Origin of the sequence: Candidatus Electronema sp. JC (assembly GCF_048287365.2) — a bacterium.
Taxonomy (GTDB): domain Bacteria; phylum Desulfobacterota; class Desulfobulbia; order Desulfobulbales; family Desulfobulbaceae; genus Electronema.
Map to the genome: position 1 here is coordinate 1 of NZ_JBLWEM020000035.1, position 57,671 is coordinate 57,671.

The following is a 57,671-nucleotide window of genomic DNA, read 5'->3' on the forward strand; positions in this document are numbered from 1 at the left end:
CAGCCTCGCCTTGGCGCGGACCACCTCCGGGTCACTGTTCTTCGGCGGCCCCAGCTCGCCCGTGACGGCGAACTGGCCGCTGCGGAGCACCCGCTCCAAATTGCTCCCTGATTTCATAATCCTCCTTCTATCTGATCCGCCGCTGCGGGCGGAAAATGTTTGGCAATTTCTTTATTGAACGCTGACGGTCGGGCTGGCGATCTTGTCCGGGCGCGTTGTAGGGGCGGTTCGCGAACCACCCCTGCATATTTTCGCCCCTGCGCTGTCATTCATCGGCTCAGCACATCCGCAGAACGGCTGTTTGGATCGGTTCAACGGCTCTCAGGTGCCGTTCTACATATCTGCGGGGCGGTCCATCAACCCTTGGGAGTCGTTCAACGGCTCGGCGGATACGTTCTGCGGCAAAAAACAACCGTAGTGGCAATTCATGAATTGCCACTACGCACCGCATCTGTCAATGCTTCCCGCCGCCGCAACCCATGCCGCCGACACCCTTGCCCGCTTCGATCTCGCGGCGCATCGCCATGTCCATCAGCACGCGCTCTTTCTTCTTGTTGATGCCCAGAGCCTCGCGCTTCTCCTCAATCGCGGCAATCATGGCCTTGGCAATGTCCAACGGCTCGCTCGCCACGCCCCAGCAGGCCCCGTACTCCTCCTTCAGCCCCTTGAGGATGAAATCAGAGAACTTTTTTGCCCCGCTGATCGGCAAATCTTGAAAGATGACATGCGCGCCGCTGGTGACAAAATACTGGCCAATGGCAACCGCCTTCTCGCTCATCCAGACCGGCGCGGTGCCGACCGCAGGCAGCTCGGCTATATCGTTGCCAAGGCCGCCTTCATGCACCATCTCTGTCAGGGCGATGAGCAGGCGGGAGTTGTCAACGCAGGAGCCGACGTGCAGCACCGGCGGCATGCCCACTGTCTCGCAGACCTCGCGCAGACTTTCGCCGGCAAACTCGGTCGCCGCCTCTGGCCGCATCAGACCAACGCGGCCAAGGGCCTGCGCCGCGCAGCCAGTGGCCAAGACCAGCACGTTGTTCTTGATCAGCTCTTTGGCAATGATCTCATGGACGTTGTCAGCGTGTTTGTAGTGCTCGCAGCCGACAATCGCAGCCACGCCCCGGATGCGACCATTGATGATGTTGTCGTTGAGCGGACGGTACGACTGGCGGAAGCGGCCGCCGAGCATGTAATTGATGGTCTCGTGCGAGAAGCCGACCACCACGTCGAACTTTTTGTCCTTGGGGATGTAGTGCGGCCCGCGCTTCTTGAAATTGCCAATGGCGCGGGTGAGTATCTTCTTGGCCGAGGCGTAGGCATCATGCTCATCAAACTGAATATGCACGCCGTCCGGCATCATGGCCCGGTAGTTGGTGGTGATGATGTCCGTGTGCTTGTCCTTCACCACCTGGGCGACAGACTGCATCACGCACTGCACGTCAACGACCATGGCCTCGACCGCGCCGGTCGCCAAGACCATCTCCTGCTGAATGAAGGATCCTGCCACGGGAATGCCTCGGCGCATCAGTATCTCGTTGCCAGTGCAGCAGACACCGGCCAGATTGATGCCAGCGGCTCCGGCTTTTTTCGCCATCGCCAGCAGCTCCTCGTCCTCAGCGGCCAGACAGAGCGACTCCGCCAAAAGCGGCTCATGGCCATGCACAGTGACATTGACCATGTCCTCGCGCAGCACGCCAAGATCAATCGTGGCCCGCTTGGGCACTGGCGTGCCGAACATGATGTCGGTCAGCTCGGTGGAGAGCATGGACGCGCCCCAGCCGTCAGCCAGCGAGCAGCGGGCGGCCTGCCGCATGATGTTCTTGTACTCCTGATCCACGCCCATGTGGGTGCGGTGCATCACTTCCACCACCTCGCGGTCAACCCCGCGCGGCTCCACGCCCTTGTCCTTCCATATTTTCTGCTGCTTCTGCGGGGCGCGCTTGAGCATGGTCAGCGTGCCGTCCTGCTGGCCGAACTCGGCCAAGGCGCGCTCGCCCAGCTCAAGGGCGATCTCGTTCTTGTCGCGGCCCTCAGTGGCGATGCCGAAGAGCGCGGCCATTTTGTGCAGCTTGGCCACGTCTTTGATCTCATGCGGAGTCTGGCCCTTGGCTGTGGCGATGAAGCCGCGCACCATCTCGCGGGCGTGGTCGGTGTGGGCCGAGGTGCCTGCGGCCACAGTGCGGGCGAAGTTGCGGGCCGCCACGGTGTCGGCAGTGGCCCCGCAGATGCCGACCATGCTTTCCACGCCGTCAATGATCTGGCATGGCCCCATGTTGCAGTTCTTGCAGCAGGTGCCCTGCGAGCCGAACAGACAGGCGGACATGCCGCGTTCTTCCAAGCGGGTGTAGGCGGTACGGACTTTTTTGGCTAAATCCTGATTGAGCAGCTCACGGGTGGAGCTGGCGGTGATCTCGTTGCTGCTGGCAATGCGGCTGGGCTTGGCCATAACTCACGGTCTCCTGAAAGAATGTTTCAAAGTGAAAAGGGTTACGCCAGCCCGGCGAACTGCTTCGCCGACTGAACGGTGTTCTTCATCAGCATGGTGATGGTCATCGGCCCGACTCCGCCCGGAACCGGCGTGATGGCGGCGGCCTTCTCCTTCACCGAGTCAAAGTCCACGTCGCCTGCGAGCTTGGCCTTGCCGGACTCGGTCATGCCGACGCGGTTGACCCCGACATCAATCACCACCACGCCTTCCTTGACCTGATCGGCCTTGATCATGTTGGCGACACCGGCGGCGACGATGAGAATGTCGGCCCGCTTGGTGTGAAAGTCCATGTCCTTGGTGCGGGTGTGGCAGAGGGTGACGGTGGCGTTGCCGCCAGCCCGTTTTTGCAGCATCAGGTTGGCGACCGGCTTGCCGACGATGTTGGAGCGGCCCACGACCACCACTTCAGCCCCGGAGGTCTCCACGCCGCTGCGCTTGAGCAGCTCCAGCACGCCGTGCGGGGTGCAGGGCAGGAAGCATTTCTCGCCCAGCACCATGCGGCCCACATTGACCGGATGAAAACCGTCCACGTCTTTGTCCGCGCTGATGGCGTTGAGCACCTTGGCCTCGTTGATCTGCTTGGGCAAAGGCAGCTGGACAAGGATGCCGTGAATATTCGGATCATTGTTGCACTTCTCCACCAAGGCTAAAAGCTCGGCCTCGCTGGTGCTGGCGGGCAGCGTGATCTGCTCAGAGTGAATGCCCAGCTCCTTGGCAGTCTTGTTCTTCGCCGCGACATAGGACTGGGAGGCAGGGTCTTCGCCGACCAGGATCGTGACCAAGCCGGGCACGACATTATGCTGCTCGGCCAGCTCGGCCACCTCTTTTTTGAGTTCCTCCCGTATTTCCTTGGCGACCTCGGTTCCGCTGATAATTTTCGCGCTCATGACTGCTCCTTGGAAAAAATATAAATATAGCCTGACAGCCGACACGCCCGCCAGCAGGGCTGGCTCTGAAATGGAGCTGCCGACTGAATGAAATCGAATGTCCGCTTGCTGAAGGCAAGCATGATATATAATCCATTCTCTGTAGTTTTTTCAACCTAAATCCGCCGCGCTGCCCGCATCCGGCGGCATTTTACACATTTTTGCCAGCCCGCCGCCGCACTTGTTCCAATTGACCGGAGAGATATTTTTTGTCCCGTTGTTCATCAGGAATTCCTATTTTTATTTTCAATAAAAATGAAAAGGGCTGAGCGGAATTTATGCGCTCTTTATTTTTTGTTCATCTTCTGTTCATCTTCAGCTTGGTATGCTGGCAGGCGTGAGAAAGCGGAAAAACGGTTTAAAAGATTTTTTTATGAATAAAAACAATAAGAAAGGAGAGGCAATCCTTTGCAGGAAAACAACAAGGAGCGTTTTGCTGGCAGCGGACGGACGAGATTCGGCTTGAAGGCGGTCTGCGCTGCCGCCCTGTAAATCGAAGCAAAAGAAGGAGCAGGCCATGCACGTGCTGCATCTGCTGCGCAGCTGCTGGAACGATTGGAGTTTTGCCCTGACCGCCGTTATCGGCGTGCTGGTCATCGCGGCTGCCGGTCTTGCCGCTGCCGGTGCTGAAGGGAAGAAAAAAAAAGAAACGAAGTCTGACCGGAACGTATAAAATTGCAGCGAGGCTTCGTCTCAACTCCTCCTCCGTGCCACAACTGCGCGGGCTGAGACGGAGCCGCCTGTTTCAACGTCAGGAAAGCTGGACTGCCTCGCAGCGTCTCTGTTCCGACTCCTCCTCCGCGCTAATGGTGGCGCGGAACAGGGGCAGAGACGCTGTTTTTTCATGCAGCGTGCGGGCCCCGTTGCCCGATTGTTTTCACTTTGCCTGGCTGCGGATATCGGGTAAAAAGCAGGACATGCTGCTGACTGCTCATCAAGTGCTCCTTTTGATCTGGCAGCGCTTGCAGCGCAACACAGAATTTTTTGAACAGACAATGGCAGGCGCGAAACGACCGCCGCTTTCTTATCAGGAGCGGACATACCGCAGTGCGCAGCAATCCGGCCTGACAGCCTTTGCCGTAAAAATGGCGGAAACGGACCTGCATATTTTGGCATCAGTCGCCGCGCAGGACCAAGCCCTGCTGGCCGTGGCCAAGGTTCGGGCGGAGATCGAGGGCTACATCCGCCAGCATCCGCTTTTTCTCAGCAGTCTTGAACCGCTGCCCTTGGACAGCGCCGCGCCTGAGCCGGTGCGGGCCATGCTTGCCGCAGGGCTTGCCGCAGGAGTGGGGCCTATGGCCGCTGTGGCGGGAGTGGTTGCCGAGGCTGTGGGCCGGGAGCTGCTTCGGCAGGGGCAGACTGAAGTGATCGTCGAAAACGGCGGCGACATCTTTCTTGCCCGGACGCAGCCCAGCGTGGTGGCCGTGCAGGCCGGAGCCTCGCGCCTGAGCGGCAGGCTCGGCATCAGCCTCCGGCCTGAGCAGATGCCCTGCGGTCTCTGCTGCTCATCGAGCACGGTAGGGCATTCCCTCAGCTTTGGCCGCGCCGATGCCGCCGCTGTGCTGGCCGCCTCCGCCGCTGTGGCCGATGCCGCCGCCACCCGTCTCGGCAATGAGGTTACGAGCCGGGACAGCCGCAGCGTCAGCCGGGCGGTGGGGCTGGCCAAAAACATTGAGGGTGTGACTGGCGTGGTGGTGATTGCGGGGGAACATCTCGGCGCATGGGGAGATGTCGAGCTGGTGGAGCTGTAATGTTTTCACCGCAAGCAGGCTGGACAATTTTCTGACATGGCATGAAAGATCTTGACGGCAAACGAATAACAGTGATATTGTTTGGCGCAACTTATCGAGGGTCAGAACAATCTGATTCTTCTTTGCCAATATCACAGGAGTTGCGCCATGAACCGAACAAGAACTGCTTTAAGCTGTGCTGCGCTGACATTTTCGCTGGCCTTGACTGGCGGAGCTTTTTCCGCTCCCCCGGTTGATCTTCAGTCTGGTGAAAAAGCGGTCTTCGATGAATTGAGCGGACTGATTCCAAAGGACAAAATCAAGACCGTTGACGATCTGTATAAAACGTGGCAGGATGTGCAGAACGGCAAGAGCAAGGCAATTATCATCGACATCAGAACTGAGGCAGAATTTGACGCTGGACATATTCAGGATTCCAACAACGTTGATTCCGGTCATGCCTACACCATGCCCAAAAAGGTTGAAGAGGCAGACGCGGAAATTTGGGTCACATGCCGCACTAAGCATCGGGCAACTTATTTTGTTGGACTGCTGTACAAATACGGATATAAAAATGTCTATCTTGTCGAGGAGGGAATTGCCGCTTGGGCTAAGAAAGGCTATCCAATGGTGACAAAATACATGGGCAAAATTGAGGTGAAGGAATACGAAAAGGAACTGAAGGAGAATTTCCAGTTCCGAGAAAATAAATGATTTTCTGATCTGCCAGAAAATCGAAAAAGAAAGCCGCCGCTCCAAGTTGTCTCGGAGCGGCGGCTTTCTTTGATTCAGATGGTGGAGGTGCCGGGAGTTGAACCCGGGTCCGAAAATACTCCCCTCACGTCTCTACATGCTTAGTTCCAAGCTCAATCCCGCCTTCAGCTCTCGCTTGGAACAGAGGATAGCTGAAGGCCGATCTGCTTTATCTCGTCAAGAGGCCGCAGATGCTCCCGATGACCAGCCCGAAGAGTCGACGCTTCGCTCCGGCCTTACGGGCGCGGGCCGGGGAAGCGGCAAAGCAGGTTGTTACGCTGCTACTGCGTAGTTATAATCGTCTGCGATTATATTTAAGTTCCGCCTTTTTTACGAGCTGACAGAAGGCTCGGCATGCAACGATGAGCTTGCGTATCCCCGTCGAATCCGTTTCACCCCCATGTGTTATTCTTGATGACGCAGCATCCGCTGCACTTCGCGGACAGCCTGCTGTTCTTTCAAGGCTTCCCGCTTGTCGTAAATTTTCTTGCCCCGCGCAAGGCCAAGCTCCACTTTCGCCTTGCCCTTGTCTATAAAATATATCTTCAGCGGGATAAGCGCAACTCCTTTTTCATTCAGCTTGCCGATCAGCTTGCGGATTTCCTGCCGGTGCAGGAGCAGCTTGCGCATCCGCAGGGGATCAGCGGCGGAATCAGTGCAGAAGTTATAGGGCGAAATATGAATGTTGTACAAAAATACCTCGCCGTTTCTGATTCCGGCGTAGCCATCCTTAAGATTGGCCTTGCCAGCCCGGAGAGACTTCACCTCCGGCCCGCTGAGGACAATCCCGGCCTCCATCGTCTTGTCAATATAATAGTCGTGGTAGGCTTTTTTGTTGGAGCAAGCTATTTTCATCGCAACTCAGCGCGGCAGCGCAATTTCATGCTGACATGAAGTTCCAACGATGCTGCTGTCATCTGCATACCCGGACACCGTTGATGATATAGCAGCGTTTTTTCAGCAGCAGCCGTTTGTAGATTGGAATCAGCTTGGCGGCTTTGCTGGGCGGCTGCATGACAGCGTTTATCGTCAATCTGTCGCCGAGAGAGTTTATAACGACAGCATTTGCCTGCGCCATGTTGCTTTTATCGCTGTGCCATTCACTGGCATACTGAGAACCAGCTGGCATCTCAAAATATAATCTATAATTGCCGCGCTTCAATCCTTCGATCTTGTACACGCCGTCTTCTCCTGTCACCTGAGATGATGCAGCAATCTTTCCAACGCTGTCATAGGCTTTCACGGTTACATTCGGCAACAGACCGTTTTTTTGGCTGGTTACGGTGCCGCTGATGACTGCGCCAGAAAAGACGGCATCAACCGCATTGTTTCCAATATCGACTAAATCAGCACTGACGAAATCGGATTGTTCGTTATACCATTTATTGATTCCTGCGCCAGCGTTATTGACAACTCGTTCAAAGAACTGAACTTTATAGCTGCTGTCAGCAGGCAGTCCGCTTACGGTGTATATGCCCTGCTCTCCAGTCGTCGCATACCCTTTTAAAATATTGTCAGGAGAAGAATAGACATTGACCCGTGCTCCAGAAAGAAAAGCTCCTGTTTCTTGGATAGTAACTTTTCCGGAAATAGCACCACCTGCTGTCAATTTTGCATCGATCAAGACAGGAACTCCAGTCACAGCAACTGATTCCGCATCACCTTCATCAGGAACAGCATGATTTTCATTCACGGAAGAATACCATGCTGTGATATAATTAGTTCCAAAAGCTCTGAAACGTATCTTGTACGTTCCGCTCCTGACACCAGTTATTGAATAAACACCTTCTGCATTTGTTTTTCCTGAAAACCATATTGCGCTGTCGCTTGCGTCGAACGCCTGCACAGTGACATCAGCTATTGACCCGCCGGGAGCTGCCGCTTCAGTTATAGTGCCGCTGATCGTCCCTCCTGTTGCAAGCTGTGTCAAGCCGACATCGAAATTTGGATTTTCTGTTGTCAGATTTATCGGTTGAGCGTCATCGAACGTTGCGGCATTATTGTACCACTGGGCGATGTATTTTGTTCCGTATGTAGAAAAATATATTTTGTACGTGCCGAGTTGAAGGCCGGAAAGCGCATATTCGCCATTTGCATCCGTTGTGCTCATAGTTTTATATATCTCATTTGTGTCAAAGACACCGACAGATATTCCAGCAACCGGCGTTTCGCCATCAAATACTTTTCCTGTGATGCTGCCGGTTGTCTGAGCCACCGCTGCTGTTGAAACGGTGCATACCGCCAATAAAAAAATCAGGAGCCGCAGCCAAGGGCTGTTCATGCCAAGATGTTTCATTTTTCTTCTCCTTGTATGACAAGATAGTCTTTCTGAAAAGTATAAGAAGAAATCACTTTAAATTGCAAGACTTTTATTGAGCTGAGGAAGGTTTGCCGCATTTTTTCTGCCAATTCCCTGCCCGCAGCTTGCGCAGCGCATGAGCCAGCAAAACGCGGCTGACAATCAAAAGCGCACGCAGACGCACCAGAGGACTACTGCGCAGGAGGATCTTGGTTTGATCAGCAGGGAAGATGCGTTCAATCCGACCCAGCACCTGCTCCGCCGGAATGAAGCCGTCAAAGCCGAGGCAAGCATCACCTTTGGTCAAGAGCTGAGTTCGGCCATTACGACTGCGCTGCCAAATCAGGCGGTGGATAATTGGAGAATCCTGCCGACTGCGGACAAAAAGAATATCGCCGAGACAGGGAATAGCTTGACCCAGCGGAGCCACTTCCACCAATTCGTCGCCCTGAAGCAGCGGACGCATGGAACTGCCGGAAACCCGGATGCGCACGGTCAGACCTTGCCGCAGCAAGGTTTGCACAAGATCAAGCGCGCCCGGCTCACGGATGCCGATGACCGGCGGCGCAGCGGCGGGACGGCTCATAGTGCCGGAAAAGAACTGCTCAGTCGAGCGAGGCAGCCAGCTCCGCGACGGCCTGCACCGCAGTTTGATCTGGACGGAAAGCCAACTCATAGACTGGAATGGTCTTCAGCAGCGATTCGCAGACAGCAAGGCCCTTGTCGGTCCATTCTTGGCTGTACCATGGAATAGAGACGGTCTCCAGCAGCCGACGGAGGGCGGCGGAGGGCGGCAACTTTGAAACTTTTGTTTCCGGGGCTTGACTGAGAAAAACTATTGCATTCAGCGGTGCTGACTCATTGCGGGCAATCACGCCGGTTCCTTTCCACGGAGTGCCCCAGAGATGCCAGCCGTCATCCAACCTACGCATGATGATCCGCTCTTCGCTGAAAAGCTGATTTTCAGGATGAGGGAGCAGTAAATGACTGAGGGTTGATTTGCCAGTGCCGGAGACAGCGGGAAAAACCATGCCCTTGCCGTTGATAGAACCGCCTGCGGCATGAATAATCAGACCGTGGTGATTGATGAAGGTGTGTTGAAGGAGGAAACGGTTGAAGGCTAATTGAAAAAAATCGCTTGTTTCTATTGCTTCGGGCGATAGACTGTATTCAAAGCGAGAAAATTTAGCATCTATATCGAGATTCCACAGGACGTCCCCCCCTTGCTCAGAAAAACAGAGCAACTGAAACGTTCCATCTGATTTTTCCTGAAGACTTGACCTTTGCTCAAGAAATATCCTTTTACCTGTCGGCTGGAAACTTTCTTTTTGCAGACGATTGAAATATATGTAAATATCGCAATTAAAAACACTCTGATTGTCTTTGCGCTTGACAAAGCTAGAAAAATATTCAGTGCTTCTGTCAAAAGATTTGCTGGAATTATAAAAAAATACCATGTCAACTTCGACAACTATCCCGCCAATAACACAAGAGCAGATATTTATAGAAACCAAAACAATTTATCCTTTCAAACACTGGCGGCAGCTTGGTCTCCACCGCAGCCTTGGTTACCATCATAACAATTTCCACCCAATACTTGGTCTGCCAACAACTTTAACGCAATGACTCGCGGTTTTTCGTAAGAATGTTTCTCTTCCTTCTGAATGTTTCTTTCTTTTTGTTCTTTCATGATATCCTCACGTTAGTTCCACAACTTGTTAGTTGTTCTCTGCGTCGGGTGCTATACTGGCAATAAAACACTGCCGCCTGTTCCGATTTACCTGTTTCTGCTGCAAAATTGCTTGGGCAGCCTGTGCAAAGCGACCTGTCCTTGCAGCTATTGCAGGGAAAATCTGCTCCCGCTTCCTGCTCAGGAAGCAGCTTGCTGATGCTCTGCCAAGCAGCCTGAAAAGACGCTTTGCCGCCTGTTATGTCAAACGACGGCTGAAGCGTGATCAGACAAGGCTGCATTTTTCCATACGGCGTGATATGGCAGGACGATTTTCCTGCGCCGCAGCGGTAGAGCTTAGTTGACGGTTCTGTCGGCACCGCAACACATGCTCGCTCCTGCAATTTTTCCGCAACCTTGCCGATGCTCATATCCGCCGCCGCCGCCTGCTCCGGCGCAAGCCGGAAACGCAGTGTATCACGCAGACTGTCCCCGGCATTGCTGCGCCCGCCGTTGTCGCCATTGGACAGGGCCGGAATAATGGAGCAGTCATGCCGGAACTGCACACCCATTTCATCTGCCCGCTGCCAGAGCGCGGCCAATTCCGCCTGATTTACGGTCAGCACCATTGTTTTCAGCCGCAGCCGCACCTTGGCCTGCCGCAGCCGCTCCACACCTTTCATGCAGGCGGCATAAGACCCTGCCGTCTGCGTCACCGCATCAAAAATATCTTGGCTTGCCCCGTACAGCGTCACCTCCACCGCGCGCGGCGGATGTTCGACAAAGGCACTGACAATCTCATCCGTCACCAAAGAGCCGTTGCAGAATACTGTCACTAACAGGCCGCTGCGAACAGCGTGACGGTAAATTTCTATAAAATCTGGGCGGAGCATCGGATCGCCGCCGGTCATGGTCAGGAATAAAACACCTGAAGCCGCCAGCGCGTCAATCAAGCGGCAGACCGTCGCCGTATCCAGCTCCTGCTGCCTGTTTTTGCGAATATGCTCCTGATCACCCAGATAACAATGAATGCAACGGAAATTGCACCTCCGGGTCAGCTCAAACGAAACAGCCAGCGGAACACGAGCTTCAGCAGCTTTGGCAAGATAACGAGCAATATCGTTTGATTCATTGCCAAGACAATCTGATACTTCTTCTGCTGGCTGCTCTTGCTGCATAAATAACTTTATGGGGTAGAAGACTGCATTGGTGATGTTTGACAACCATCAAAACCCGAGCAAGGTGAATTTAACACCTGATCCGCAAACAATTGTACCGCAGATAACGAAGGCTTTTCGTAATGCTTGCCCTGCTCCGTCTGCTGAACTTCCTCCTGCATAACCCTCTCCCCTTTTTTTATGAATTGACATCCGCCACAATCAATCCCGCCTCTGCCAAGCCGTCAGCTATTTCCAGCACATCCGCCGCAATCACCTCTGCCGGGGCATCGTACTGCCGCTCCAGCATTTCGCTGATCTCAGCCAAACTGCGGACACCATCCAGAGCCTGCCAGATGAACGCGCCAGTCTCATTCAAAGTGTAGAGATTGTCCATCGAGGCCAGCTGGCCGGAAATCGGCACCAGCAACGTTTCATCCATCACTTTGCGGGTGACAATATTCTCCGCCTGTCGGAATACGTCAGCGGGCTGCGCTTTCATCTCTGCTCACTTTATTTTTTCGTAGTTCATCGCCGGGACAGAGCAGCACGGCCTCTGTCCCGTTGCGCTTCAAGGCAGGGCTGGCATCCGCACTGCTGGATCGCCGAGCAGGTTGTAGATGTCCATCGTGGCGGCATCATCACCCTGCTTGACCTGCCTGTAATGCCGCTTGCTCTCCAGCACCGCGTCGCCAAGGCGCGGAGCCGCCGCCTGATCAAAAAGGCTGCGGTAGAAACCCTCGGCAATGATGTCGCCGAGATGGTTGAACGACAGGCCCGTCGCGCCGAAGAAGCCGACCGCCGCGCCGTCGGCCCGCAGCACCGCGCTTTCACCGATGCTGTTCATGGCCGGATAGCCGAAGCTGGCTGCCGAGCAGCTCATGCTCACCATCAGCGTCGGCTGGCCAGCCGGATTCAGCTCTTCGATATTTTTAGCTGAAAGCAGGCCGTTGCCTTTGCCAAAGCCGATCAGCGAGCTGTGGCCGATGTAATGCAGAATGCCGGTGCCCTGCTGCATCGCTGTTTTGATGCGGTCATGCACAGCAGTGACACCCAAGCTGTCAACATCCAGCTTGGAAACCGTCATCTGCTCCGGCGCGAAACCGGCCACCAGCTCGGCGCTGGCTTTGAAATTGCCAGCAGCCGGATCATTTTTGTCATTGACGACGGTCATGCTGCCGCTGCCCGCGCTCAGCTCATAGCTGATCACTTTGTCAATATAGCGGTCGAATTCCGCTTTGTCAAACACAGGAATGCGTCCGACAGCAAATTCCGGCACGCCGTCATTGCCAGCCACATCCGCCAAGGCGTTGTCGCTGGGGAAGAAGCCTTCCGGCGTGGCGACCAGCACGCTTGGAATCACCGGCCAGCCATAGCCGAGATGATTTCTGTAATCATAGGAGCCGTCGCCGACCAAGGCCACATAGCGGGGCGCCTGCGCCCATTTTTCATGAACATGGGCGAGGAAATCATGCACTGCCTCAGGCGCGGCCAAGCCGTGGCTGAACTCATCCTGCACGTCCTCGATGTCAACAACCATGCTGGCCAAGCCCTGACTCTGGCGGTGTTCGGCCAGCCGTCTGGCGGAATCCAGCAGATGCAGCGGGGCGATGATCAGATAATCAGCCCGGTTTTTGCCGCTGCGCAGCTGCGACGGGCTGTCCGCCGTGACCGTTTCAGCGTCGGCTGCGGCAAGGTTTTCTGTGATGAAGTAGCTGCGGCCCGGTTTGGTCCGCACGGTCACGGCGAAACCGTCAGCAACCGTCGTGCTTTTGCTCACCGCCGTCCGCAGCCGCACCGGCTTGACCGGATTGCTGATGTCCAAAGCCAGCACATTTTTCGTGCTGAAGCCCTCCACCGTCACTTTCGTGGCCTGGCCGCTGCTGAAGGTCAGCTCGCCGTCCGCCGCCTCATACTTCCGCTCGTACTCCAGGTCAAACGACTCAAGGTAAATCAGCGAATACACCGTGCCGCTGTTCAGCCGCGAGACGACCTGCACCTCGTTGCCGCTTTCGCGCAGCAGGCTGGCCGGAACATCCATCTTGAGCTGCCAGTCGCCGATTTCAGCGGTCTCTTCGCTGCCAAGTTCTGTGCCGTTGAACGACACCGTCACCTTGTACGGCGCGGCTGTCCCGGTGCTGCGGCTGGAGATGTTGACCAGATTAACGGTGAGCGCCGCGCTGCCGCTGCCTGTCCAAGACGGCGCGGCGATGGAGTGCGTCACTTCGGCTTCTTTGCCGTGGGCAAGCAGATACTCCCATGCCCAGAAGTCGCGCACCGGCTTGTTGATGTAGAGATGGAAGGGCATGTGATTCTCCTCCAGCCGTTCCCGGTGGACAAAGGACAGCCCTGTCCTGACCTTGCCTGCCGCCTGCGGCAGGGTGACAATCGCCGCGCCCCGTTTGCCCAGCTCAAGGCTGTAGATATTCTGGCCAATGTCGTTCCGCGACGGAGCCTGGCCATAGAACCAGAGCGCGGCGCCATTTTTGGCGAACAGGGCAGGGACGCGCTTGCCCTCCAGCGTCACCAGACATTTTTTTGCCCGCAGCAGCTGCGCCACCTGCTGTTTTTTCAGGCCGGAAGCGGCGGCAATGCGGTCCGCTGTCAAATACACCAGTCCGTCGCTGCTCACCGGCACTTTCAGCGTTTTGCTGGTTTTCTTCTTGACCTGCGCGGCAAGGCTTTTCGCCGCCTGTTTGCGCAGAACAGCCCGCCGCACCTGCTTGTCAGTGTTCAGCGGCTCATGGGCCAGCGAGAAGCCTTCAGGGCCGTCGGCCTGCATGGCCGGATTGACCGGCAGCGGTTTTTCCGCCCGGACAGTGTACGGCCCCGCCACCGCGCCTTGACTGTTGACCGCGACTTCCACAACCCGGTACGTATGCTCCTTGCCCGGCTCCGCTGCTGCGTCAACATAGCGGTATTCGCCGCCATGCGGCGGGGTGAGCATTCCCGGCATAAGCTCCTGCGTGACCGCCTCGTACTTGCCGCTCTGCGCATTCAGCCGCTCCAGCAGGAAGCCGATGGTGCCGACCTCGCTGTCCGTCTTCCACTCCAGCACAGTCTGATTGTCATCGTTGATGTATGCCTTGAAGGAGCTGATTAGGGCGTAGGTGGGGATGACAGGTGCCAAGCCGAAGTTTTTATCCTCTACATTCAGCGTGGTGCCGGTGATTTCAAATGGCAGCACTGAACTGCCAGTGGTCAGAGCCAAACCATCCAAGCCGCTGCCGCTGATTTCCACCAGATATTTGCCATCAGGCAGATTGCTGAAATAGTAATTGCTGTCGGTGCTGTCAGTCAAGACAGTCTGCAATACTTGATCGCCGCTGTCCAGCTTGCCGTCGCCATTCTGATCAAGATAGAGAGTGACTGTCACCTCAGCTATTGGATTTTCACCAGAATTTACATCTCCTCCTTTATCAGCATCCAGCCAAACCAGCCCGCTGACTGAGCCACTGCCCGTTTGAGCTTTGAAACCAAAGTCCGTGTTGCTGACAGAAGATGCGCCCAGCGTGACCGCAACCTCATGGCTGCCTGTATCATCACTGTCCTTTGCATCATCGCCGCCAGCATTGGCTGTGGTGACAGAGAAGTTTTCCAAAGCACCGCCGGAGCTGAAGTTGCTGTCCGCCAGCTTGACCACATAATTGCCAGCAGACAGACCGCTGAAATTGTAACGGCCATCCGAGCCGGTGGTTTCTGTTCTGATCGGTGAAGAACCGCTGTCAATGCTGCCGTCGCCGTTACTGTCAAAGTAGAGTTCCACCTCAACACCGTTCATGCCGGGTTCGTCTGGAGTCTGCACACCGTCGCCGTTCAGATCAAGCCAGACTCGGTCGCCGATGCTCAGGCTCTGGTAGCCAAAGTCAGCATTCATCACGTTCCCGGTCAAGTCACTGATCTTGAAAATATTGCCATCGACTTGATTGGTTGACGTTCTGCCATCCAAGATGCCGCTGCGGTCTGTCACCCGCACTTCGTAGTTTACGCCTGTGCCGCCTTGGGCCACGTTGAATAAATATGCGCCGTTTGCATCTGTGGTGGTTGTGGCGACAGGAATGCCGTCCCGATACAGATCAACCGTCACTCCGGCAATGCCGTTTTCGCCTGTGTCTTTTCCACCGTTGCCGTTGCTGTCCTCCCAGATCAAATCACCGATGGTGTAGCCGGTGCCGCTGGTGAACTTGAGGCCGAAGTCAGCGGAAAGAATATCGGTGTCGGCAGGAACAGTGACATCTTTGCTTGCCGTTCCGCTGTTGCTGACCGCCATGTCGGTCGGCAGTGTGACTGTGACAGTGTATTCACCTGCATCAACCGGTGCCAGATAGTGACCTGCGGCATCGGTGAAAACCTCTATCGGAGAACCGCCCAGTTTTGGCGTGATAGTAACTTTCACATCTTTGATGCCTGCTTCACCTGCATCTTGAATGCCGTCATTGTCAAGATCAAACCAGATCGTGTCGCCGATCAGCGGCGTGGTGCCGACATAACCGAAGTCGAGCTTGTCAATCACCTGACCTGCTGCAACAGTGATCATGCTGCCGCCTGTTGCGCCAGCATCAAGGTCAGAGTCAAGCGCGTCATCGCCGCCTTGATCTGCCGTTGCTGCTGTCAGACCACTGGGCAGGCTTGTTTCATCCACATCCACCCAGTAGTTGCCCGGAGGCAATCCGGCAAAGGAGTAATTGCCGTTGCCGTCGGTGACGACAGTTGCTACCAGCGTATCTCCAGTGCTGCTGAAACCGCTGACTCCATCATCACGGTAGATATTAACTGTCACGCCGCTCAGGCCGGGTTCGTTCAGGCTCTGAATACCGTCTCGATTCACATCCAGCCAAACGCGGTCGCCGATGGTTGCGCCGCCGATGAAGCCAAAGTCGCGGGTGAAATCGCTGCCGCCCTTGACCAATCCGCTGACTTCTTCGCCAGCTGGATCATCAGCCTTACCATCCGCAGCAGGAACGCCGCTGCCATCATTCAGGCTGTCTGTTGCCAATGTGTGTGTCGAAACCAGCTCACCAGTGGCAGGCACGGTGATGGTGTAGGTCGGCCCGCCAGTCACAGAGTTATAATTCTCATCCAGCATGACGTTGTCAAAGCGGTAGTCGCCGTTTGCATCCGTCAACGTGGTGAGGGTAGTCTTTTCGCCGTTCGGATAGGTGACCGTCAGCACCACCTGATAATGCGCCAGCTTCTTTTCGCCGCTGTCCAATGTGCCGTTGTTGTTGGGATCATCCCAAAGCGTGCCGCCAAAGGACGTGCTGTCCTTGTAGTAGCCGAAATCAGCCGTGTTATTATTTGGCTGGCTGCCGCCGACAGTGACGCTGTAGCCGCCGCTCACTTGGCTGTTGTCGTCAGCACCGGCATTCGGCCCGACAGAATGCCACCAGCCGGTGAGCTGGCCTGCTTCATCGGTGACTTCCACTGTGTAGGTGCCGTCCGGCAGCTTGCCGAAGCTGTAGTCACCGCTGCTGTTGGTAGTTGTCGTGCCAACGATGTTGCCGTTGCTGTCGCGCAGGACAACGGTCACGCCGCTGAGGCCAGCAGTTTCTGCCGCCGCTTTGGTGCCGTCCGCATTCACATCATTCCAGATTGTGCCGGAAACGGTGTTGCTGCCTGTGTAGCCGAAATTCTGCGTCAGATTCGGCTGCACTACGCCGCCGGATTCAGTCAGCGTGACAACAGATTTACTGTCGTCGCCGCCGTTCGGGTCAATAGTGTTGGTCAAGCCTGATCCGCCATTGGGCAGCGAAGTGGTCTTCACCCGCACCTCATAATCACCTGCCGGGAGATTGCCAAACTGATACTGGCCGTTCTCGTCGGTTTGAGTGACAGCCACCAGCTTGCCGTCCTTATACAAGCTGACAGCAACACCTTCCAAGCCTTCGCCCGGATTGTAATCGCCACTATTGTTGCTATCCAAGAAGATCGTGCTGCCGATCATGCCTTTGCCAGCAGTCTGGCCGTCCGGGGTGTAGCCGAAGTTCACGTCATTGACTTCGGCACCAGACACTGCAACGGTGTGCTGATTATCCCGCGTGCTGTCAGGGTCGCCGCTCTGCACAACCTCGCCGAGGACGTTCTGTGTGTCAGTGACAACCACAGTGTAATTGCCGTTCGGCACACCGCTGAAGGTATAGCCGCCGCTGCTGTCCGTTACAGTAGTAGCAATGATCTTGCCGGAATCATCCTTCAGCATCACGGTCACGCTGGGGATGCCGGTGTCGCCGCCGTTCAGGACGTTGTCGCCGCTGTCGCCGCACGTTGCTCCGCCTGCCAAAGCGCAGGCATCAGCATCAACATCACGATACACCGTGCCGATGACGATGCCGCTGCTTGCTGGTGCTGGCTGATAGCCGAAATCGCCTTGCAGATAGACATCGCCGGGGCCAAGCAGGACAGGCGCGGTGGTTTTGCCATCCTTGGTTGCATCCGGGTCGCCGGTTGCTGTCCAGTTTCCGCTGCCGCCGGGCAGAGTGCTGCTGTCCACCTCAACGACATAGCTGCCTGCGCTGATGCTGGTGAAGATGTAATTGCCTGCGCTGTCAGTGGTCTTGATGGTTGGCGGGTTATCGCCAGCACCGCCATACACGCCGTCGCCGTTGTCGTCAGTGAGCAGCTTGACAGTCACGCCGCTGAGGCCCGGCTCGCCGGGATCCTGCACGCCGTCACCGTTCGCATCGCTCCAGATGCGGTCGCCAATGGCACCAGTGTCTCCAGCTCCGGGACTCGTTGTGGTTGTCGGAGCAACCCAGTTGTAGCCGAAGTCGGCGGTCATGTATTCAACACCGCTGCCGACGGTGACGATGGTTGTGTTAGCGGTGTTTGCGCCTTGTTTGTCATCATCTTCGTCGTATGTCGGCTGAAGGCCAGAAGGCGGTGTTACAGAAACCGTCCAGTTGCCTGCCGGAACATCTTTGAACAGATATTCACCGTTGGCATCGGTAGTGGTTGTGACAGTCACATCGTCACCGTTGCCGCAAGTGCCATCTGGGCCACAGGAATACAAGGTTACGGTTGCATTTGGAATCCCATCCTCACCCGCATCCTGCTTGCCGTCGCCGTTTTCATCCAGCCAGATACGGTCGCCGATAACGCTTTTTGCTGCTGGCAGCGGGAAACGGATGTCCTCGACTTCACCGTTTGTGGCCGTGCCTTTGTAGGCCAGCTCAGGCACTGCCGGTTTTTCCGGGAAGAGCCGGAAGCGGGCGTAGCCTTGCGAGACATCAAAGGTGCCTTCGGGAATATTGAATGTTGGCGATTGCACACCAGCGGTGTTTGGATCAATGTCAACAGAGTAAGGATCGTTTGGATTAGCAGCAGGGGGAGCAACGGCCATATTTATGATCATCTCGCCTGCGCCGCTGAAGGTGCCGTCACCGTCAAAGTCAAACCATGCGACTAACCAGCCGCTGCCGGTGACATTCACAGTGACGCTGCCGCCACCTGTGCTTTCTGTCCAGCTGGCGGTATTGGCTGTGATGCCGTCGTTGCCGTCACCATCGGCATTCACTGAAGGCTTGCCGTCGGTTTCAGTTGTTGGTGCGGTGCCGATGTACAGATTCGGTGTTGTCGGTACGATATGACGGGGGCCGTTGTCCGCAGCAAGAGTGCTGTATGACGCAGGCGCGTCGCCGTAGTCGTAATTGACTGTGGATTTGTAGGCGAAATCGTAGCCGGTGTTGCTGGTGCTGATGCCGGTTTTGTCCGCCTGATACGCGCCAAGACTCGTAACAACAACGCTGTCTGCCGGAGTGTTTGCGGCAACAGTAGTCAGCTGAAGATAATCGCCCGGTGTGCTGGTGCTGATCACATAGCCTTCATTTGCGCCCAGCTCAGGCAGTTTGTCAAAGCTGTAATCGCCATTGCTCTTGGTCGTGGTGCTTTGCAGCAGCGCAGTTTCGCCGGATTCAACAATGCCGTCGCCGTCATCCGTCCACTTGTAGATATAAACCGGCACACCGCTGAAGGCCGTTTCGCCAGTTGTCACACCGCTGTCCTGTCCGCTGGCACCGCACACACCATCACCGCCGCTGGACGGCTCTTGGCAAATGGTGCCGCTCAAGCTGTTGTTCAGGTTGGCGTATTGATAGCCGAAGTCAATATCATTGATGCTGCCAGTTGTAGCAGTGACAATTGCTTTATTGTCATTGCCGCCGTCTTTATCATAAGTCGGCTGCAAACCTGAAGGAAGATCAGCAGGATTGACCTCGACAGTGTACTGCGCTCCATTAGTCAGGTTGGCGAAAGAATACTGGCCGCTGCTGTCAGTCACCGCTGTGCCTACCGTGGCACCGCCAGAATCTTTCAGCGTGACAGTGACACCTGCCAGCGGCGGTTCGCCCGGGTCAAACTGGCCATCGCCGTCAGTGTCAATCCAGAGCTGATCGCCGATCACGCCGGAAGGCTGATAGCCGAAGTCCGCGCCCATGAAGCTGGTGCCGTAGCGCACGTTCACCGCCTTCTGGCCGTCGCAGACTGTGCCGCTGCCTGCTGCCGGACAGACTGCGCCATCCGCATCCGGGTCAGCGGTCAAAGGTGCTCCACTGACAGTAGTGCCGACAACAACCACATAGTTGTCAGGCGGCAGGTTGCTGAACAGGTAGCGGCCATCTGCATCCGTGGTGTCTGTGCCATACAAAGTGTCGCCAGCATCATACACACCGTTTTTGTTGACATCTTTATACAGCGTGACCGTCACGCCCGGAATGCCCCCTTCGCTCAGGTCATAATCGCCGTTGCCGTTGGCATCCCAGTAAATGGTGTCGCCGATTGCGCCGTAGGCGGCAAAGCCGAAGTCTTTGTCCAGGGCTTTCTCGCCGGCAGCCAAGGGAACCTCATAGCTGATCGGAGTGGTTTCGGTGTAAGCATTGCCAAAGGCATCCTTGGGCAAGTCTGGATCAGTGTCAGTGACAACAACCCGGTACTTTCCTTCCGGCAGATTGTTGAACAGATAGGAGCCGGGCGGGTCAAGGATGTTGTCGCCGTCAAGGTCAACCGTGCCGTCTGAAGTGACCATTGTTTGCAGGGTGACATAATTACCGTCGCCGTTCGGGTCCCATTCCAGCGTGACCGTCACGCCGGGGATGCCGGTCTCCTGGCCGCCGTCCTGCACGCCGTCGCCGTCAATGTCCTTCCAGACAAAGTTGCCGATGCTGCCGGTGCCTTTGGGCTGGTAGCCGAAGTCATTACCAGTGTCGTTGCCGGAAGAAAAATCTATATCCGCATCGCCGTCACAGGCCCCGCCAACGCAGGCGACTCCCGGATTCAGGTCAGGGTCTTGCGTCTGCTGCAAACCGGTCAACTTGTCGGAACTGCCTTCAACCACGGCCAAATAATTGCCGCTGCTGAGGTTGGGGAACGAATAATCGCCGTTTCCGTCAGTGCTTGTGCTTGCAACCAGTGTTTCGCCAGCATCAACCACGCCGTTGTTATTTGTGTCCTGATAAAGATAGACAGGAACACCCTCAATACCGATTTCACCGCTGCCGGACTGCTGGGCGTTGCCGTCCCAGTCGTAATACACCGTGCCGTCAACGGTCTGCGAGCCAGAAGCCAGCTGCCAGCCGAAATTACGGTCGGTGAGCATAGCACCATTTGTTCCAGTCGTAACGCGAAGAGTGTTATTCGTTGAACTATCCTGCTCATAATTTTCATTCCACGAATAACCAGACATGTCGCCAGTTGTTTGAGTAACAACAATGTCATAGGATCTGTTTAAATCCAATCCTGTGAACTGATAATAGCCGTTGCTGTCCGTAGTGGTGGTCGCAACCACAGCACCCGTAGTGTCTTTGAGAGTTACAGTCACATTGGCAAAAGATGGCTCCACACTGCCTATGACAGAATCACCATCAATATTATTCCAAACATAACCACTCACACTGGGAGCGGATTGGAAACCGAAATCAGCTTTGGTGATATCCGTGTCATTGCTGATCACGATAAAATTATTGAGATTTTTAGTGTCCGAAATTTCATCCCGCCAACCGCCGGTGCAGCCGCTGGCACCTGCAGGATTACAGGATTGATAGGTCAGCGGATTGCCGGGCACCCCAGCACTAACAGGCTCATACGTTTCTTTGCCATCAACATCATAAACAGATTCATCAACAGCAATGCGGTAATAGCCGAAAGGAACACCAGCAAACAGATAATTGTAGTCTCCAGTCAGCGAACCGTCCGTGTAAACGGTGTCCGCTATCTGCCAAGTGCCGCCAGCCTTGGAGCAAGTCTGAGAATCGTTTGCTGTGGATGGTGCCACCGGAATGCCATTTGCATCCACGCAAGCCCAAAGGTTGACAGGCACTTTGCTCATTGGCTGGTCTGTGCCGGACGTGAATGCTCCGCCAGCCGCGCCGAGATCACTGAACACCACGCCGCTGATGTTGACTGCGGGACGTAGAGTGATGGTTTCAGTGTCAGTGTCCCCATTTGCCGGACGGCCATCAACAAACTTCGCTTCTCCCTCTGCAACAAAGGCGGTGTTGTCAGCGTCTTTGTTGGCACCGCTCACGATGGCCATCAGATTGACAATGACCTTGGCCTCTTGGCCTGGTGCGAGCGGGCCGATGTTGTCCCATTTGACAGTGGTCACACCGCTGTCTGTGTCTGTGGATGTGCCGCTTTCCTGTGGAAAAGATGAAACAAAGGTGAAATCAGCATCGTTGAAGCTGTCCTGCAAAGGCACCGGATTCACGGTCCATTCGCTGCCGCCGGGACATGGGGCATCGGTGTACACCATGAGGGCTACAGCATCTATATCCCAATGACCATACGCAGAACCACCACTCTTTTTTGCCCCTAATGTCAATGTCGCGTTTTGAATGTCAGTCCAGCTAATTGTTGGGCTGCCAATCACCGGCAATGATGGAGTGCTGCTGTTATTAATTTCAACATCTTTGCCTATCAAAGCACTGATGTTGTATAATGATAATGGAGTTGAATCGGTGCTTACGATTGTTCGCTCGACATCCCAATATGAATCGTAAACTCCATGATCACCAATGAGCGTTTCTTTGTTCCCCAGCAACCGGACAGCGACATTCGTGATATTTCCGTCATATTGACTAGGAAGGACGAAAGTATTAAATGTCACGATATCTCTTGCTGATGCAGCAAGATCAGTGTAGCCATACACCCCATCAACAGCGTACATGTTTGATGTATCTTTCCAGCTTGCACCTATTGTTGCAGTATCAATACCCGACGGGAATACGGTGTAAACACATTTTCCATCCGGCAGGCTTATGCCGCTGGGAATAGTATTCTTCACCGTCAGCTCATAAGAAACAGTCTCGCCGTCGCCGTAAGGGTCACTGCCCAGCACTCGTTTGGTGACTTCCAGCGGCGGCAGGAAGCCGAAATCAACATCGGCCACACCTGTGTTCTCAATCGTCACCGCCCGCTCTGTAGTCGTGGTCGGCGCAACGCCCGCAGTCAGATCAGAGTCATATTTATCAACCACCACGATATAATTGCCTGCTGGCAAACCGTCGAAACTGTAATCTCCGTTCCCGTCGGTTGCGTTTGTCGGCATGTCCAGCTTAATATCATCTGGAGTAAGACCATCGCCGAGCTTGTCGTAATACAGAGTGACCGTTACATTGTCTTCTCCTGCCTCGCTGCCATCCTGCGCACCATTGCCCCGGATGCCGCCAGCGCCGCTGCCGTCATCAAGAAACGCTGTGCCGCCGATGGAATACGCTCCTTGAATAAGCACATCCGCATCATCCTCAGCAAAGCAGGGGCCAGAGCCAAATGCCGCGCAACCGGTGTTGGATATGACGGGTGCGGTGTAGCCATTTGTCGGCATCGTGGCCTTGAATTCCACCTTCATGGTGTTTTCATGCGCACCGTCATCCGATGTCAGCGGTTCATCAAGCCGCCACTCTATATATTTGATATCGCTTGCCGTAGCTGGCTGAACAGCAGTCCACGTCACACCATCTGCCGAATATAGAATCAATCCGCTCTTGGTGACTCCATCCGTATTGGCAATGAATTTTGCTGAGTTAAGCTCATACACAGAACCCTCTGGAACTTTTTCCCGAATCACCAGCGGCACGCCCAGTTCAGGATTGCCGATGGAAAGAGTGTAGGGATTGTTCAACGAATCTGTGTATTTGTTCGGATTGGTCACTTCCAAGGTGTAGGTGACTGGGCCGCTGCCGGATGCAATGCTGGTCGGGCTGGCCGTCTTGTCAATGTACGCCTTCGGACTTTGAGTCATCATCGGCGGCAGCGGCGCGCCGTAGTCTGCCGAAAACTTCTCGTTGTCACGACCTGAAGCCACTTCCTGATAGGGCGACAACGTGCCGGAACAGGTGCCGTTCAAGGCCACAAATTCATAAAATACCAAGCCGACCACGCCGGTGTTGTCGGGGATATTCTCAAAATAAAGCTGGTCAACAAAGGGAATCAGCTTCTCGCCGCCGTCCTTCAGCTTGACGATCAGCAGGCCGTAGGTGCGCACCATGCGGAAGCAGCCGGGGTCATACAAAGAAGGATTTCCGATGGGCTGCGCCCAAGCGTTCTGATCCGGCACCAAGTCGCCGTTGTTGTCAAAGCCTTGGTTGGCGTTGCCGAAGTCGTACCATATTCCTTGAGTGCGGACAGTGTTGCCGGGATAGGCCACGCCGTCAATGCCGCTGGAACTCCACGTGTCCCAGCCCAATGCCTCCTCAATGACCTGCTTGTACTCATCCGGCACCTTGTTGTCGCCGTTCGGCCAAATTTTGTTGGCCGAGGCGGACAGCTCGCTGCGCATGGTCAGCTTGCGGCTGTCATCAGCGGTCAAAGACGTTGCGCCACCGTCATCCTTGGCTGTGGCCCAGACATCATAAGTCAGCCAGAGATCATCTTCCAGCCCGCTGCCGCCGGTGACGCTTGTGGTGCAAGGTGGCGGCTGAGGAATATACTTTCCTGACCCGTCATCGACATTTGCGCACTGCGGATAGGAAACCACCCAATACTCAGTCCGGCACTCACCCGGCTTGAGTGTGCCTATCCAAGCCCGGCTGGCATCGGTGACACTTGAGAACGAGCCGGATTCATGGGTGAAGAAGTAGCTGCCGGTGTTGGCCAGATGTGGATGCTCCGCTTGAAAAGCCGCATCAGTTGAATTCCGCGCCGGATAGGTGCCTGGTATTTTGCTGGAAAAATCACCAATATACGCTTGAACATCCGTCAGGTCGTTGCTGCCGGTGTTGCAAAACTTCGCGCCGAGCGTGGCCGCAGTGGGCGCGTAGGTTGCTGGCGTGGTGACGTTGGAATCCACCACCAAGTTATAGGCGGAAATGATCTCAATTTTGAGATCGCCCGACGGATTGGCTGCCTGCGCCGCCGAAAACGGCAGCAGCGCGGCTAAAAGCACCGTAGCGGAAACGCAGCGGCTGAATGTGTTTTTCAGCAAGGTCTTCATGACGCTCTCCTTATAATATTCGGCGGAATTCCTTTGAGGAACGCGCCGGGCATGTCCCACATTGTTCTTTGAACAAAAAACTATCTTGTTATCCAACGAATTCAATTTTTTATACTCAGTAGATGATAGCTATTCTCAAATAGGATTATACGCTCGATGCAAAGAAATCTCAAGAAAAATTCGAGACGTTCCCGTTACCCCCCCCCATTAGATATCAATTTGAAATTAATCAATTTTTTAAAGTAAAAATTTCGTCCAGCAGGAACGCCGGAGGCAGTTTGCGAATAGTTCTCGACAGCGGCGGGGCTTTTTGTTATTCAGGCGGAATGGAAACAGGAAACAGCAAGGAGACAGGCTGCGCCAAATGCGGGGCCTGCATGACAGTCTGTCCGGTCTTCCGGGCGGAAGGCCGCGAGTCGCTCACCGCCAGAGGCAGGCTGCACCTGCTGGCCGCGTGTTCGGGGCCGCCGACCGCCGCGCTGGCCGAGGTCTTCACCCGCTGCCTGCTCTGCGGGGCCTGCGAGCAGATCTGCCCGCGCCGCCTGCCGATCACCCGGCTGACCGCCGAGGCCCGCAGCCGTCTGCCGCCGCTGCTTGCGCCGGGCAGCCTGAGCAAGGCCGCCGCCTGCGCGGCGTTGGCCCGTCCGGTGCTGCTGGACAGTTTGGTGAGAATGGGAGTCAGGTTGAAGCGGCTGCCTTTCCTGCCGGAAAATTCCGGCCTGCGGCTGAAGCTGGCTTTGGCGGAGGAGTGCCTCATGCCAGATCTTCCGCCGCCGCCGGAAAGCGGGCCGCAACGTGGGGACGGATTTGCGTATTTTGTCGGCTGCTTCGCCCGGCATCTCCAGCCGTCCATCGCGGCGGCGACGCTGCGCCTGCTGGGCCGCTGCGGCCTGAGCGCGCAGATTCCCGCCCAGCAATGCTGCTGCGGGCTGGCGGCGTGGAGTTCGGGCAAAACAGAGCTGGCGCGGGAGCTGGCGCGGCGGAACATCACCGCCTTTGCCGGCAGCGGGCCGGTCATCACCTCCTGCGCCTCCTGCTCATCCCATTTGCTGGAGCTGCCGGAGCTGTTTGCGGAACACGATCCGTGGCGCGAAAAAGCGCGGAGCTTCACCGGGCGGATTCAAGAATTCACTGCATTTTTCAAGGAGCGGCTGCCGCCGGACAATGCGGACGGCCTGCGGGTCTTCTGGCATGACCCCTGCCATCTCCGCTTCCGGCAGGAGGGCATGGTCAGCCCGCGCCGTTTGCTGCGGAAGATGGGCTTCTCGCTGGCGGAGCCGGAAGACGGCCCCCGCTGCTGCGGCCAAGGCGGGCTGTTTCATCTCGCCTGCCCGGACACCGCCGAGAAAATCCTGCAACGCTGCATCAGCCAGACTTGTGCTGCCCGGCCCGGCTGCGTGACCACAACCTGCTCAGGCTGCCTGATGCAGCTCCAGCAGGGATTTTTTGTTCAAGGGAATAAAATTAGGGTTGCGCACCTGGCAGTTCTCTTGGAGGAGGGGGGCGGAGGAGTAAACTGCTGAACTGCCGATGGAGCAATCCGCAACCCAATCCGCTTTCTGCAAAAACCGTGCCAGAACGTGCGTGGCTGCTGACGCAGGGCATCTTTATCAAGCTGATTCAGATGGATGTCCCCTTGCTGACACGCTGCCGCAGGCTAAATGAGAATAGTTTTCATTACGCTCTATCTGGGTACTTTCTACCCTGCGGCCAGCACGAGGTGAGCAGTTCTTACTCAGCGTCAGGGCAGGACGATCTGGTCAGCCAGCTTCGCGCCGGGCGGTATCACCGCGTTTTCCCAGACAACACAGCGGGCGAGCTGCGCTCCTGCCCCGATCACCGCGCCGGGGCCGACCGCGCCCCAGTCCCTGAACACCGCCCCGTTTCCTGCCACAGCCTGACTACTTATTACCCACGAGGACGTTTTATCAGCCAGCAGACGGCGGTGGAGGTCGAGATAGTCTGCCGGGGTGCCGATGTCCTGCCAGAAGCTGCCGTCCACGCGGAGCAGGCCGACCTGCCCTGCCTCTGCCAGCCGGGCGTAGAGGTCGATAATATGGAAGAAGCCTGCCGCCGGAATCTGCCGGAGCACTTCGCGCTCAACGACATGAATGCCGGTGAAGGCGAGCAGGGTTTCGCCCGCTTCCGCTTGGCCGAAGCCGCAGACCCGGCTGCCGCGTGTCCGCACCGTGTTGAAGCGCGGGCAGTCGTGCAGGGCCATCGTCACTGCGTGACCGCCTGCGGCGTGGGCGACCAGCAGCGCAGGCAGGGCGATGTCATGATAAATGTCGCCGTTCATCACCAGCACCGGGCCGTCCTCGAACTGTGGCAGAGCCAGGCGCAGGCCGCCGCCGGTGCCGAGGATATCCTCCTCGCGCTGAAGGATAACCTCCGGCCTGCCGCGCACGGCGGCGGCGATCTGCTCCGCCAGATGACAGCCGTTGACCACGGTCTTCCGGCAGCCTGCCGCCGCCAGCTTGTCCAGCAGGATGTGCAGCAGCGGCACGTTGCAGACCGGAAAGAGCGGTTTGGGCCGGACTAAGGTGTAGGGGCGCAGCCGGGTGCCGAATCCGGCGGCCAAGAGCATGGCCTGCATCTCAGGCCAGCCGCAGCAGGGCGTTGACAGCGGCCACCGCCACCGGCGTGCCGCCTTTGCGGCCCAGCGCGGTGATGAAGGGATACGGCTTGCTGGCGAGAATCGCTTTCGACTCCGCCGCGTTGACAAAGCCCACCGGCACGCCGATGACCAAGTCCGGGGCGAACAGGCCGCGTTCCATAAGCTCCATGATCTTCAGCAGGGCGGTGGGCGCGTTGCCGATAACAGCGATGCCGATGTTCTCGCCAGCGGCCAGCTCCGCCGCCGCCTCGGAGCGGGTGATGCGCCGCGCCGCAGCCATCGCCGCAGCTTCCGCGTCCCCTGCCCGGCAGACCACCCTGCCGCCGAACCGCGCCAGCAGCTGCTTGGAGATGCCGCTGGCCGCCATGTTCACGTCCACGAGGATATTCCTGCCAGAGCGGACCGCCCGCAGCCCGGCTTCCACCGCGTCAGTGTGAAAACGCATGGTCTCGGCGAAGGAAAAGTCGCCGGTGGCGTGGATGCAGCGTCGCACCACGGCGAACTGCTCCGGGCTGAAGGCGGTCTGGCCCAGCTCGGCCTCAATGATGCGGAAGCTCTCGGCTTCGATCTCCAGCGGGTCAATGATCTGAATCTCAGGTGTGTTCATAAAGGAGTGTCCGGCAGGAGCGGGCCAAGGCTGTTCATGCAGCCAAAGCCGTTGAAAAATGGCTTCGTTCAGTCCCTCGCGCGCTGCCGATGAGGAACTGGGTGTAAGGATGCGCGGGCCGCTCCAGCACTGCTGAGGCTGGGCCGCATTCCACCAGCTCGCCCTTGAGGAGCACGCCGACGCGGTCGCTGACCTTGCGGGCCAAGGCGAGGTCGTGGGTGACAAAGAGCAGCGAGAGGCCCAGCTCGGTTTGCAGATGCAGCAGCAGTTTGAGCACCTTGGCCTGCACGCTGGGATCCAGCGCGCTGGTCGGCTCGTCAGCGATGAGCAGCGAAGGCCGCAGGATCAGGGCGCGGGCGATGCTCAGACGCTGAAGCGCGCCCATGTTGAGCTGGTGCGGATACTGCCGGAGAAAGGCATCGTCTTCCGGCAGATGCGCCTGCGTCAGCACCTCGTGCGCCCGCTCGATGTGAAGCACCTTGTTGGTGATGCCGTGGATTTTCAGCGGCTCGGTGAGGATGTCGAAAACAGTGAAGCGGTGGCTGAAGGATTCGGCGGGGTTCTGATAGACCACGCCGATGCGCCGGGCCAGCGATTTGTAGTCGCTGCGGATCCACTCGTCCATGTCCCTGCCGTCGAAGAGGCGGCTGCCGCTGTCCGGCTTCAGGCTGCCGGAGGCGATCATCGAGAGCGTGGACTTGCCCGACCCGGTCTCGCCGATCAGGGCGAAGACCTCGCCGGCGCGGACAGTCAGGTCAACAGGCCGCAGAGCCTGCATCTCCTTGTAGCTCTTGCTCACCCCGCGCAGCTCCAGCAGCTTGACGATGCCCCGGCGCAGGCAGCGCACCGTGTGCTCCTCCACCGCCTCTAACTGCGGCTGGCTGCTGGAGCATTCCGCCACAGCCTGAGTGCAGCGGTCGGCAAAAAGACAGCCGGGCGGGCGGAGCGAGGCCCCGTTGCGCTGTGCCAAAACCGCAGGCAGAGCGGCCAAATCAGCGCTGCGGCGCAGGGATTCGCCCCGGATGCCGCCAAGGTCTCTGGCGCGCTCCATGTCCGGGCAGGCGCGGCCCAAGGCCATGGTGTAAGGATGATGCGGCAGGGTGAGCAGCTTGGCCGCAGGCAGCTGCTCCATCAGCTGACCGGAGTAGAGGACGGCGGCCCGGTCAGCGGCCTGAACTGCGAACTCAAGGTCGTGGGTGATGAGCAGCACCGCCTTGCCCCGCGCCTTGGCCTCGCGGATGACCTCAGCCACCACCAGCTTGGTCGCCGCGTCTAAGTTGGAGGTTGGCTCGTCTAAAATCAGCACGTCCGGGTCAAGAACCAAGGCCATTGCCAGCATGACGCGCTGCACTTGGCCCCCGCTCAATTGGTGCGGATAGCGCTGCTGCTCCTGTTCAGACAGGCCGAGGCGGCTGAGGGCCTGCGCGGCAATCGCCAATGCCTCTGCGCGTTTGCTCGCTGTCCGACAGAGCAGCGGCTCGGCCACCTGCTCGATGACCGGATGCACCGGGTTGAGGTTGGCCGTGCCGTTCTGGAAGGCCATCGCCACCCGGAACCAGCGCAGGCGGCTCACTGCCGCCGGATCGGCGTAATCCACCGCCTCTCCGTTCAGCCTGATCTCGCCGCCGATGATTGCACCCTCCGGCAGCAGGCCAAGACAGGCCAAGGCCAAGGTGGATTTGCCGGAGCCGGACTCGCCGATCAAAGCGGTGCTGGTTCCGGGCGCAAGCTCCAAATCCACTTCGTCCAAGGCGTGGATCAGCGCGTGCTCGGTGCGGTAGATGACGGACAGCTTGCTGACGCTCAGGCTCATGCTGAAAGACTCCGGTCTGATTGATGAATGCCGCGCAGGCGGCTGAAAGGGCAGGGTACTGTACTACATTTTTTCAGCCCGGACAACGGGGCAGTTTCTTGAAACTGCAAGAACTTGGCCGCGTGCGCGCTCTCCAATTCACCAGAACCACTTCAGCTCGGCGGTCAGCGCCGTTCGTTCCGCCTGCTCCACGCTGATGCACAAGGCGGTCTGCGCGGACAGTCCGGCTTGCAGCTCCGCGCTGAGGAAGGGCTGAGCATCGCCTTCATAATTCACCGTTGCCAATCCAGCCAGCAGGCGGCCTTTGATCCCGCCGTTTCCAGCCAGCAGGCCAAGCTGCGGGCGCAGGCGGAGATACGGCTCCACGCTGTGCGCCGCCGCGTCAGTCATGGCATAGGCTGTCAGCTGCGGACTGATTTGCCAGGCCCAGCCGATGCCGAACTGCAACAGCGCATCATAACGGCCCTCATCCTCAGCCACGCCGCCGCGCAGCTGCCACGACCAAGGATTTTCCCCGTCCTCAGCCATGAAGTTCGTCTTGATCTTGCGGATGCGGATCAGATCCAGCTGCTCCAAGAACAGCGCGTCCTCCTTGCCGCCGAGACTGACTGAGGTGTCCAAAACCGCCAGTTCGTCGCCGGCCAGGCTGTTGCGGCCCAAGCTCTCCTGAATGAACGGCGCCCAGCGCAGACGCAGCTGCGCCTGCTGCCGCGCATCATACGCCGCGCCAAGGCTGACGAGCATGGGTTTGTCGCCAGCCGCAGGAGAGGGCAGGGCGGGCGGCTCCGCCAGCGGCCCGCTGCTGGGCGGCAGGAGGAAGCGGGCGGGCAGCAGGCGGTTTTTCATCGCCTTGGCCGCCGCGCTGGGTTCGGGCTGCTCGGCGGTCAGCCGGTAATTGGCATAGGCGAGCAGGCTGTCCGCAACTTCAGCCTGCCGCTCCGGCTTCAGTTCGGCCAAATGTTCTTGCAGGGAGTCCGGCCCCTGACGGATCACCGCCCGCGCCGCCGCCTGCTCCTCAGGACGGAGCAGGCTGAACTGATGCCGCATCCGCCGCTGCGCCGAAGGAATGAAGCGCACCGATTTGATCAGGCCGGGCTGGCCAGCGGCCCTGCGCTGGCGGTCAAGGTCTTCCAGCCGATGCAAGGTCTCCACCGGCGCATACCAGAACTTGGCCCGCTCCAGCAGCGGCTCGTCAAAGACCAGCTCCAGCAGCTCGGCCAGCCGGAAGGCGCAGTTCTTGTCGAGGAAATAGTAAGCAAACTTCTTGCCCAGCACCTCCCAGAGGTGCAGCACAAGCAGAGTGCGCTGCGCGTCCGTGAGCAGCAGCTCATAATCCCAGATGTCGCGGAACTCGGTGCGGGAATAGACCAGGTCCTGCGTATAGAAATAGCGGTCGGAGAAGCCTGCCTGATAGCCGCCGCCAAGGCCGCGCAGGATGTAGAGCGCGACCGGCTCGTCCTCCGGCACCAGCGCACCGTAGTTGACGGTCAGGTCAAACAGCCCGGCCTGATCGTCCTGCGCCTTGGTGTTGAGCTTGAGCAGCGAATGGCCGAAAACTGAGGCCGGATTGCCGAGATAGCCGCTGACAAGGAAGAGGCTGAACGACTGCGTTTTTTCCGGCAGCGACCAGCGGGCCAAGGCGCGGCACTGGGCAGGGACAGGCTGATAGTCCGGCAAGTGAAGCTGCTGGTTCAGCCAGAAATAGCGGGCGGGAAAGCGGCAGCGGGCATGGCTGTTCCCGTCTTCCGGCCACGGCGCGGCATAGGCGGCCAGCGTCGCCCGCAGCTCGGCCTCAGCATTTTGCCTGCCGTCAGAGGCAAGGAAGAAGTCCGGGCTGAGGATTTCGCTTTGTCCGGACTCGCGGTCAAAATGCAGCAGCTTCAGCCACGTTGGATGCCGGGCCAGCGGCGCGGGCGGCGGAGACAGCGCGGCGGCGGCAGGATGCGGGCTGAGCAGGCTGAGGAAAAAGAACAGCGCAATTTTTTTCGCCAAAAACATGCGCGGCCTCAGGCGGCTTTAGGAAAATCCTCCACGCCCCAGTCAGCCGGAGTCACCGGCTTCAGACCGTGCGCGGCCCGCGCCCGGTCGCAGTCCTCATTGACCGCGCCGTCCAGGAGCGAGGGCTGAAAGGCCCGGCAGACTGAGGAGCGGTGTTCATAAATCGCGCAGGCCACGCTCCTGCCGATCTCGCCAGTCAACGCGACGCAGCGCGGGTTCAGTCCGCGCGTGCCCTTCATCTGCACCCGGAAATCGTTTATTTTTTCAACAAGGTCATCCGGCACGCCGCCGGGCGTGCCGGATTCGGTCTCGCCCCAGTAAAAAGAGGCCCGGAAAAAGGCGCAGCAGGCACCGCAGCGCAGGCAAGGATTGCTGACAGGCATTATCGCAGTTGGCAGTTGAGTTCAAAGGAAAAAAGAAAGAGCCACGCTGCTGATTATACCGCGCCGAACAGCACTCCGCCGCCGCGTCAAGGGGAAAACCCCTTGCCCCCCTGCGGCGGAATTTGCTATAAAAGGCAGGCAGCAGCCGTTTCAGCCACCTTTTTCCCGATCCTCATGTCCCGCCGCAAGCACACAGCCCCGGAGCAGCAGCATGACACACGCGAGCCGTCCGGCCCGGTTTTCACCGTTCAGCTCGGCCTCAGCGGCATAGTCGGCATCGGCGTGGTTGTGTTCTGCCTTTTTCTGTGGATGTTCCTGCTCGGCATCTGGGCGGGACAGACCATTCTTTATCCGCCGCCGACCTCCAGCCCGCCTGCTGCCCCGTCTGTGTCCGCTGACCGTCCCCCTGAAATCCGCAGCGCGGCACCGGAGCCGGAACTGCGGCATCTGCCGGAGTCCGAGGAGGTGCTGCTCCTGCCGACGGAGCGGAAACGCCGGATAAGCCCGCCGGAGCCTGCCGGAATCAGGGCGGAATGATCTGCGGCCTTGACCAAACAGCGGCTGCGGGTTACTCTGCATGGTTTTCGCCTCAACCCATTCCTCATCCGCAACCTTCAGCCGAAAAATGCCGATCATGAACGGAGCCGCCAGTTGTTCCGCCGCCAGCCTCATCCGTCCGGCCCGCATGGGCGATGTCAAGCCGATCCACAGCCTGCTCCAGCAGTTCGCCAGCAAGGGGCTGCTGCTGGGCCGCTCCATCAGCTCGCTCTACGACGACCTGCGCGACTTTGTCGTTTATGACCAAGGCGGCGCTGTGCAGGGTGTCTGCGCCCTGCACATCTGCTGGGAAAATCTGGCCGAGATACGCTCGCTGGCTGTGGCCGAGAGCAGCCACAAGCAGGGCATTGGCCGCGCCTTGGTCAGCTCCTGTCTTCATGAGGCGAAGAGCTTGGAAATAGGCCGGGTCTTCACCCTGACCTACCAGGGCGGTTTTTTCCGCAAATTAGGCTTTGCGCCCATTGAAAAAAGCGAATTGCCGCATAAAATATGGAGCGACTGCATTCAGTGCCCCAAATTCCCGGACTGCGACGAAGAGGCGCTGATCTGGACCAACGACTAATCCTGGCGGCGCGGAGCTGAACAGCTCCGTCTGCGGAGAGCAAGCATGATAGGCAAAGCATTAACGAAGATATTCGGCAGCAAGAACGACCGCGAGATCAAAATCCTGCGAAAAACAGTGGAGCAGATCAACCGGCTGGAGCCGTCGGTGGAGCCGCTCACTGACAGCCAGCTGCGGGACAAGACCGCCGAGTTCAAGGAGCGCTGCGCAGGCGGCGAGACGCTGGACAGCTTGCTGCCGGAAGCCTTTGCCGTCTGCCGGGAAGGCGCGAAACGGGTGCTGGGCGAGCGGCATTATGATGTCCAGCTCATCGGCGGAATGGTCCTGCATCAGGGCAAAATAGCGGAGATGAAGACCGGCGAGGGCAAGACGCTGACCTCGACCGCCGCTGTCTATCTCAACGCCCTCAGCGGCAAAGGCGTGCATGTGGTCACGGTCAACGACTACCTTGCCCGCCGCGACGTGGAGTGGATGGGCCAGCTCTATCACTTTCTCGGCCTGAGCACCGGCGCGATTCTGCATGGCATGGACGACCGCGCCCGCCGCGAGGCATACGCCGCTGATGTCACCTACGGCACCAACAACGAGTTCGGCTTCGATTATCTGCGCGACAACATGAAGTTCGCCCTCAGCGACTACTGCCAGCGCGGCTTCAACTTCGCCATTGTCGATGAGGTGGACTCGATCCTGATTGACGAGGCCCGCACGCCGTTGATCATCTCCGGCCCGGCTGAGATGTCCACCGATCTCTACCATAAGGTGGACGCGGTCATGCCCCGCTTCCGCGAGGAGGAGCATTACACCAAGGACGAGAAGTCCCGCCAGGTGCTGCTCACCGATGAAGGCGTGATGCTGGCCGAAGAGCTGCTCGGCGTGGACAATCTTTACGATCCGCGCAACATCGGCTGGCTGCATCACGTCAATCAGGCCCTGAAAGCGCACGTCCTCTTCAAGAAGGATGTGGACTACATCGTCAAGAACGGCGAGGTGGTGATTGTTGATGAGTTCACAGGCCGGACGATGGAAGGCCGCCGCTGGTCGGACGGCCTGCATCAGGCAGTAGAGGCCAAGGAGGGCGTGAAGATTGAGAAGGAGAACCAGACGCTGGCCTCGATCACCTTCCAGAACTACTTCCGCATGTACAAGAAGCTGGCTGGCATGACCGGCACGGCGGACACCGAGGCGGCGGAGTTCAAGAAAATCTACAATCTCGACGTGGTGGTGATTCCGAGCAACCGGCCTGTGGTGCGCATCGACATGGCCGACGTGATTTACAAGAATCAGGCCGCCAAGTACCGCGCTGTTGTCCGGGAGATCAAGGAGCTGCATGAGAAAGGCCAGCCTGCCTTGGTCGGCACCATCTCCATCGACGTGTCCGAGCTGATTTCCGACATGCTGAAGAAGGAGGGCATCCCGCACGAGGTGCTCAACGCCAAACAGCACGACCGCGAGGCGGAGATCATCGCCCAAGCTGGCCAGCTGGGTAAGATCACCATCGCCACCAACATGGCCGGACGCGGCACCGACATCAAGCTCGGCGCAGGCGTGCGCGAGGCAGGCGGCCTGCACATCCTCGGCACCAGCCGCCACGAGTCCCGCCGGATCGACAACCAGCTGCGCGGACGCTCAGGCCGCCAGGGCGATCCCGGCTCCTCCCGCTTCTACCTCTCCCTTGAGGACGACCTGCTCCGCATCTTCGGCGGCGACCGCCTGACTTCGATCATGAACCGTTTGGGCATGGAGGAGGATGAGCCGATTGAGCACTCGATGATCTCCAAGGCCATTGAGAACGCCCAGCGCAAGGTCGAGGGCCACAACTTCGACATCCGCAAGCACCTGCTTGAGTACGACGACGTGATGAACAAGCAGCGCGAGGTGATCTACACCCAGCGCCGCGAAGTGCTGGAGCGCGAGGACATCTCCGACATCATCCGGGACATGGTCGGCGACCTTGCGGAGAGCTTGGTGGACAGCGTGGCCGAGGAGCGCAAACCCTCGGAGGACTGGGACTGGCTGCTCTTTGAGGAGAAGGCGGCGGAGCAGTTCAACATCCAGCCCGGCTGGCTGCCTGCGGAACGGCACGAAATCAGCCGCGACAAGCTGCGCGAGCTGCTGCTGGCCGCTGTCAGCCAGGCCTACCGCGAGCAGGAGGAGCGCAACGGCGTGGAGCAGATGCGCCATCTGGAGCGGATGATCCTCCTGCAAGTGGTGGACACGCTGTGGAAAGAGCATCTGCTCAACATGGATCATCTCAAAGAGGGCATCGGCCTGCGCGGCTACGGCCAGAAAAACCCGCTCGACGAGTACAAGAAGGAAGGCTTCGACATGTTCGCGGGCATGGTCGAGGCGGTCAAAGGGCAGACGATCAGCAATCTGATGTATGTCCGCATCGTCCAGCAGGACGACGTGGCCCGCATGGAGGAGGAGCAGCGGCGCAGGCGCGAGGAGGAGCTGGAGCGGATGCTGCTGGCCAACGCCGCCGAAGGCAGGCAGTCAGGGCGGCAGCAGGATGCGGAGAAGATCAACCGCAACGCGCCTTGCCCTTGCGGCTCCGGCAAGAAGTACAAGAAGTGCTGCGGCGCCTTGAGCTGAAGCGGCAGGGAACAATAAAAAAGGCCGCCTGTTTTCCACAGGCGGCCTTTTTTTATTGGGATGAAAGAAATTTGGGGCGGCTTACTCCAGCACGAAGTCGGAGCGGCGGTTCATCTCGTAGTCAGACTCCTCGGAGCCGACAAAGAGCGGACGCTCCTCGCCAAAAGACATGGTTCTGATCCGGCTGGCCGCAACGCCCAGATTGAGCAGATATTTTTTCGCGCTCACGGCCCGGCGCTCGCCCAGCGCCAAGTTGTACTCGCTGGTGCCGCGCTCGTCGCAGTTGCCTTCGATGACCACACGGGCCTGCGCATGTTTCTTCATGTATTGCGCGTTGGCTTCCATTTTGGCCACTTGGTCGGTGCGGACGCTGGACTGGTCGAAATTATAATAAATGGACTTCAGCTCCGGCGAGGAGCGGCCATTTTTCCGCTTGTAGGCGGCGCTTTTGTCGGCAGTGAAGCCGGGGGCTTTCTCCGCCGGGCCGCCGCCCGCGCTCAGGGCCTCCACCACTGGAGCGGCTTCCGGCGAATTGTAGATGTCGGCGGCGGAACCAGGCGCCGAAGGCAGGTTGTCCAAGGCGGAGTAGTTTTCGCCAGCGTCCACGCCGTAGGACGGCTCAGCGGCAGCGTCATCAGTCGTCAGGCCGGAGTCAGCGTCATAAAAGGTGCTGCCGCCCGCCTTCTGCTTGGGGTACGGCTCCACCGGCTTGGGGCCGCAGGCGGTCAAGGTGAGAGCGAAGATCATGCAGGCGCAGAGCGCCATGCGGCTGGCATGGGTGTTCATGACAATTCCTCAAGCGAATTTGATCAAATTTTTAAAAAAGGGAAGGGACTGAGAACAGCGGGCATGAAAATACTGTATTTTACGTTGTTCCGTTCCCATCGTCAAGGACAAACCTCCTTCAGACAGCGAGGAAAGCCTGCTGCCGCATTTGTCCCGTCTTTTCCGGCAGAACTGCAAGAAAACGCAGGACGCTTCCAAGAATAGCTGTTGACAGACATTTCTTTTCCGCTGTAAATGATCTGTGAAGCCTGAGCCGCCCTGCGGCGGCATTCCGGGACAGCCGCCCTTTATTTTCCTGACCTGAACCGCCGATGCAGACCGCCTCCGACAGCGCAAAGATACTTTTTCTTGGCTCCAATGTCAAAATCACCAACATGCCGGTCAAAGAGGTCAGCCTGCTGGAGGAGGGCAGCCTGCCCGCCTACGGCTACAATCCCGGCGACAACATCGTCCTGCTCGCCGGGCCGGTGACGATTGAGCACGGGCGGCTGGAGCAGTGCCTGACGTGGCTTTCCGCCTATCTCGCCGGCTCGGAGCTGCATCCGAAGATCAACACCCTGTCCTACGGGGCGGAGCGGCAGGTCTACCAGCTTTTCCGCAAGCGGCGGAGCGGCAAGGACGGACGCGCCGAGGGCTGGTTCATGACCAAGCAGATCCTGCCTGCCGAGGAGCGCGGCGCGGCGGCCCCGCTCTTCACCTTCAGCGGGCACGAGTACGCAGTTGCCGGCGGCAACACCGGCATGGTCTTGATTGACGACTCCGGGATGCCGCCGCAGATCTGCGACGAGATGAGCGAGCTGAATCCCGGCATGTGGTGCGTGGCTTTGGGCATTTCTGTCGCCCACTGGCAGCATTGGGCCAAGCTGCTCGGCGAGCGCTTCACCCTCTTCTGCCGCCTCTCCGACTTGGAAACCACCCGGATGGAGATGGACTCCTCGGTGAATTGGGAAACCATTGTCGCCATGTGCCTGCGCGCCCTGCGCACCCCGGAGGTCGGCCTCTGGGACAGCGTGCGGCACCGCTTCCTTTGCGGGGTCATTATCGAGATGTTCCCGCACGCCATCCTCTATGTCGGTCCGGAGGCTGTCTATTTTCGCTGCCGCAAGGGCAGCCTGCCGGAAAAAAGCTCCTCGCGCAAACGCGGCTCTGTGCCCTGCTACGACACCATGGTCACGGCCATGCTGACCTTGAAGGCACTGCGCTCAAATGGCCTTGATTTTTCCCGCCGCGCCTTCTACGATTTCTCCAAGCAGGTGCTCTGCAACTGGCAGCGGCTGAACGAGCATGGCTATCATTTTGACGACGGGCTGCGCCTGCCGGTGCTGGACTGCTCCTCAGCCTGCCTCAGCGGCCTGCCCTGTTCCTGCGCCGAGAGCTTGAACATTGACCCGACCTTTATTGAGCTGCCGTATTTCACCCCGGAGTTTGAGGAGAATTTGGAACATGCCGCCGGACAGGCTTGGGGCGAGAAAAAGAAAAAGGCTCTGCGTTCGCTCTTCCGGCATCAGTACGACTATCCGTATCCAAGAAACGAGGACGCGCCGCTCAATTACATCGACATCATCATGTCGGTGCTGCACTGCCTGAAAGAAGAGGTGAACCGGGACACCGGCTTTGACAATCTGCCGATCTTCCGGCTCGGCCATCTTCGCACCACCGATCCGGCGGAGATTGACCCGGTGCTGACCCTGCATCAGGTGATGGATTCCTATGTTTCCAAGGAGTCGGTGCTGCGTCCGCTCTGCATCGGCGTGTTCGGCCCGCCCGGCTCCGGCAAGTCCTTTGCGGTCAAGCAGGTGGCCAACGAGATCGCCCGGCATTATGAGAGCAGCCCCTTTGTGTTTTTTGAATTCAACCTGACCCAGTTCGCCAGCCCGGACGAGATCAACGCCGCCATCGACCCCATCCGCGCCTCGGTGGCGCAGGGCAAGGTGCCCATTGCCTTCTGGGACGAGTTCGATTGCCGCTATGACGGCCACGAGTTCGGCTACCTCCGCTATTTTCTTCCGGCGATGCAGGACGGCGTGACCTACGTGCAGGGCATTCCGTATCATATAGGCCGGGCAATCTTCGTCTTCGCGGGCGGGGTCAAGGCGAGCTGGGAGGGCATGGAGCGGCTGCTCACGCCGAAAAAGCCAAAGGATCTGCAACTGATCAAAACCTTGAAAATCCCGGACTTCATGAGCCGCCTGCGGGTGGTTTTGGACATTGACGGCATCGAGGTGCCAGAGTATCTGCTCAAGGATTCAGCCAGTGCAAAGGAGCTGGAGGAGCTGCGGCGCATCCTGCTCAAGCGGGCCTTCATCATCGCCCACCAGATGCACACCCACTGGAAGAGCGCGGCCCGCAAGACCTCCGGCCTGCTCCTCCGCCTGCTGCTGGCGGATTACAAATTCGGCGCCCGCTCCATCGAGGCGGTGATTGAAGCCAGCCGCGCCGCCGACCGTCTGGTGTACGGCCTGCCGGAGCTGATTGCGCCGTCCGCCGCCCGCATTCACGCCGAATGGCGGGTGGATTTGGAGCGGAAGATTGATCAGTTCCGCAAGGCGAAAGGGCTGCGGGCGGTCTGGTAGGCGGCTGCCGCCCCGCCTTCCTTTCAGGAACATGGACACCAGAGCGAAGATCATAAACGGAAGCCGTTTTTCCCTGCCCTGCATCGCCCTGCTGTGCATCGCGCTGGGCCTGCACCTGATCAGCCTCTGCAACTACCTGCTTTTCCATACCCTGTCGGAGTTCTTCAGCGTCATCATCGCCTGCGCGATTTTTATTTTCGCGTGGAACACCCGGCACATCCAGAGCAATCATTTTTTTCTTTTCCTCGGCATGGCCTATCTCTTCATCGGCCTGCTCGACCTCCTGCACTGCCTGACCTGCGCGGGCATGGGCATTTTTCCGCCAGCCCTGGCCGCATCCGGGGCCTCGGAGCAGCTCTGGCTGGCGGCCCGGAGCATGGAAAGCTGCTCCCTGCTGCTGGCCTTCTGCTTCATCCGCCGGAAATGCAGCGTCGGCTGGACCATGGCCGCCTGTCTGCTGATTTCCTGCCTGCTGCTGCTTCTGATTTTCATCTGCCCGGTTTTTCCGGCCTGCGAGACGGAAAGCGGCAGACTGACGGAGTTCAAGCGGCAAGGCGAATATTTTGTCGCCGTGCTGCTCGCCTGCTCGCTGCCGCTTCTGCACTGGCATCGCGCCAGCTTTGACCGCGAGGTGCTGCGTCTGATGCAGGCCGCCGTGCTGCTGGCCATCGCGGCGGAGCTGGCTCAGACCTTTCACGCCAGCCGCCTGAGCTTGGCCAGCTTTGCCAGCCATCTCTTCCGTATTTTTTCCTGTTACGCCATCTACCGGGCGGTGATCGCCACCGGTCTGACCCAGCCTTACAACACCCTCTTTCGCGAGCTGAACGCGCACAAAGACGAGCTGGAGGAAAAAGTGCGCCAGCGCACCGCCGCCCTTCAGCAGAGCCGGGACAGTTTGCAGGCGGAGATGGCCGGACGGCTGCGGACGGAAAAAGAGCTGCTCTGGGAGCTGGCCGTCAACCGGACGCTGGCTCAGGCCGCTGACGCGCTGATCTCCCGCTCCCTGCCGGTCCGTGAGGTGGAAAAGCTGGTGGGCCGGGCGGCAAGGGAGCTGATCGGCTGCGAATACGGCATGGCCAAGGCCGCGCAGGAGACAGGGGCGGAAGAGGAAGGGAGCTTGGGACAGCTGACGGAAATGCCTTGGGACAGCGTTCTCAACACCAGGCAGAGTTTTTACACCAACACGCTGTCCGCTCCGGCGCAGGCGGTCCGAATGCAGCCGGAGCATCTGCCGTACCGCAATTATCTGCATGTTCCGGCGGTGATTGAAGGACGGGCCGTGGGCCGCATCGCTCTGGCGAACAAGGAGGGAGATTTCGCTGAGGCGGATTTGGCGGCGGCGGAGCGGCTGGCCGCTGTCTTCGCCTTGGCCGTGCAGCGCAGGCAGACTGAGGACTCCCTCAGCCGGAGCGAGCGCAAGTACCGCAGCCTGTTCAATGACGCGCCGGACATGATCCACATTCTCAGCCAAGAGAAAAAAATTGTGGACGCGAATCCGGCGGAGCTGCTGGCTTTGGGCTGCCTCAAGGAGGAGCTGGTCGGCACGCCGCTGTTAGACATTGTCCATCCTGAGTTCCGCCGCAAAACCGCCCAGGCGCTGGAGCAGATTTTCACTTTCGGTCGCTCCATGCAGCAGCATGAGACCGCACTGATCACCCGCAGCGGCGGCCAGGTGGATGTCGAGGTCAGCGCGGTGCCTCTGCTGGAGAACGGCAGGGTGGTCTCGGTGCGGGCGATCATGCGCGACATCACCGGGCGGAAAAAGGAGGAGCAGGAGCGCAAGAAGCTGGAGGCCCAGCTCCGGCAGTCGCGGAAGATGGAGGCCATCGGCACGCTGGCTGGCGGCATCGCCCATGATTTCAACAACATTCTCGGCCCGATCCTCGGCTACGCCGAAATGGCGCTGGACGCTCTGCCTGAAGGCAGCAGCATCGCCCCGTGGCTGAACGAGGTGCTGCGGGCCGGAGGCCGGGCCAAGGAGCTGGTGCGGCAGATTTTGGCCATCAGCCGCAAGTGCGAGCAGGAATTGCAGCCGCTGCGCATTCAGCCGGTGATCAAGGAGACGCTCAAGCTGCTGCGCTCCTCGCTGCCCGCGACCATTGAAATCCGGCAGCGGCTCGATCCGGCCTGCGGGACCGTGCTGGCCGATCCGACCCGGATTCATCAGGTGGTGATGAACCTCTGCACCAACGCCTATCACGCGATGCGTGAAACCGGCGGCCTGCTGGAGGTCTTCCTGCGGCAGACCGAGCTGGCTGCGGAGACCATTCCGGGCAGGCTGCGGCTGCCGCCCGGCTCCTATCTTCAGCTTGAGGTGCGCGACTCCGGCCCCGGCATCCCGGAAGAGCTGCTGGAGAAAATTTTCGAGCCGTATTTCACCACCAGGGATAAAGGCGAGGGCACGGGGCTGGGGCTGGCCTTGGTGCAGAGCATCGCTCTTGACTTTGGCGGCGATGTCGCCGTGGTCAGCGAGCCGGGCTGCGGCGCGGCCTTCTCGGTGTATCTGCCGGTGATCAAAGCGGCGCAGGAAAAGGGGCCATGCGCCGCCGCCGCGCCTTTGCCTGGCGGCTGCGAGCGGCTGCTGGTGGTGGACGACGATGTCAACATCGCCGAGCTGGCCATGAACATGCTGGTCAGTCTTGGCTATCAGGTCACGGTCCGGACCAGCAGTCCGGACGCGCTGGCCCTGTTTGCGGCGGAGCCGGAGAGCTTTGATCTGGTGCTGACCGACATGACCATGCCGCAGATGACCGGCGCCGAGCTGGCCGCCAGGCTGCTCGCGCTGCGGCCTGGCCTGCCGGTGCTGCTCTGCACTGGATTCAGCGAGCTGATGGACGAGCAGAAGGCTGCCTTTCTCGGCATCCGCGCCCTGCTGATGAAGCCTTTCAGCAAGACCGAGCTGGCCTGCGCGGTGCGGGCAGCTCTGAACGGGGAAAAAAAATTGGCGGCGGCCTGCGCCGGGCCGCCGCCAGAGCCTGCGCCAAGCAGGGGAGGAGCAGAATGAACTGGTTCCGATGGACTGCGACCGCGCTGCTGGCCGCCGTTCCTGCCGCCGCTGCGGCTTCAGGGAGCAGGCCGGCTGCGGCCCCCGCCTTCATAGTGGTTTATGACGCGCCTTTTCACCGGGTGGCTTTGACTGAAGACCTGCGGCTGACCGAGACCAAGGCGGAGGCGGAGCACGACAATCCGGTGTCCGCCGCGCCCTCCCGCACAGTGACGAAGGAGCGGAGCGTCAGCATTTCGCCGGAGCAGGCGGCGGAGCTGCTGCGCCGCATCCGGGAAAACGGCTTTCACGAGCTGAAGGACGCATACGGAGCAGGGCCGCAGGAGCGCAGCTATGCCACTCGCATCGTTGTGCAGGAGGCTGGCGGCGCGGCAAAGCAGGTGGTCTGCCGCAGCAGCCCGGCGGCTGAAGAGTGCCCGGCAGCCTTTTTCAAGGTTGAACAAAAGATCATCGAATTCGCGCGCAAGGCGGTTCAAATTCAAAAAGAAGGAGAATGACATGAAGAGGACGCATTGGATGCTGGCGGCGGTTTCTCTGCTGCTTTTTTTCGGTCTGGCCGCCGCTGACTGGGCTGCGGCGCAGGGCCGCTGGCGGCAGGAGGCGGAGCGCGATGTTGAGGAGGAAGGCTGGCGGGCCGCCCACAGCGCCGAGCTGACTGAGCAGGAAGCCGGTCGCGGCGAGGTCGCGCCGGGCATTTCCATTTTTGCCGGGCGCGGCACAATGGAAATGATGCGGCTGCACGACTGGGCCAACGCGCTGATTCAGCAGGCGGCTGAGGCGGCAGGGAGCAGCCGCTTCAGTCAGGAGGAGCAGTTTCAGACCATGCGCTTCACCGTGCGCACGGTGCGGGAGCTGCTGCGCGGCCCGCGTTCCGGCAGCGGAACGCTCGATCTGAACGGTCTGAAATTCAAGGCCGGAGTGCTGGAGCGCAGAGGCCGCTTCGGACGGCTGTTTGTTCCCTATGTGGCTCTGCGGAGCGCAGCGGCGCAGAAAGACTGGCGGCGGCAGGACAGCGTTCCTTGGCAGCAGGCGCCGCCGTCCTCCGCCGCGCCGCAGCAGCAGGAGCAGTTTTTCCCGGATGCCTCGGCTGATCCGCTGAACGCCTTCAGGCTGACCAACACCGCCCGCCAGATCAGCGGCGACCGCTGGGAGTGGACCGCCTTTATTGACGGGCCTGCGCCCTTTCTGCGCCGGATCAGCTCTGTCACCTATCACCTGCATTCCACGTTCAATCCCAGCAGGCGGCAGGGCGACAGCTCCCGTCTTGGCCATCCGCTGACAGCCGTCGGCTGGGGTGTCTTTCTGCTGCGGGCCGATGTGACGCTGGATGACGGCACGCGGCGCAGCTATGAGCATACGCTGCAATTTCAATGAGCGCGGCGGCGGAAAAAATTGACAGCGGGCTGGATTGGCTTTATACTTAATTTTTCCAGATTGCATTGACCTCTCCTGAAAAAGGAGGTGATTGCTAAACAACAAACTGCATCTTGGATGCTGAAAGGAAAAGCAGCGCAGCAGCTGGCATGTTTGCCGCATAAAAATAAATCCCACAGGATCAACTAAGGGCAGGAGGCTGCCATGAAAGCGTCAAAATTTATTCTTGTTTTTCTTTTCCTTCTTCTTGCCGCCGCGCCGCAGGGCTTTGCCCAAGACCGGCGCAGCGCGCAGGACACAGTGGAGCGCGGCGGCTGGCAGGTCGCCTACGGCGCGGAGCTGCGGGGCCGGGAAGCCGAGGCAGGCGAGGTCGCGCCCGGAGTTTTGCTGCACAACCGGGATGCGGCTCGTGACTGGGCCAGATACTTGGTTGACGAGGCGGTGCGGCAGGCGGAAGGCCGTTACGGCGCGTCAGCCCTGTACAGTTTTGGCCGGTCCGAACGGCGCGACGCAGGCAGAATGCTCTTGGAGACAGTCAGTAGTTTTCTCCGCAGCCGCAGCGGCGGCGAGAGCAGAATGGAGCGGGGGCCGGTGACGTTCAAAGCTGGAGTGATGGTCTATGTGGATCCTTCCAGAGGCCGGGAGCGTTTTGTTCCCTATGCGGGCATCAGGATGCGGCGCGACTTTGACCGCCGTCCTGACCATCGGCCTGATTACAGACGCGACGGCTACGAGCGGCGGCCTGAGATAGAGTTCGACCGTCGTCCGCCCCGGCCTGACTACGGCCGAGGGTATTGATGACTCTCTCCGGCAGCGGCTCAGACGCTGCCGGTCTTTTTTTGCCGTCCGGCATTTCCTCCTTCACTGTGGCCTCCATGAAAATCCTTCTTTGCCTGATCCTCTGCCTCAGCGCGGCAGCATCTGGCCTTGCCGCCCAGCCTAAGCCGATTCCTTATTATTTCATCGCCGTGCATAACGAGCCGTTCAATCACCAGCAGAACAAATTTTTCACGGATGAATCCTATGGCATTCTCACGAAGATGATTGCCAAGGCTGATGCGTATAACATCAAGCTGACCATCATGCTTGCTCCGCATTGGGCGGATTATCTTTTATCAGACAAAGATCGGGCTGCCGCGTTGGAACGCTGGAAAAAAAGCAGGCATGAAATCGCCGGCCATCATCACAGCGTCGGCCATGGCAATTGGGACGGCTATTCCGCCCTGTCGCGGCAGGAGGCCGAGGCATGGCGGGCTAAGGCAGGCGGGCATGATTTTCAAGCGGTGTACGGTTCTGAAACCTATTACGGCACATTGACTGACTTCACCGCCAAATTGCGGCGGCTCAATCCTGAAATCAAATCCGGCTGCATGAATGATGAAGGATTCAAAAATGCTCTGCCCGACGCGATCATCTATGACACCTGCTCCGGTTTCGCCAATTACGGCGAGCTAGGTCGGCAGGAAGTGGATATTCAGCCGGAAAAAGGCCGGAACGAGTATGTTTCCGTCGGCACGGTCAACGGTATTGAGCGGAAATGGCTGACCCATCATTTCATGGCCAAGGCCGCGCCCGCCATGCAGGTTTTCAGCTCAATGCGCTCCGGCGTGTACGGCACTGTCAATCACAGCTCGCCGCATGAAGTGCAGGAGTTTTCCGATTATCTCGATTTCCTCCACCGCGCTGACCCGCAGGGCGCAAAAAGCAGAACGCTGGCCCAGATTATTGAGCAAAAGCTGCTGCCGGAGAAAACGTTGGCCGCCAATGTCGTGAACGACGGCCCAGCCCCTCCTGCGGCGGCGCCGCGCAATTAACGTATCAGGAGCAAAATTATGAACAAACGGATCACTCTGACCGGACTGGCCTTTTGTCTGGCTGTCGTCCCGGCGTGGGGAAAAGACGATGCGAAACCGCAGGCAGATGCGGACAAGACCGCCGTCTCGCCCGCATCTGCCGCTGAAAGCAAGGCCAAGATTTTGGATTTGCAGGCTGCCCAGCGGCTGGCCCTGAAGGGCAATCCGGGCATCGGCGCGGCGCAGGCCCGGATCGAGCAGGCCAAGGCGAAAATCAAGCAGGCGATTGCCAGCCAGCAGCCCAGCCTTGACGCAGCCGCCAATGTCGGCGCGCAGAGCAACAAGGACGGCGACATCAACGAAAACAGCTCGGTCGGCCTGCAAGGCTCGTGGCTCATGTTTGACGGCCATGCCCGCAAATTCCAGCAGGAGCAGGCCGAACAGGGCGAAAAGGTCTCGGCGGCAGCCAAGCGCAACAGCCAGCGGCTGCTTGTCGCTGCTGTGGCTGACGCGTTCTACAACGCCCAATTAGCCAGAACCTCGATTGACATCGCCACGGCAGATCAGGAATTCTACGAACAGCAGCTTAAGGACGCGCAGCACCGCTTTGATGCCGGAGCCAGTTCCTGGGGTGATGTGCTCAATATTCGGGTGCAGGTGAACACGGCCAAAAATAGCCTGATCAACGCCAAGCGGCAGTATGAGGCGGCCCGCTACGGCCTGGCCGCCCTGCTTGCAGTGGTGGAGGCTGCCGCTCTGCCGGAGCTAGCCGCGCTGGAGCAGAACTTTGTTCCTTCCGAGGAGGAGTCGGCGGCCGACACTGAGGCCATGATCCGCGAGGCTCTGAAAAACCGCCCGGACATGAAGCGGCTGGCATGGCAGATCAAGGCCGCCGAGGCAGGCATCAACGCGGCTGAGGCGCAGAGCGCGCCCAAGGTGCGGCTTTCAGGACAGGCCGGGCTGGTCAGCCAGGAGGAACTGCTGCCGGAGGATTTCGGCGCGTCGCTGGCCTTAGGCCTGACGTGGAATCTTTACTCTGGCGGAGCGGTCGAGGCGGCGGCACTGGAGGCCCGGCAGGGCAAGCGGGAGGCGGCCTACAGCCGCGCCGACCTGAGCAACAGCATCGCGGCGGAGATCCGCCAGGATGCCGCCCTGCTGACCGCTGCGGCCAAGCAGGTGCGCCTCCAACAGGAGAGCGTCGAATTAGTGAAGGAGAACCGCAAGCTGGCTAAAAATGAATACGAGGCCGGAGCCGCCTCGTTGACCCGTCTCAACGAGGCCCAGCGCGACCTCACCGCCACCTACGGGCGGCTGGCGCAGGCGGTGGCAGGCTACCATCAGGCCCGTCATCAGCTCCTCTCAGCTGCGGGCAAAAATCTGGAGCCGTTCGCCGACCTGCTCGACGCGAAGGTGCAGGAACCGAAGGCAGGAAAATAATTCAGATGAGCGGCACACATCACTCCGAACATCACCGAATCCACCGCTCCGGCTGGCTGCGGGCGGCGGTTCTCGGCGCGAATGACGGCATCGTCTCCACAGCCAGCCTGCTGGTGGGCATCGCCGCCGCTGGTGCGGACAGCGCGCAAATCCTTTTGGCGGGTGTCGCCGGACTGACTGCCGGAGCCATGTCCATGGCCGCTGGCGAGTATGTTTCAGTAAAATCGCAGGAAGACACGGAACGCGCCGACCTTCAGATGGAAGCTCATGCGCTGGAGCACAACCATGAGGCGGAGCACAGGGAGCTGGCCGCCATCTATCGGGAGCGCGGCTTGGATGCGGAGCTGGCGGAAGAGGTGGCGCGGCAGCTCATGCGCCACAACGCGCTGGAGGCCCATGCGCGGGATGAAATCGGCATCACCGCCGAACTGAGCGCCCAGCCGCTGCAAGCCGCGTTCTGGTCAGCCGCCGCCTTCACGCTGGGCGGCGCGTTTCCTGTGGCGGCGGCGGCGACGGCTCCGGCAGCGGCCCTGCTCTGGCTGATACCCAGCTTGGCGATTGCCCTACTGGCCGCGCTGGGCGCGACAGCGGCTGTTGCGGGCGGGGCCTCGCCGCTGCGCGGGGCAGTGCGGGTCTGCTTCTGGGGCACCTTGGCCATGGGTCTGACCGCCGCTGTGGGCAGGCTGTTCGGGGTGGCCGTGTAGCAACAGGCAATAAAAAAGGAGGCTGAACAATGTTCAGCCTCCTGAATGCTCGTGGTAGCGGGGACCGGATTTGAACCGATGACCTTCGGGTTATGCGTACCACTTCGGCTTTCGCCGCCTGAACTGCTTCAGTTTGTGGTCTGGACTTTCCCTTCACCCTCAGCTTGAACTGTTAGGGTGCCTCCCATCAAGTCTCTACACCTTCCTTCTGACGAAGGCTTGGCTCGGGATTACCAGTGCCAAAGGCTTCCCCGACTTTGAGAGGCGATCGCATGTACGTTTCCCTACATGCAGCCCATTGCAAAATTGACTCCCACCTGTCACGGTGGACGGCAGAACGCGGCTTGCGCTGCCGTTTGTCAGCTTCAACCAGATGTATTTCACTGGCGTAGCTGAGGAACACCTCTACTGGAAAAACATAGAACAGTTCGGCCTCTGGAAGGTACACAAGCGCGAAGTCAAAATCTGACTGCTTATAGCTCTCTCGAACCATAACTCTGCGGTTTGTCTTCGTCCGACGAGTGTCCGCGACATAATTGCCCCGTTTCTCGTCAAACCACGCAGACTTCACTTGAACTTTTACAAAAACCCCTTCCACGTCAAAGACCATATCATACGGAAGCCGGTCTCCAACAGGTTTTAAAACTGCCCAGCCACGCTTCAAAGCCTGAAGCACAGCCGCCTGTTCAGCGATGTCGCCCTTGAGCTTAGTGTCCACGCTGTTCTGTCAATCTTGCGGAATTGAGCCCGACGAGCTACCAGACTGCTCCACCCCGCGTCACATGGCGGACACTATACCTTCCTCCGGCTGCCCTGTCAAGAGGGAAAATGATAGGTCTCAACTTTTCTCCGGCGGACGGACGCGGCTGATCTGCGCCATGACGCTGTCCGGGAAAGGCATCAGCCTGCCTTGGCGGTCGATGCAGGCGTGCTTGGTGAAGCCCTTGACTAACAGCAGCTCCTTGCCGCCGCGCTGGCAGCTGATCCGGTAGTGGAAGCGGAGGGTGAAGAGGGTCAGCTCATTCAGACTGACAGCGATGGTGAGCAGATCATCATAGCGGCCCGACGCTTTATAGCGCAAATAGCACTCCGTCACCGGCAGGATGATCCCCTCCTGCTCCATCGCGCTGTAGGGCAGGCCGTGGCCGCGCATCATCTCGGTGCGGCCCATCTCCATGAAGCGGAGATAATTGGCGTTGTAGATGATGCCGCCTGCGTCGGTGTCGCCATAGATCACCCGACAGTCCATGCGGAAGACCGGCTCAATCAGCTCCATGCTCAGGTCAGCCATGCCGCCGCTCCTGCTGGACAAGGCGGGCGAAGAAGACCGCGCCGCTGTCCAGCAGCTCGGCCACGCCCTTGATGTTCGCCTCGGTGTAGCTCAGGCCGGACTGCTTACCAGTCCCCCGCGAGTCGTAGATGAAGATCGGCACCGGCCAGTCCTCGTGGGTGCGGCGGGCAATCGGGGTGTAGTGATCCATCGCCACGACGAGACGATACGGCCCGCCGCGCCGGTTCATCTCTGCCGCTATCGGGGCGACGATCTTGCTGTCAAAGTCTTCGATGGCCTGCACCTTGTCCTTGGGCGATCCCTGATGTCCAGCCTCATCCGGGGCCTCAATATGCACGACAACAAAGTCCTGCGTCTCCAAAGCCTTCAGGGCCGCATCCGCCTTGCCTTGATAGTTGGTGTCGAGATAGCCGGTCGCGCCCGGCACCTGCACCACCTCCAGCCCGGCGCAGACACCGATGCCTTTAAGCAAGTCCACGGCGGAGATCAGGCTGCCGGTCAGGCACCAGCGCGTTTGCAGCGTCTCCATCTGCGGCCTGCCGCCCTCGCCCCAGAGCCAGATGCCGTTGGCGGGCTTCTTGCCTGCGGCAATGCGCTGCTGGTTCACTGGGTGTTCGGCCAGCACAGCGCGGGCGCAGCGCAGCAGCTTGGCCAAATGCTCGGCGGCAAGCTGCTGCTGATAGAACTCTGTCACGTCCTTGTCCATCCAGTCGTGCGGCGGCACCGTGCGCAGCCCCTGCGGCACTGCGCCATGATGCATGAGCAGGTGGCGGTAGCTCACTCCCGCATGGAGCTGGAGCCGCGCCGTTCCGCAGGCATCCTGAATGGCCGCGATCAGCTCCGCCGCCTCAGCGGTGCTGATGTGGCCCGCGCTGTAGTCGATCATGGTCAGCTGGTCGTCCGGCCCGTATTCGACCGTGACCAAGTTGCAGCGGAAGGCCGCCCCGTCCGCCGGAATGGCGATGCCCATGCTCGCGGCCTCCAGCGGGGCGCGGCCTGTGTAGCATTTGTCCGGCTCGTAGCCGAGCAGGGAGAGGTTGGCCACGTCGCTGCCCGGCGGATAGCCCGGCGGCACGGTGCGCACCAACAGCGGCTCGGCCAAGGCGCAGAGCCGGTCAACTGTCGGCTTGCAGGCCGCTTCGAGCGGAGTTTTGTTGCCCAGCGCGGGAACAGGCGTGTCGCCCATGCCGTCGCCGATGAGGATGATATGTTTCATGGTGTCTGACAAAGAAGATTGAAGAGATTGAAGCTGCTCACCCGGATGTCCCGCTGCGAAGCGCTGCCATCGCCGCTCCTTCTTGGTTAATTGGCTGAGATGACCGCGAAACCCACAGCCGTCCATCCTAAAACGGCGCGGCGCCGCTGTCAAGACATTCTTTGCCGCTTTGAGAAGGATCCTCCGCCTCAGGCGGCAAGGCGCCTTGCTGGAAAACACGGAGGTTCCTTCGCGCAAAAGGGGAAGGCACCTTCTCGTGATCCGGCAAGGATCCTCCGCGCCAAACGAGAAGGCGCCTTGCCGTGCAATGAGGAGGCGCCTTCTTTGCAGCAGGTCTCGCACCTTGACATCTCTCCCAAGCATGATATTTTCCAGAGCCTCCATGAATGACGCTGCTCCACGGCTGCCCTGCCTGCGGTGATGTCCCCTCAAGCATGGCAGCAAAACATCTCCCAGAGACCGCCTGCCTTGAAACCTGAATCACCCCAGCTTGAACTTTCCCTTGCCGAGGCCCGCGCCGCCATTGCCGCGCGGCTTGCCCCGCTGGCGGCGGAGCGCGTCCCGCTGCATCTGGCGCGGGGCCGGGTCTGCGCCGCCGACCTCCTCGCCAGCCGCTCCAGCCCTTCCTGCGATCAGTCGGCCAGAGACGGCTTCGCCGTGGCCGCCGCGCCGCTGTCCGCTGCTCCAGGCTTTGCTCTTTTTCACATAGCCGGAGAAATAGCCGCTGGCTGCGCAGAGCTGAAGACGCTCGCGCCGGGACAGGCCTTCCGCATCATGACCGGCGCGGTCGTGCCGTCCGGGACAGCAAGGGTCGTGCCTTTTGAAGTCTGCCAAGAAGAGGGCGGCCAAGTGCGTGTGCCGCTGACGGAGCTTGCGCACGGGCAGCGGCATATCCGCCGCCAAGGCTGCGAGGTGCGGGCCGGAGATCTGCTCGCCGTGGCCGGAACCTGCCTGCTGCCGGATCATCTCCGCCTGCTGGCCGAGGACGGCTGTGAAGAGATCTCAGTGCGCCGCCTGCCAAGGGCTGCGGTTGTCTGCACCGGCAGCGAGCTGACGCAGGCCGGGGAGCCGCTGCCGCCGGGCGGAAAAATCTCCGGCAACGGCGCGCTGCTGGCAGCCTTGCTTGAGGAGCAGCACTGCGTCTGCCTCTGCTGCTGCATTGCCAAGGATGACGCGGACAGCATGGCCGCGCTGCTGGCCGAGATCATGGAGCGCGACCGGCCCGATCTGCTCATCACCACCGGCGGCATGGGGCCGGGCAAGTTTGATCTCACCGAGCAGGTCTTTGCCCGGCTTGGCGGCGAGCCGGTTTATAACCGCCTGCGGCTGCGGCCCGGTCGGGCGACGCTCTTCGGCCTGCTGCACGGGCTGCCTTTCTTCGGCCTGCCCGGCCCGCCGCCTGCGGTGCGCCTGCTTTTTCATGAGCTGATCGTTCCGGCTCTTGCCCGGCTGCAAGGGGAGGAGATTGCCGACGGCTTGATCAAGGCGCGGCTGGACGGCCCTGCGTCTGCCGCGCAACCGGGCTGCACGGTGCTGAAAGGCGCGGTCGTTTGGGTGGATGAGGAGGGACGGCTGCGGGCGCGTCCGGCGCAAGGGCTGGAGCCGCCCAACGCCATTCTGCACCTGCGCGGCGACGAGGCGGAGTTAGTCAGTCTCCGGCTGATTGGGCCGCTGGCAGCGGCTGACAGCGCGGGCAGAAGAAGGTAGCCCGCCCGCCGATGACCTCTTTGCGGATCAGCTCCTGGCAGGCTGCGCAGGGCTGACCGTGGCGGCTATACACTGCGAGCTGAAGCTGAAACCAGCCCGGCTGGCCGTTGGAGCTGAGGAAATCGCTGACCGTGGACCCGCCTGCGGCAATGGCCCGGTGCAGAATGTCCACCGCGCAGGCGGCGACGCGCCGCCACTGCGCAAGGCTGAGGCTGCCTGCTGGAGTCTGCGGATGCACTCCGGCGGCGAAGAGGGTTTCGTTGGCGTAGATGTTGCCTATTCCAGCAATCAGCTTGGCATCCATGAGGAAGAGCTTCACCGCCTGCCTGCGCCACTCAGCCCGCCGGGCCAAGGTCTCAGCCGTGAAATCCGGGCCGAACGGCTCAATCCCTTGGCTGCGGCTGAAGACCTCCTCCAGCCGCGTTGCCTCTGCGCCCGGCCAGACCGCCACGCTGCCGAAACGGCGGGCATCGTTGAAGCGCAGCTCCATCCCGTTGTCCAAACTCAGGCAGAGATGGTCGTGCGTCCGCCGCGCCGCTGTCTGCGGAAAGATGCCCAGTTTGCCGGTCATACCGAGATGCACGACCAGCACGCTGCCGCTGTCCATGCGGATGAGCAGGTATTTGGCTCGGCGGTCAAGGCTGGCGACTGCGCCGCCGCAAATGGCCTCTTTCAGCAGCTTGACCGGCATGGACTGTCGCAGACGCTTCCCTGACCAGTGCGCAGCGGTGACAGTCCGGCCCGGCAGATGCGGCAGCAGGCCCCGGCGGGTCACTTCAACTTCCGGCAGTTCAGGCATGATGGGCCGCGCTCACAAGTAAACAATTTCCCCGGAATATTCCGTCACCCTGCCGCCGTCCTCCAGCTCCATGACCAAGCCGCCGCAGGGATCGAGGCCGACAGCCTTCGCCCGGAACAGCGGCTCCTTCTGCACGTCAAAGCCGTACTCCACCCGGCGGCCTGCGGTGTCGCTTAACGACTGCCACGCATTGAGCAGCAGGGACTCCCGTCCATCCTCGCAGCTTTGGCCTTCGCGCAGGGCCAGTTCCTCGTCGTAATGCAGCAGACCGACGGCCCAGCTCAGTTCGGCCAGCAGCCGTCCTGCCAGCTCGGCCCGGTCAATGTCACCGCCCAGCAGCGCAGCCAGACTGACTGCGCTGGCTTGCAGCTCGGCGGGGAAATCTTGGTTGTTGGCGTTCAAGCCGATGCCGATGCAATGCCAGCGGTCTTTATTGGGCCGGAAAACGGTGGTGCAGAGCACGCCTGCGATTTTCCGCCCGTCCACCAGCACATCGTTGACCCATTTCAGGCGGGCATCAAGACCGTAGAGCCTGACCGTGCGGCAGCAGGCCAGCCCGGCGGCAAAGGGCAGCAGGCGGCTGAACTCCGGCACAAGGACATCCGGCCAGGCGGCGGTGAGCCAGATGCCGCCGGGCGGCGCGTGCCAATGGCGCTCAAAGCGGCCCAGCGATTGACTGAGGCTGTCAGCCAGCACGACCGCGCCTGCGGGCAGCGAGCCGCCTTTGGCCTCTGCCTCGGTCATGAGCTGCTGGAGATGGCTCATGCAGCGGTCAAGCTGGGCGTGATGCTCCAGCAGCAGGCCCAGCGGCGCGCCGTAGCGGCGGATTTTTTCCGCAGCCTCTGTGGAGAACGGCGAGCTGTTCAACGCGGCCAAATGGAGCCGCCGCTGCCGCAACACTTCATGTTCCTCCAACGTCATCCTGAAAAGCTGTGAACTCACCTGTGAAGCAGCAGTTTCAAGATCGCAGGCAGCGGCCACTTTCCGTCATTTGGCGGGGATGTGTCGCAGGCATCGCCGATGCTGTCGCCGTTTTCGTCAGCTTGGTTCGGGTTATAGACGAAGGGACAGTTGTCTACAGTGTCAGCAACGCCGTCATTGTCGTCATCAATATCAGCATTATCGCCCTTGCCGTCGCCGTCCGTGTCCTGCCATTCTGACGGATCTAAGGGAAATGCGTCTTTGCTGTCGGCAACGCCGTCGTTGTCATCGTCCAGATCAGCGTTGTTGCCGATGCCGTCTTGGTCGTTGTCAAGCCATTCGCCGGGGTCGTTGGGAAATGCGTCTTCATCGTCCGGCCTGCCGTCGCCGTCAGTGTCAGCAACGGTGGTGAATTTGAAGTTGTTCAGGCTGAACTCGGCGTTCTGTTCGCCCACGCTGTAGAGAGCGATGATCAGCTTTTTCTGGCCCGCTGCGGCGCGGACAGGAATCAGGCCGGAGGCGACGGTTTCGCCAGCGGTCAGGCCGTCGCCGCTCATCTTCCAAACCGGCACGCCGTCTAAGAAGATATAGACATAATCCCCGTCGCCGATTTTGGGGAAGCTGTAGTCAAAGCTGATGTAGCGGAGGAATTTTGGAACAGTGACGGTGAATTCGATGGAGGATTTGGGGATTTGCGGTTCTTCAGTTGCGGAAGCAAGCTGACTGTCTCTGGCTGGTGATGCGCTGGTGACAGGAGCTTCAATGCAGAGTGCGGAGAGCAAACTGCCGCTGGAATTTATAAGACCGCATCCGTGCTGTGTATTGCTGGATGGCGTGACGGTGCTATTGTTAGTTTTGTCTTTTTCTCCCCCATTAAATGGAGGAAAATTTATTGTGTCATGCAGCAGGATGCTTTCCCGCCAGCCGCCACGTTTTTCCGGGCATGGATTTAAGGTGAAATTAATAAGAGGGATACCAACAATAGATTTTGGTTTATTGCTCCATTGGCTATCAGGGCAAACTGTCTCCCCTTCAAAATTCTCCTCTTCATTTGGCTTCATTGTCCAGCGATACCATTGATGCACACCAGAATGATCGTTGTCAACGAACGCTTCATCAGGAAGAAGCGTGTGACCAACCTGAAATGGGCTTATCAGTGCATCATGATTGAAAACTTTCGGCCCTTTTATTTTTGAACCAACTCCGGCAGAAAAGATCTTATTAATTGCAGAGAACGCAGAATAATAGTTGTCAACATAAAGATTCAGTCCAGCACGGTCGAAAGGCAGCGTGTTGGCAAAAAAGTTTTCATCAAAGCCCCATTGCTCCTCTGATTCGTCATCATTCCAAAGAAACCCTGCAATCTTGCCGATATGGTTCGGATGGTCAAGAATAGTGACTTGCGCCTTGCTGACTTTGGTCGCCTTGGTCAAAAATTCCTTTGCCGCATAGGCATTAACTGCTGTGCCGAGCGAATGCCCGATGAAGTGAATTTTCTTGTCGTAGTTTGGCCCCAGCTTATTAACTAACTGATTTGCTAAATCTTTGGCTGCTGAATTGACATGCAGTTTTGCCCATTTATAAGACGTATCAAGCGGTATGCCTGCAAGATGCTCCTGACATGCCCCTTTCCAGAAAAATTGATAGATATTGACAGATGTTCCGGCTTTTTCCCGAATCAGATAACCAGCCTGAACTGGTTCTCTCTTTGAGCCGGTCCAAAACTCTTCAGGATCGCAGGGGAAATCTTGCAGGCCGTGGGTCAAAACAATTGTGTCAGCACTTGCCGGATTATTGTTGCTGTTTGGCAACAATGTCCGCAATTCTGTCCTCTGGCTGCCGGGAAGATCGGGAATATCCGTTGTTATAACAGATAATGCTTTGTTATTTTCTTGAGCAGGATCTATTACAGCGGCATCATGCGCCTCTGCTCTCATGGTGATGGAACTGAAACCTGCCTGCGCCTCGCCATACACACGGATGAGCACATATTTTCCAGCAAAAATTTTCGCTTTGAATTGTGCTGAAGGTTTGCTGACAGAGACTTTTTCGCAATTGGCACCTTCAGTCTCAGCACAAGTTGCCGAGCCGATAGCAAACCCTGCTGTAGAGGCGATATCAATTGTGACATCATGCGCATCATTTCTGCCAAGATTGTTAATATAAATATCGTATCTCAGAATATCTCCTATGTTATAAACGGCTTTGCTTTCAACAATAGTGACTTGCAGATCAGCATTTGTGTTTTGATCAGCCGCGACCTCAAACCAGCCGCTGCTGCCGAACAAAGAACCTCCATTCAGCGGAGAATATGAAGCAATCAGGCGGGTTCTGCCAGAGCGGGTGATGCTGATATTGCCTTGCCAGCGGCCATTCGCCAGCGTGACGGAAACCGGATTTACACCGCCGCCGTCATGAATGTTCAGCTTTACCGTGCCGTTGAAGGCGGAATCTTCCGCAATCAGCTCAAGCGGGAACGGCGTGTTTGCCGTCACGGTGTCCGGGATGCCGAAAAACTTAAACGCGCCGGAAGAAATGCTCTGCCTGCCACGCACGACCAGCACTTTTGGCTGCTTTTCCGTTTTGCCGGTGCTGCCGACCGCGCCGCTGTTGAAATCAACCGTGTAGGCATAGCTGGGACTGTCGGCAACGGTGGTGGAAGTCCAGAAGCTGCCGCCGGTCACTTTTGGGAAAACATTGCTGTCAATGGCGGGGTCGGCGTAGCGGTAATCCACGATGGATTGCAGCTCGTTGCGGTTCGGCAGCCGCCAGTCGCTTTGCCCGGCGAAGCTGAGTTTGGTCGCGGCGGCCAAAGCCTCCTGCCACGTCAGGGCATCAGCCGCGCCGTTGCTGTCCACGTCGAGCGGAACCTGCCGCCAGACAAGGCCAGTGCGGGAATCCGTGACTGTGCCGTTGCCGTTGTTGTAGAAAAAACTGGGCGGCGGCACCGGCGTGACTCCGCCGCGCACGGCCCGCACAACTAAGGACGTGTCGGTTTTGCCGGTGATGCCGACCGCGCCGCTGTTGAAATCAATTGTGTAGGCGGCGGACGGCGAGCTGGCAACGGTGGTGGAAGTCCAGAAGGTGCCGCTGGTGTTCGGGAAAACGTTGCTGTCAATGGCTGGGTCGGCGTAGCGGTAATCCACGATGGATTGCAGCTCGTTGCGGTTTGGCAGCCGCCAGTCGCTCTGCCCGGCGAGCGTGAGGCTGGCGCAGGCGGCAAGGCTCTCCTGCCAGCTTTTGGCGGCGGTGTCCGCTGTTTTCTGCCACGTCAGGCCGGTTTCGCTGTCGGTCACGCTGCCATTGCCGTTGTCATGGAAGGAGGCAAAGGCAGGTGCTGCAAAAAACAGCAGCAGACCAAGCAGGCAGAACGCGGCAGATTTCATGGCATCACCGGAGGGAAAGTGTCAGCGAGGCAGGAGGAAGAAATTATTTGCCGCCGCGAACGGCCCGGACAGCATACTGAGCCCATGTGGCATATATGTAACCATTATTATTATAATCAACGGAAAAATCTGGTCCAACATTCCATGCGTAAGTACCTATTTGAGTCGATGACCAATGATAATATTGTTTGGTTGGGGTGAAATATTTCCATTCAACATACGGGGGGAGGCCAGCATAAAATATGCTTAACAGTTCCTTGATAGTTGGAACGCGCCAGTCGTTAAATCCGCCAAAATTTTCCGTGTTAATTGACGATATAATATCTTCAGTATTTATATAGCTTTCATCACGTGCTGGATGGCATAACCCGTCAATTATTGAATTACTGTTACTCCAATATATCGTTGACTTACTATCACACCAATAATACATATTATCCGCATCATGCGGATTGGTATAATCTGGCGTATCATCCAGATTATTTTTCATCTCCCAAACCAGCCCCGTCACATTGTCCCGCACCATAATCCAGCTCGTGGCATCAGCAGGCAACGCCACGCCGCCCTGTCCCAGTTTGGTGTACGAGCGGGCCGTGCCTTGGTACTGCGCATCCTGCCCATAAAACGGGGAGTTTTCATCGGTCGGGCAGGGAATTTCTTTGGTGTTGTCGTAGCAAAGGGTCTGGGCGGTGTCCGGCCATTGCATGGCTTCAGCGCAGACTGGCAGCCCTGCCGCCAACAAACATGCAAAGCTGATCGCTTTTAATTTCAAGCAATTCATTCTATCTCCCTCAGTTTTGATCATCAACAAACACAAAGCGGCATAACGCAACAGCAGCCTTACACCATTCCGCAGGTTTTGGCAAGAAATAAAATCAGCAGGTGGTTGAGCGAAGCCGAAACCGCCGCCGCCTTCGGCTCCGCTCAGGCGACGGCTTTGCTTAGGCAGCGCGGCTGTCTGTCCGCAGCAGCTCGCGCACTTCATCCTCAGTCAATCCGACCAGCGCAGCAATGGCCGCCAGCTCCATGCCCATCTGCCGCGCTTGCAGCACGGTCTTGCGCTGCTGGGCCAACGCGCCTTTCTCCATGCCAAGCTCAATCCCTT

Annotated in this window: 41 protein-coding genes, 1 other RNA gene and 1 pseudogene (1 of these 43 running past the window's edge); 16 read left to right on the forward strand and 27 right to left on the reverse strand. The window is 58.9% G+C overall.

The features are described from left to right. Positions 1-454: 454 nt before the first annotated feature. From cooS to ACNKH3_RS05655, 3 genes are all read right to left on the reverse strand, one after another. Positions 455-2,446, reverse strand: coding sequence for an anaerobic carbon-monoxide dehydrogenase catalytic subunit (cooS, locus tag ACNKH3_RS05645; RefSeq protein ID WP_420208548.1), 1,992 nt, complete (start codon positions 2,444-2,446; stop codon positions 455-457). Between the two features lie 41 nt (positions 2,447-2,487). Further along, a complete protein-coding gene (locus ACNKH3_RS05650) occupies positions 2,488-3,375 on the reverse strand; it encodes a bifunctional 5,10-methylenetetrahydrofolate dehydrogenase/5,10-methenyltetrahydrofolate cyclohydrolase (RefSeq protein WP_420208549.1) in 888 nt (295 codons plus the stop codon). A 354-nt stretch (positions 3,376-3,729) separates the two neighbouring features. Continuing rightward, entirely contained in the window at positions 3,730-3,933 is a 204-nt protein-coding gene (locus ACNKH3_RS05655; RefSeq protein ID WP_420208550.1) for a hypothetical protein, read from the reverse strand. 4 nt (positions 3,934-3,937) lie between these two features. Here ACNKH3_RS05655 and ACNKH3_RS05660 point away from each other — a divergent pair, with 4 nt between their 5' ends. The 3 genes from ACNKH3_RS05660 (at position 3,938) to ACNKH3_RS05670 (ending at position 5,858) form a co-directional block, all read left to right on the forward strand. Then, the gene (locus ACNKH3_RS05660) at positions 3,938-4,087 is read left to right on the forward strand and encodes a hypothetical protein (protein WP_420208551.1); all 150 of its coding nucleotides are present in this window, start codon (positions 3,938-3,940) and stop codon (positions 4,085-4,087) included. 322 nt (positions 4,088-4,409) lie between these two features. Beyond that, complete coding sequence (locus tag ACNKH3_RS05665; RefSeq protein ID WP_420208552.1) at positions 4,410-5,165, forward strand: UPF0280 family protein; 756 nt, start codon at positions 4,410-4,412, stop codon at positions 5,163-5,165. A gap of 147 nt (positions 5,166-5,312) precedes the next feature. Then, the gene (locus ACNKH3_RS05670) at positions 5,313-5,858 is read left to right on the forward strand and encodes a rhodanese-like domain-containing protein (protein WP_420208553.1); all 546 of its coding nucleotides are present in this window, start codon (positions 5,313-5,315) and stop codon (positions 5,856-5,858) included. Between the two features lie 79 nt (positions 5,859-5,937). Here the strand turns inward: ACNKH3_RS05670 and ssrA are convergent. The 9 genes from ssrA to ACNKH3_RS05715 all read right to left on the reverse strand — a co-directional run bounded on the left by ssrA (position 5,938) and on the right by ACNKH3_RS05715 (position 24,445). Further along, positions 5,938-6,297, reverse strand: a transfer-messenger RNA (tmRNA) gene (gene ssrA, locus ACNKH3_RS05675). Between the two features lie 5 nt (positions 6,298-6,302). After that, positions 6,303-6,752 carry an SsrA-binding protein SmpB gene (gene smpB / locus ACNKH3_RS05680; RefSeq protein WP_420208554.1) on the reverse strand — a complete coding sequence of 150 codons (450 nt, stop codon included), beginning with the start codon at positions 6,750-6,752 and terminating at the stop codon, positions 6,303-6,305. Between the two features lie 58 nt (positions 6,753-6,810). Next, positions 6,811-8,193: an MSCRAMM family protein gene (locus ACNKH3_RS05685; RefSeq protein WP_420208555.1), complete on the reverse strand. Its 1,383-nt coding sequence runs from the start codon at positions 8,191-8,193 to the stop codon at positions 6,811-6,813. Between the two features lie 73 nt (positions 8,194-8,266). Next, entirely contained in the window at positions 8,267-8,782 is a 516-nt protein-coding gene (locus ACNKH3_RS05690) for a S24/S26 family peptidase (protein ID WP_420208556.1), read from the reverse strand. Between the two features lie 19 nt (positions 8,783-8,801). Then, on the reverse strand, positions 8,802-9,710 hold the full coding sequence (locus ACNKH3_RS05695; protein ID WP_420208557.1) for a hypothetical protein: 909 nt from the start codon (positions 9,708-9,710) through the stop codon (positions 8,802-8,804). Positions 9,711-9,724: 14 nt separating this feature from the next. Continuing rightward, positions 9,725-9,886: a hypothetical protein gene (locus ACNKH3_RS05700; protein WP_420208558.1), complete on the reverse strand. Its 162-nt coding sequence runs from the start codon at positions 9,884-9,886 to the stop codon at positions 9,725-9,727. Next, positions 9,883-11,043 carry a radical SAM protein gene (locus tag ACNKH3_RS05705; protein WP_420208559.1) on the reverse strand — a complete coding sequence of 387 codons (1,161 nt, stop codon included), beginning with the start codon at positions 11,041-11,043 and terminating at the stop codon, positions 9,883-9,885. Before ACNKH3_RS05705 ends, ACNKH3_RS05700 begins: the two co-directional genes overlap by 4 nt. A 178-nt stretch (positions 11,044-11,221) precedes the next feature. Further along, positions 11,222-11,524 carry a PqqD family protein gene (locus tag ACNKH3_RS05710; protein ID WP_420208560.1) on the reverse strand — a complete coding sequence of 101 codons (303 nt, stop codon included), beginning with the start codon at positions 11,522-11,524 and terminating at the stop codon, positions 11,222-11,224. A 69-nt stretch (positions 11,525-11,593) separates the two neighbouring features. After that, positions 11,594-24,445, reverse strand: coding sequence for an SdrD B-like domain-containing protein (locus ACNKH3_RS05715; RefSeq protein ID WP_420208561.1), 12,852 nt, complete (start codon positions 24,443-24,445; stop codon positions 11,594-11,596). Positions 24,446-24,771: 326 nt separating this feature from the next. Between ACNKH3_RS05715 and ACNKH3_RS05720 the strand changes: the two genes are divergently transcribed. Next, the gene (locus tag ACNKH3_RS05720) at positions 24,772-25,968 is read left to right on the forward strand and encodes a (Fe-S)-binding protein (RefSeq protein WP_420208562.1); all 1,197 of its coding nucleotides are present in this window, start codon (positions 24,772-24,774) and stop codon (positions 25,966-25,968) included. Between the two features lie 218 nt (positions 25,969-26,186). On the opposite strand, the gene ACNKH3_RS05725 is transcribed toward ACNKH3_RS05720, so the two are convergent. The 5 genes from ACNKH3_RS05725 to ACNKH3_RS05745 form a co-directional block, all read right to left on the reverse strand. Beyond that, positions 26,187-27,041, reverse strand: a complete 855-nt coding sequence (locus ACNKH3_RS05725) for a sugar phosphate nucleotidyltransferase (protein WP_420208563.1) — start codon at positions 27,039-27,041, stop codon at positions 26,187-26,189. A 1-nt stretch (position 27,042) separates the two neighbouring features. After that, positions 27,043-27,669: a precorrin-8X methylmutase gene (locus tag ACNKH3_RS05730; protein WP_420208564.1), complete on the reverse strand. Its 627-nt coding sequence runs from the start codon at positions 27,667-27,669 to the stop codon at positions 27,043-27,045. Between the two features lie 34 nt (positions 27,670-27,703). After that, complete coding sequence (locus tag ACNKH3_RS05735) at positions 27,704-29,482, reverse strand: ABC transporter ATP-binding protein (RefSeq protein WP_417917132.1); 1,779 nt, start codon at positions 29,480-29,482, stop codon at positions 27,704-27,706. Positions 29,483-29,620: 138 nt separating this feature from the next. Continuing rightward, positions 29,621-31,480: a DUF4105 domain-containing protein gene (locus tag ACNKH3_RS05740; protein WP_420208565.1), complete on the reverse strand. Its 1,860-nt coding sequence runs from the start codon at positions 31,478-31,480 to the stop codon at positions 29,621-29,623. An 8-nt stretch (positions 31,481-31,488) separates the two neighbouring features. Beyond that, on the reverse strand, positions 31,489-31,863 hold the full coding sequence (locus tag ACNKH3_RS05745; protein ID WP_417917134.1) for a YkgJ family cysteine cluster protein: 375 nt from the start codon (positions 31,861-31,863) through the stop codon (positions 31,489-31,491). A gap of 174 nt (positions 31,864-32,037) precedes the next feature. Between ACNKH3_RS05745 and ACNKH3_RS05750 the strand changes: the two genes are divergently transcribed. The 3 genes from ACNKH3_RS05750 (at position 32,038) to secA (ending at position 35,575) form a co-directional block, all read left to right on the forward strand. After that, positions 32,038-32,400 carry a hypothetical protein gene (locus tag ACNKH3_RS05750; RefSeq protein WP_420208566.1) on the forward strand — a complete coding sequence of 121 codons (363 nt, stop codon included), beginning with the start codon at positions 32,038-32,040 and terminating at the stop codon, positions 32,398-32,400. A gap of 88 nt (positions 32,401-32,488) precedes the next feature. Continuing rightward, positions 32,489-32,983: an N-acetyltransferase gene (locus ACNKH3_RS05755; RefSeq protein ID WP_420208567.1), complete on the forward strand. Its 495-nt coding sequence runs from the start codon at positions 32,489-32,491 to the stop codon at positions 32,981-32,983. Between the two features lie 45 nt (positions 32,984-33,028). Then, complete coding sequence (secA, locus tag ACNKH3_RS05760; protein WP_417916719.1) at positions 33,029-35,575, forward strand: preprotein translocase subunit SecA; 2,547 nt, start codon at positions 33,029-33,031, stop codon at positions 35,573-35,575. 81 nt (positions 35,576-35,656) lie between these two features. Here secA and pal read toward each other — a convergent pair whose 3' ends face one another. Then, on the reverse strand, positions 35,657-36,361 hold the full coding sequence (gene pal, locus ACNKH3_RS05765; protein WP_417916718.1) for a peptidoglycan-associated lipoprotein Pal: 705 nt from the start codon (positions 36,359-36,361) through the stop codon (positions 35,657-35,659). A 311-nt stretch (positions 36,362-36,672) separates the two neighbouring features. Here pal and ACNKH3_RS05770 point away from each other — a divergent pair, with 311 nt between their 5' ends. The 8 genes from ACNKH3_RS05770 to ACNKH3_RS05805 all read left to right on the forward strand — a co-directional run bounded on the left by ACNKH3_RS05770 (position 36,673) and on the right by ACNKH3_RS05805 (position 47,246). Then, positions 36,673-38,934, forward strand: a complete 2,262-nt coding sequence (locus ACNKH3_RS05770; RefSeq protein WP_420208568.1) for an AAA family ATPase — start codon at positions 36,673-36,675, stop codon at positions 38,932-38,934. Positions 38,935-38,965: 31 nt separating this feature from the next. Further along, a complete protein-coding gene (locus tag ACNKH3_RS05775; RefSeq protein WP_420208569.1) occupies positions 38,966-41,938 on the forward strand; it encodes an MASE3 domain-containing protein in 2,973 nt (990 codons plus the stop codon). Beyond that, positions 41,935-42,435, forward strand: coding sequence for a hypothetical protein (locus ACNKH3_RS05780; RefSeq protein WP_417916442.1), 501 nt, complete (start codon positions 41,935-41,937; stop codon positions 42,433-42,435). Before ACNKH3_RS05775 ends, ACNKH3_RS05780 begins: the two co-directional genes overlap by 4 nt. Before the next feature lies 1 nt (position 42,436). Beyond that, entirely contained in the window at positions 42,437-43,312 is an 876-nt protein-coding gene (locus ACNKH3_RS05785) for a pYEATS domain-containing protein (protein WP_420208570.1), read from the forward strand. Between the two features lie 204 nt (positions 43,313-43,516). Continuing rightward, entirely contained in the window at positions 43,517-44,110 is a 594-nt protein-coding gene (locus tag ACNKH3_RS05790) for a hypothetical protein (protein WP_417916440.1), read from the forward strand. Further along, complete coding sequence (locus tag ACNKH3_RS05795; protein WP_420208571.1) at positions 44,110-45,126, forward strand: hypothetical protein; 1,017 nt, start codon at positions 44,110-44,112, stop codon at positions 45,124-45,126. The genes ACNKH3_RS05790 and ACNKH3_RS05795 overlap by 1 nt, the downstream gene beginning before the upstream one ends. A gap of 18 nt (positions 45,127-45,144) precedes the next feature. Further along, positions 45,145-46,542 carry a TolC family protein gene (locus ACNKH3_RS05800; protein ID WP_420208572.1) on the forward strand — a complete coding sequence of 466 codons (1,398 nt, stop codon included), beginning with the start codon at positions 45,145-45,147 and terminating at the stop codon, positions 46,540-46,542. A 5-nt stretch (positions 46,543-46,547) separates the two neighbouring features. Further along, a complete protein-coding gene (locus ACNKH3_RS05805) occupies positions 46,548-47,246 on the forward strand; it encodes a VIT1/CCC1 transporter family protein (protein ID WP_420208573.1) in 699 nt (232 codons plus the stop codon). Positions 47,247-47,433: 187 nt separating this feature from the next. Here ACNKH3_RS05805 and ACNKH3_RS05810 read toward each other — a convergent pair whose 3' ends face one another. From ACNKH3_RS05810 to ACNKH3_RS05820, 3 genes are all read right to left on the reverse strand, one after another. Further along, positions 47,434-47,964 (reverse strand): group I intron-associated PD-(D/E)XK endonuclease, encoded by a 531-nt coding sequence (locus tag ACNKH3_RS05810; protein WP_417915823.1) that lies wholly within the window; start codon positions 47,962-47,964, stop codon positions 47,434-47,436. A 120-nt stretch (positions 47,965-48,084) separates the two neighbouring features. Beyond that, on the reverse strand, positions 48,085-48,537 hold the full coding sequence (locus ACNKH3_RS05815) for an acyl-CoA thioesterase (protein WP_417915824.1): 453 nt from the start codon (positions 48,535-48,537) through the stop codon (positions 48,085-48,087). Then, a complete protein-coding gene (locus ACNKH3_RS05820; protein WP_417915825.1) occupies positions 48,530-49,753 on the reverse strand; it encodes a cofactor-independent phosphoglycerate mutase in 1,224 nt (407 codons plus the stop codon). Before ACNKH3_RS05820 ends, ACNKH3_RS05815 begins: the two co-directional genes overlap by 8 nt. 468 nt (positions 49,754-50,221) lie before the next feature. On the opposite strand from ACNKH3_RS05820, the gene ACNKH3_RS05825 reads away from it, so the two are divergent. Next, positions 50,222-51,460, forward strand: a complete 1,239-nt coding sequence (locus ACNKH3_RS05825; protein ID WP_417915826.1) for a molybdopterin molybdotransferase MoeA — start codon at positions 50,222-50,224, stop codon at positions 51,458-51,460. Here ACNKH3_RS05825 and mutM read toward each other — a convergent pair. The 6 genes and pseudogenes from mutM to ACNKH3_RS05855 all read right to left on the reverse strand — a co-directional run. Continuing rightward, positions 51,402-52,259 (reverse strand): bifunctional DNA-formamidopyrimidine glycosylase/DNA-(apurinic or apyrimidinic site) lyase, encoded by an 858-nt coding sequence (mutM, locus tag ACNKH3_RS05830; protein ID WP_417915827.1) that lies wholly within the window; start codon positions 52,257-52,259, stop codon positions 51,402-51,404. The genes ACNKH3_RS05825 and mutM overlap by 59 nt on opposite strands. A 12-nt stretch (positions 52,260-52,271) precedes the next feature. Next, the gene (locus ACNKH3_RS05835) at positions 52,272-53,174 is read right to left on the reverse strand and encodes a biotin--[acetyl-CoA-carboxylase] ligase (protein ID WP_420208574.1); all 903 of its coding nucleotides are present in this window, start codon (positions 53,172-53,174) and stop codon (positions 52,272-52,274) included. Between the two features lie 23 nt (positions 53,175-53,197). Beyond that, positions 53,198-56,149, reverse strand: a complete 2,952-nt coding sequence (locus ACNKH3_RS05840) for a DUF1566 domain-containing protein (protein WP_420208579.1) — start codon at positions 56,147-56,149, stop codon at positions 53,198-53,200. 6 nt (positions 56,150-56,155) lie between these two features. Beyond that, a pseudogene (locus tag ACNKH3_RS05845) lies at positions 56,156-56,566 on the reverse strand (DUF1566 domain-containing protein); the annotation flags it as partial. Positions 56,567-56,609: 43 nt separating this feature from the next. Next, on the reverse strand, positions 56,610-57,551 hold the full coding sequence (locus ACNKH3_RS05850) for a DUF1566 domain-containing protein (RefSeq protein ID WP_417916129.1): 942 nt from the start codon (positions 57,549-57,551) through the stop codon (positions 56,610-56,612). Next, positions 57,508-57,671, reverse strand: partial view of a hypothetical protein gene (locus tag ACNKH3_RS05855; protein ID WP_417916128.1) — the 3' end only. 688 nt of this gene lie beyond the right edge of the window; 164 of the gene's 852 nt are visible here — the last part of the coding sequence; its start codon lies beyond the right edge, outside the window; it ends in the stop codon at positions 57,508-57,510. The genes ACNKH3_RS05850 and ACNKH3_RS05855 overlap by 44 nt, the downstream gene beginning before the upstream one ends.

What these genes read in the sequence shown, in the direction of transcription:
- cooS (WP_420208548.1), bottom strand. Translation starts at nt 2,446, where the DNA reads ATGGCCAAGCCCAGCCGCATTGCCAGCAGCAACGAGATCACCGCCAGC.
- ACNKH3_RS05650 (WP_420208549.1), bottom strand. Translation starts at nt 3,375, where the DNA reads ATGAGCGCGAAAATTATCAGCGGAACCGAGGTCGCCAAGGAAATACGG.
- ACNKH3_RS05655 (WP_420208550.1), bottom strand. Translation starts at nt 3,933, where the DNA reads ATGGCCTGCTCCTTCTTTTGCTTCGATTTACAGGGCGGCAGCGCAGAC.
- ACNKH3_RS05665 (WP_420208552.1), top strand. Translation starts at nt 4,410, where the DNA reads ATGGCAGGCGCGAAACGACCGCCGCTTTCTTATCAGGAGCGGACATAC.
- ACNKH3_RS05670 (WP_420208553.1), top strand. Translation starts at nt 5,313, where the DNA reads ATGAACCGAACAAGAACTGCTTTAAGCTGTGCTGCGCTGACATTTTCG.
- smpB (WP_420208554.1), bottom strand. Translation starts at nt 6,752, where the DNA reads ATGAAAATAGCTTGCTCCAACAAAAAAGCCTACCACGACTATTATATT.
- ACNKH3_RS05685 (WP_420208555.1), bottom strand. Translation starts at nt 8,193, where the DNA reads ATGAAACATCTTGGCATGAACAGCCCTTGGCTGCGGCTCCTGATTTTT.
- ACNKH3_RS05690 (WP_420208556.1), bottom strand. Translation starts at nt 8,782, where the DNA reads ATGAGCCGTCCCGCCGCTGCGCCGCCGGTCATCGGCATCCGTGAGCCG.
- ACNKH3_RS05700 (WP_420208558.1), bottom strand. Translation starts at nt 9,886, where the DNA reads ATGAAAGAACAAAAAGAAAGAAACATTCAGAAGGAAGAGAAACATTCT.
- ACNKH3_RS05705 (WP_420208559.1), bottom strand. Translation starts at nt 11,043, where the DNA reads ATGCAGCAAGAGCAGCCAGCAGAAGAAGTATCAGATTGTCTTGGCAAT.
- ACNKH3_RS05710 (WP_420208560.1), bottom strand. Translation starts at nt 11,524, where the DNA reads ATGAAAGCGCAGCCCGCTGACGTATTCCGACAGGCGGAGAATATTGTC.
- ACNKH3_RS05715 (WP_420208561.1), bottom strand. Translation starts at nt 24,445, where the DNA reads ATGAAGACCTTGCTGAAAAACACATTCAGCCGCTGCGTTTCCGCTACG.
- ACNKH3_RS05720 (WP_420208562.1), top strand. Translation starts at nt 24,772, where the DNA reads ATGGAAACAGGAAACAGCAAGGAGACAGGCTGCGCCAAATGCGGGGCC.
- ACNKH3_RS05725 (WP_420208563.1), bottom strand. Translation starts at nt 27,041, where the DNA reads ATGCAGGCCATGCTCTTGGCCGCCGGATTCGGCACCCGGCTGCGCCCC.
- ACNKH3_RS05730 (WP_420208564.1), bottom strand. Translation starts at nt 27,669, where the DNA reads ATGAACACACCTGAGATTCAGATCATTGACCCGCTGGAGATCGAAGCC.
- ACNKH3_RS05735 (WP_417917132.1), bottom strand. Translation starts at nt 29,482, where the DNA reads ATGAGCCTGAGCGTCAGCAAGCTGTCCGTCATCTACCGCACCGAGCAC.
- ACNKH3_RS05740 (WP_420208565.1), bottom strand. Translation starts at nt 31,480, where the DNA reads ATGTTTTTGGCGAAAAAAATTGCGCTGTTCTTTTTCCTCAGCCTGCTC.
- ACNKH3_RS05745 (WP_417917134.1), bottom strand. Translation starts at nt 31,863, where the DNA reads ATGCCTGTCAGCAATCCTTGCCTGCGCTGCGGTGCCTGCTGCGCCTTT.
- ACNKH3_RS05750 (WP_420208566.1), top strand. Translation starts at nt 32,038, where the DNA reads ATGTCCCGCCGCAAGCACACAGCCCCGGAGCAGCAGCATGACACACGC.
- ACNKH3_RS05755 (WP_420208567.1), top strand. Translation starts at nt 32,489, where the DNA reads ATGCCGATCATGAACGGAGCCGCCAGTTGTTCCGCCGCCAGCCTCATC.
- secA (WP_417916719.1), top strand. Translation starts at nt 33,029, where the DNA reads ATGATAGGCAAAGCATTAACGAAGATATTCGGCAGCAAGAACGACCGC.
- pal (WP_417916718.1), bottom strand. Translation starts at nt 36,361, where the DNA reads ATGAACACCCATGCCAGCCGCATGGCGCTCTGCGCCTGCATGATCTTC.
- ACNKH3_RS05770 (WP_420208568.1), top strand. Translation starts at nt 36,673, where the DNA reads ATGCAGACCGCCTCCGACAGCGCAAAGATACTTTTTCTTGGCTCCAAT.
- ACNKH3_RS05775 (WP_420208569.1), top strand. Translation starts at nt 38,966, where the DNA reads ATGGACACCAGAGCGAAGATCATAAACGGAAGCCGTTTTTCCCTGCCC.
- ACNKH3_RS05780 (WP_417916442.1), top strand. Translation starts at nt 41,935, where the DNA reads ATGAACTGGTTCCGATGGACTGCGACCGCGCTGCTGGCCGCCGTTCCT.
- ACNKH3_RS05785 (WP_420208570.1), top strand. Translation starts at nt 42,437, where the DNA reads ATGAAGAGGACGCATTGGATGCTGGCGGCGGTTTCTCTGCTGCTTTTT.
- ACNKH3_RS05790 (WP_417916440.1), top strand. Translation starts at nt 43,517, where the DNA reads ATGAAAGCGTCAAAATTTATTCTTGTTTTTCTTTTCCTTCTTCTTGCC.
- ACNKH3_RS05795 (WP_420208571.1), top strand. Translation starts at nt 44,110, where the DNA reads ATGACTCTCTCCGGCAGCGGCTCAGACGCTGCCGGTCTTTTTTTGCCG.
- ACNKH3_RS05800 (WP_420208572.1), top strand. Translation starts at nt 45,145, where the DNA reads ATGAACAAACGGATCACTCTGACCGGACTGGCCTTTTGTCTGGCTGTC.
- ACNKH3_RS05805 (WP_420208573.1), top strand. Translation starts at nt 46,548, where the DNA reads ATGAGCGGCACACATCACTCCGAACATCACCGAATCCACCGCTCCGGC.
- ACNKH3_RS05815 (WP_417915824.1), bottom strand. Translation starts at nt 48,537, where the DNA reads ATGGCTGACCTGAGCATGGAGCTGATTGAGCCGGTCTTCCGCATGGAC.
- ACNKH3_RS05820 (WP_417915825.1), bottom strand. Translation starts at nt 49,753, where the DNA reads ATGAAACATATCATCCTCATCGGCGACGGCATGGGCGACACGCCTGTT.
- mutM (WP_417915827.1), bottom strand. Translation starts at nt 52,259, where the DNA reads ATGCCTGAACTGCCGGAAGTTGAAGTGACCCGCCGGGGCCTGCTGCCG.
- ACNKH3_RS05850 (WP_417916129.1), bottom strand. Translation starts at nt 57,551, where the DNA reads ATGAAGTGCGCGAGCTGCTGCGGACAGACAGCCGCGCTGCCTAAGCAA.